Below are 57671 nucleotides of genomic sequence, written 5' to 3'. Positions count from 1 at the left end.
CTGGGCCAATCGGGCATGCTTGGCAATGCCATCATCGATTGGGCGGCAGGGCGCGGTATTGGTCTTTCGCACCTGGTGACCTTGGGCGACAGTGTCGACGTGCTATTGCCCGACCTGCTCGACTATATCAATCAACATACGGCAGCCCAGTCCATTCTGCTGCATCTGGAACGCACCCAGGATGCACAGCACCTGATGACGGCCCTGCGTGAGTCATCCCGGCACAGGCTGGTGCTGGCGATCAAGAGTGGTCGCACGCCTGAGTCATCGCTGTCGAACTTGCCGCCGACGCCGGGGATCGCCAATCGTGACGTGATCTTCGATGCCGCTCTGGCGCGGGCAGGCGTGGTGCGCGTCGACAATTCCGATGACCTCTTCGATGCCTTGGAGACGCTGTCGCGCATGCGGCCATTGCGAGGTGACCGACTGGCGATCGTCTCCAATGGGTTGGGGCCGGCGATGCTGGCGATCGATCGCCTGATCAGCCAAGGCGGACGCCTGGCCGATTTTAGCGAGACCACCCGCGAGGCGCTGGCAAGAGACGACGTGGACATGACACTGCCGGGACGCAACCCGGTGGACCTGGGTGGGGGCGCCACGCCGGATCAGATCGTCGAGGCGCTGGAGATCGTGGCCGCCGACCCTGGCGTGGATGCGGTGCTGCTGGTGCATGCGCCAACCCGTCTGGCGCCTTCGAAGGTCACGGCGGAGGCGGTGGTCGCCAACCGGCGGCGTTTCAAGCGCAACCTGCTGACCAGTTGGATGGGGCTCGAGCAGGCGCTATCGGCTCGACACGAGAGCAACCTGGCTGGTATTCCGACCTACATGTCGCCAGAGAAGGCCGTCGGTGCCTTCATGCATATGGTCAACTATCGGCGCGTGCAGGCCCTGCTCCAGGAAACGCCACCCTCGCTGCCCTTTGCGACCAGTGCGGCCATTCGCAAGCACTGTCACGAACTGATCGACCAGGCTCTCGAGCAACAGCGACACTGCCTGACCCATGCAGAGACGGCTCAGGTGCTGGCGGCCTATGGCATTCAGACCCCCAAGAGCCGTTATATCGTCACACCGGAGGAGGGCGCCGCCGTCGCCCGTGATCTGCTTGAGGCCGAGCAGGACTCAGGAGACACCCTGGCGCTGAAAATCGTTCACGATAACAACATCGTGCCATATCGCTATCGCAGCCATCCACACAAGCTCTCGGCGGGCCTGCTGCAGGACCTTGCAAGTCCTGAGCAGGTAAGTAACGGCATGATGCGGCTCGAGCAGAAGGTCCACGAGAAGTTTCCAGACTCGGTCATCCATGAGTACTGTTTGCAGCCAATGCAGCGGGGCAAGCATTCCCTGCAGCTGTGTGCGGGCATTACACGAGACCCCGAGTTCGGACCGTTGGTGGTCTTTGGTGTCGGTGGCTACAAGGTCAATGTGCTGGCCGATCGCCATGTGGCCTTTCCGCCCCTGAACATGACCCTCGCCGCCGATCTGGTGAGCCGCACTCACGCCGCCAAGCTGATCGAAGAGCATTCCCGCCAGCCTCAGCAGGATGTCGAGATGATCTGTGAGCTGCTGGTGAAGTTGTCCCAGATGGCGTCTGACCTGCCGCGCCTGAGAGGAATGGAAATCAATCCGCTGCTGCTCAACCGTGATGGTCTGCTTGCCGTGGATTTTGCGTTGGATCTGGGAACACCCGCCCGGCATGCCATCATGCCGTATCCTGAAGAACTTCGAGAACGGGTCGAGCTGGATGGAATGGACGTGGAAGTGCGCCCTATCCGTGCCGAAGATGCTCCTTTGATCACCGGTTTCCACAAGCATCTGTCCGAGGAGAGCATCCGGTTTCGCTACTTCCATCACAAGGCGGACCTGACCAAGCGAGACCTGGCGACGCTTGCCGATATCAATTATGACCGTCAGATGGCGTTTATTGCGGTGCGGCTGGATGCAGAAGGGCAGTCGGAAATGCTGGGTGTAGTACGGGTATGGAATGACCCGGACAACATCCGCACGGAGTTCTCGGTGATCATTCGCGATGACTTGCATGGCCATGGGCTCGGGCGCCTGCTGATGACCAAGATGATCCGCTATTGCCAGGGGCTTGGCACCCTCGAGATGTTCGGCAAGATCATGATCGACAACCAGCCCATGCGTTCGCTGATGAAGCAACTGGGCTTTCGCCTGCGCTACAACATGGAAGAGCAGGTGGTCGATGCGCTGCTCAGACTGAACGAACCCGAATCCGACTGGCAGCGCCACAGACTGGCGTCGTCTCCGGATTGAGTCCTGCTCAACAAAGGCGCTAAGAAGGACGACAAGAAGGGCGCGAGCCCGCCTGCTGACAGCGATCTGAAACTAAGCTGTGCCATGGCATCGTTGATTAATCATCAGCTGTTCTGATTTGAGGGGTTATTTATAAGTATGTATGATCCTGCGAGTTCAATCACGACAGTCATCGACCGTGCATAGCCATAAGGGCCGTTAGAGCGGCCTGCCAGGGCATGCCGGCATGACATAACAACAGGCAGAGCCGATGAGCGAAACACGACCCGTCAAGATACAGGTGCGCGGCCTCAGCAAGGTCTTTGGCAACCAGCCCAAGAAGGCCCTTGAGCTGCGTGACCAGGGGCAGAAGCGCCCGGAAATCCTGGAGAAGACTGGCCAGACGCTGGGCTTGTCCAACATCGATTTCGATGTCTACGAAGGTGAGCTCCTGGTGATCATGGGGCTTTCCGGTTCGGGCAAGTCGACCCTGATCCGCTGCCTCAACCGCCTGATCGATACCACCGAAGGCGAGATCATCATCGATGGTGAGAACATTCCGACGCTTAGCACCAAGGAGCTGCTGGAATGTCGTCGTCGTCACTTTTCCATGGTTTTCCAGAATTTCGCGCTGTTCCCGCACCGCACGGTGCAGCAGAACGCCGAATACGGTCTGGAAATCCGCGGCGTCGACAAGGCCGAGCGCACCGAAACCGCCCGTAACTCATTGAAGCAGGTTGGGTTGGACGGCTGGGAAGATGCGCTGCCCAGCCAACTGTCCGGCGGCATGCAGCAGCGTGTCGGCTTGGCGCGTGCACTGGCCAACGATTCAAGCGTGCTGCTCATGGATGAGGCGTTTTCCGCGCTCGATCCGCTGATCCGCAAGGACATGCAGCAGGAACTGCTCGAGCTTCAGCACCGCATGAAGAAGACCACGGTCTTCATTACCCACGACCTCGATGAGGCCCTCAACATCGGTGATCGCATCATCCTGCTCAAGGACGGTGAGATCGTGCAGATCGGCACGCCGGAAGAGATTCTGACTGCGCCGGCCGATGAATACGTAGAGCGCTTCATCGAGGGCGTGGACATGTCGCGTATCCTCACCGCTCATCATGCGATGCGTCCGGTACGTGCTACCGCCCGTGAGGATGACGGTCCGCGTACCGCTCTGCGCAAGATGAGTGAGAACGGACTGGACTCGATCTACGTCACCAGTCGTGATCGCAAACTTGTGGGTCTCATCGATGCCGATAGTGCCGATAAGGCCGTCAAAGATGGCCTGCAGACCATCGAAAGCCTGATTCAGCAGGACTTCCGTAGCGTAGCCCCAGACGAGCCGCTGAATAACCTCTTTGCCATGTTCAGCGACAAGAGCTTCCCCATCGCGGTGATCGACGGTGAGCGTCGCCTGCTCGGTGTGGTGGTCAAGGGTGCGGTACTGGCTGAACTGGCAGAAGCAGGAGACAACTGAGATGGCGATTGAGATTCCCCGTATCGAACTGGGTGACTGGATCGAATCCGGTCTGAATTATCTGACAAGTAACTATTCCGGCATTACCCGCGGCATCTCCGCGGTGACGCAGAGCGGTATCAACGGTCTCAACGACCTGTTGATGTGGATACCCGAGTGGGGCCTGATGGGCATGATTGCGCTGCTTTGCTGGCGCATGGCGGGCATCCGTCTAGGCATTGGCGCTGTCTTGGGCCTTGCCCTGATCTGGAACCTGGATCTGTGGGATCCGATGATCGAGTCGCTGACCCTGGTGGTCATTGCCACTCTGGTGGCAGTAGTGATCGCGCTACCCGTCGGTATTGCTGCCGCTCTTTCTGAGCGTCTCTACCGCGTGATCATGCCGGTGCTTGATTTCATGCAGACCATGCCGGCCTTCGTGTATCTGATTCCAGCGATTCCGTTCTTCGGCATCGGTTCTGTGTCGGCGATCTTTGCCACGGTGATTTTCTCCATGCCGCCGGCGATCCGCTTCACCACCTTGGGTATCCGTCAGGTTCCCAAGGATCTGATCGAAGCGGCTGACGCCTTCGGCTCCACGCCGTCGCAGAAGCTCTTCAAGGTTCAGCTGCCGCTGTCCCTGCCGACTGTGATGGCCGGCATCAACCAGACCATCATGCTGGCGCTGTCGATGGTTGTGATCGCGGCAATGATCGGTGCCGATGGTTTGGGTAACGAGGTATGGCGTGCCATCCAGCGCTTGCGTCCGGGCGATGGCTTTGAAGCTGGTATTGCGGTCGTGATCCTGGCCATGCTGCTGGATCGTCTGACCCAGTCTTTCCGTAAGACACGCAAGTCCTGACGTATTGCGTGACCCATCACACCTGTCGGTATCGAGGTGTGATGGGCTGCATGATGTGAAGCATATGCATCATGCGGACGTTCAGGCGCAGCTCAGGTCTTTCTTGACTGTCGGGTTGTGATCCTGGGGTCCTGCTCAACACCAATAAGCAATAGAGAGGTGAAGGATGTTCGATATCAAGACTCTGTCACGCGGTGTGCGCCTTGGCGCCATGATGATGGCGGCTGGCACGGCCGTCGCAGCTGGTCAGGTGCAGGCCCAAGAGAAGGGTACCGTAACCCTCGCCTACGTCGAGTGGGCTTCTGAAGTCGCTTCCACCAACGTGGTGCGTGCCGTGTTGGAAGACCAGGGCTATGACGTTGAAATGTCATCGCTCTCAGCGGCTGCCATGTGGCAGGCCCTGTCCTATGGTGACGCGGATGCGATCGTTGCGGCTTGGCTGCCCACGACCCACGCAGACTATTTCGATCGCGTCAAAGACAGCGTCGAAGATCTGGGTACCAACCTGGATGGCACCAAGCTTGGCCTAGTGGTACCGGCCTATAGCGACATGGATACGATCACTGACATCGATAAAAACTCTGACGCCATTGATGGCCAGATTATCGGTATCGATCCGGGTGCCGGCCTGATGAGCCTGACCGAAGACGTGATTGACGAGTATGATCTCGATGCCGATCTGCGCAGCGGTAGTGGTGCGACCATGACGGCAGCGCTGGCTAGCGCCATCCAGAACAAGGAAGAGATCGTCGTCACCAGCTGGACGCCGCATTGGATGTTCGCTCGCTGGGACCTCAAGTATCTCGAGGATCCGAAGGACGTCTACGGCGGTGCCGAGCAGATTCACACCATTGCTCGTAACGGCCTGAAAGAAGATATGCCGGGTGCCTATGCCATTCTCGATAACTTCGAGTGGACACCGGAGCAGATGGGTGAAGTCATGCTCATGAACCAAGAAGAAGACAGCGATCCCTACGAGAGTGCCAAGAAGTGGGTCGCCGACAACCAAGACGTGGTTCAGCAGTGGCTGCCGGACGCCGAGTAATCTTGGCGAGTTAGCAGCACTGAAAGCACAGCGCCCGGCCAATTTGGCCGGGCGCTGTCATTTCTGGTCGATGTTTACTCTGCGGGTGCTAAGCCGGAAGGAAATCTGCGCCGAAGGTGTCAGGGGGCCAGGCGCACCTTGAACCATTCTCCTTCGCGCGCCTGGTAGCGGATGCGGTCATGCAGCCGGCTGGGCTGGCCCTGCCAGAACTCGATCATCTCCGGCACAAGGCGGTAACCGCCCCAGTGCGCGGGACGGTGGATATCCTGGCCGTTATAAGCCTGTTCGAAGCGCGCCTGGCGCTCCTCGATCCACTGGCGATCGGGGATTTCCACGCTTTGAGTGGCCACCCAAGCGCCGAGCTGGCTCTCACGCGGCCGGCTGGAGAAGTACTGATCCGATTCAGACTCTGAGACCTGTTCTACCCGGCCTTCGATACGGATCTGCCGGCTGAGCGACGGCCACCAAAAAACCAGCGCCGCATGGGGAACGGTGGCAAGTTCACTGCCTTTGTGGCTCTGGTAATTGGTATAGAAGACCATGCCACGCTCGTCATAGCCCTTGAGCAGCACGATGCGCGCATGGGGGCGTCCCAGGCTATCGACAGTGGCAAGCGACATGGCGTTGCCGTCGTCTCCCTCGCTATCGAGTGCCAGGGTCAGCCACTCATCGAAGAGTGACTCGGGTGTTTCAGGCGTATTCTCTTCATTGAGACTGCCGCCTTCGTAGTCGCGCCGGATATCGGCAATGTTCCTTGTCATGGCAATCTTTCCCTCTGCATTTTCTTTATCTTCGCCGTTGCGAGGCGAAGGCTCAACCGTTGTTTGTGCACGCCTCGCCAACGCATGACCGTCAGCCGATCCACTGAACCAGGCCCATGTAGGTGCCGGTGCCGGTAAGAATCGATAGCAGGGCATTTCGACGCCAAAGCTGGATGCCAGCCACGATCAGCCCGGCCAGTATCATCGGCCAGCCATTGGCGGAGAGGTTGGCGGCTCCCTCGGACAGGGGGCGCCAGTCACGCATCGCGTAGATAACCAGAATCAACATGACCGCTGGCGGCAGGTAACGGCCCAGATGGATGACCAGTGGATGTTCTGCCTGGCGAGAGAAGGCGATGAAGGGCAGGACCCGGGTCAAGAATGTCGCCAGGGCACATACAGCGATGAAACCGAGCAATGGCAAAGGATCCAGATTCACGATGCCTCCCGCTGCTGTTGTTCTGCAATGCGTTGTTTTGCACGGTGTCGTTTTGCCGAGTCGAGCCGGTACTGGATTAACAGGATAAGGCTGGCCGCGCCGATGGCTCCCAGCAGCATATGGCGCTCAGGCAGCAATGCCAGGGCGCCCAGGGCCGTACAGATGGCGACGATGAAAGGTAGCCACTGGCGCAGTCGTCGCGCTTGTTCGATGGTCAGTACGATGAATAAGGCGGTCAGTACGAACTCGATTCCTGTGGTATTGAAGGCAAGCTGGCTGCCAATCAAAACCCCAGCGAGGCTGCCCAGCACCCACCATAGCTGATTCAGCGCGCTGAGCCTGAAGGCCTGGGCGTGATCCTGCCCGGCATGGCCTTCATGCGAGGTCAGCAGCGAATAGGTTTCGTCGGTGAGCGAGAAAATCAGGTAGGGTTTGCGCCATCCTGCGCCGGCGAAGGCGCGCAACAGCGACAGGCCATAGAAGAGATGGCGAGAGTTGAGCATTAGGGTGGCGACCGCCACTTCCATCAGGCCAGCCTGATTGGCGAGCAGCGCCACGGCGAGAAATTGGCCGGCGCCGGCATAGATCAGGATCGACATGGCGATCGCTGCCCACCAGGGTATGCCGACATCGACTGCCAGGATGCCGAAGGCCGCCCCAAGCGGGAGATAGCCGAACATGACCGGCAGCGTTGTTACTGCTGCCGAGCGCCAGTTAGCGAGGTGGCCAGTGGTGGTGCCGGCCTGGGGTAATGGGGTCATTTCTGGTGGCTAGATGACTGATGGCGCAGTTGGCGGCTACGAAAGCGTGCATAGCCCAGGCTACCGACGAAAAGTGCCAGCGATGCCACCGCGACCAGCAGGCCAAACAGCGTCTGGCCGGGCAGGGTGGCGAACATCACGCCCTGCATGAAGTAAAGAAGGCTGACGAAGCACAGCCAGGCATGGCCGCGGGCTCGCTTGACCAGGATCGACGGCAGGAACAGCAGCAACGGTACCACCCTCACCAGCCAGGGTCCCCAGCCATCGGTTTGCACGTCATGCATGACCAGGCCGCCATAGCTGAGCAGAACTAGCAGGGCCAGATAGCTGGTGATCACCAGTCGACGGCTCTTGTCGACCATTGTGTCGAGTCCTTGCTGATCTTCCATCCGTTCCATCTGCTGTCTCATCAAGTGCTCTCACGCATGGGGGCAAGTGCCAGGGCCAGGCGGGCGAGACGCTTCCCCTGTGCCATGCAAAGGCTTCGCTCCTGCTCATCGAGAGAGCGATTGCTGCGCTGCCCGGCCAGATGGCTGGCCCCGTAGGGGGTGCCGCCAGTGGTGGTGGTGAAGAGCTCGGTCTCGCTGTAGGGCAAGCCCGAGAGCACCATGCCGTGATGCAGCAGCGGGACCAGCATGGTCATGAGCGTGGTTTCCTGGCCACCGTGCAGGCTGGCGGTGGAGGTAAAAGCGCTGGCTGGCTTGTCAATCAGGGCGCCATTCATCCATAGCTCGCTGCTGCCATCCAGGAAGTACTTGAGCGGAGCCGCCATGTTGCCGAAGCGGGTCGGGCTACCGATGGCCAGGCCTGTGCAGTGTCTGAGGTCATCGAGGCTGGCATAGACGGCGCCTTCGGCAGGAATGTCCGGGTCCACCGCCTCGCAGGTCGCAGAAACCGGCGGCACAGTGCGCAGCCTAGCGGCGATGCCGGACTCGGACTCGACGCCGGCGGCCATGGCCTCTGCCATGGCTCGGGTTGCGCCTTGGCGGGAATAGAACAGAATCAGCACATAAGGCGTGGTGGTGCTCATCAAGGCTCCAGGGATCAATAATTGAGAGGGCGGATCAGGCGGCGTCGATCAGGGACAGTACCGCTTCCGGCGGCCGCCCGATGATGGCGTGATCGCCGCGGTCGGCAATCGGGCGCTGCATCAGCCTCGGGGTGGCCACGATGGCGGCAATGACGGCATGACGGTCATTGATATCGATATCCTGAGCCTTCCACTCGGCTTCGTTGGTCCTCACCAGGTCCTTCAGGCTACCCTCGAGGCGATCGAGCAGCGCATTGAGCTGTTCGGCATCCAGCGGCTCCTGCAGGTAGCGATGCACGCTCAGGTCGATACCAGCTTCTTCGAGCAGAGCCAGCGCCTGACGTGATTTGGAGCAGCGCGGATTATGGTAGAGGGTGATCACGTCGCGAGGGTCCTTATGCGGTGGTACTCAAGTAATGGCAGATATTGTAGGCGGCCCCCAAGGCCCCCACAACCATGCAGCTGGCGTCAAATTCCACTCTTAAAATTATACCGTTATCTTTCTTGTTTAAACGCATCAGTAGCGACGGGGCATGGCGAACACGTTAGAGACGTCGATACACCCATGCCTGGGCGCCATTATCGAGTTGAACGCGAACTCGCTCATAGCGATGGCCCAGGCGTTCATAGCGGTCCAGGTCTGCCAACTCCTCAGCATCTACGCGGAGCACCATGCCATCGACACGCTGATTTCGGTCCTCGACCAGATCCAGCTCTCGCTTGCGAAATCCCGGCAGACTGGCCGCTTCGGGGCTGCCGGTGCGTCCATAGACCAGCCAACGAACGGGTGCGTGGGTCAAGGTGCCATAGACGAACACCTGATATTCGCCGCTCGGTATCGGGGGCAGCTCAGCGGGGCGATCATAGCCGAAGGGGCTCAGCAGCACCCACCACAGGTAGCCGGCGGCGATCAACATGGTACCGATCGTGGAACCGAGAGCGTATCTCAGGACGCGCATAAAAGTGGCCTTGATCGTTGATTTTAAGGTCATCAGGTCTTCGCGCGCTCATCCTGGCATGGCATGCTTCTTGAACGCTAGTCAGAACATCGCCGCGTCGGGAGGCTATCACCATGAATATGATGGATCGCGAATTTCGCCGTCAGATGGGAGATGTGCTCCCTCTTGCCAAGGGCAAGGACCGGGCCGATGTCAGTCAGAGGCCCAAGGGGCCCAACGAGGCACAACAAGCGCGACGCCTAGCGGCACAGCAGGCAGGTGACGAGGGCAACTTCCTGTCGGATGATTTTGTCGAGGTAGTCGGCTCTCACGATCCCCTCGAGTATCGGCGTGACGGCATCCAGCTGGGTGTGGTCGAGCGCCTGCGTCATGGCGGCTATCCGCCGGAGGCCCATCTGCACCTGCAACGCCGGCCGCTAGCCGAGTGTCGACGAGAGCTGTTCGGCTTTATTCGCGAGGCCCATGCCCAGGGGCTGCGCTCGCTGATGGTGGTGCATGGGCGAGGGCGGGAGGACGACAGTCCCGCCAATGTGCTGCGCTCTTATCTGGCCAAGTGGTTGGCTCAGTTTGAGGAGGTCCAGGCCTATGCCTCCGCCCCGGCTTCGCAGGGTGGGCTAGGCGCAACCCTGATCATGCTGAAAAAGTCTGAACGCGCGCGGGCCAACAATCGCGAGCGTCAGCAAAAGCGTCGCGGCTGAGGATGACTCAGCCACATGACATCATGTCCCTGAAACGCCAAGGGCCCGGCGATAGCCGGGCCCTTGATGATGCAAGTCGTCGGTGATGGCGTGGCTCAGGAGTGATTGCCTTCCCGCAGGCGACGCTCGAAAAGCGCCTCGTGGGTATCGACGCCAGGCTGGTAGCTGACGCTGAAGGCGCCCAGTGCCCGCTGTGCATCCTCAAGAAGCTGGTCATCGCGCAGCGCCAGGGCATCGAAGCCACAACGGCTCATGTAATAGAGCTGGTCGACCAGTATATCGCCAATGGCACGAATCTCACCCTGATAGCCGAAGCGTTCGCGCAGCATCCGAGCGAGGGTGTACCCGCGCCCGTCGGTAAACGCTGGGAAATCGATGGCAATTCGCGGCGCGGACGCAAGCTTCTCGGCGAGTTCGCCATCGAGCGCCGTGTCGCTGGGAAGCCAGGGCGCCAGGGCGCTGTCTGCTTCGGCCTCGAGCCACAGCGCCAATGGCACGATGGCCGGCCGTGCCTCGGGCAGCGCTTCGGTGTCCCGGGAAAGCGCCCAGGTGTCGGTTTCCGGTTGGCCCTTTTTGAGTAGCGTACGGGCCACTGTCGGCTGTTGATCAGGCATAGACCCGCTCCTTGAAAGGTTTGATCCCGATGCGGCGGTAGGTATCGAGGAAGCGCTCGTCGTCGTGGCGCGACTCGACGTAGACCTTGAGCACCTTGTCGATCACATCAGGGACATCCTCGCGGTAGAACGACGGACCGAGGATCTTGCCAAGGGAGGCGTCGTCGGTCGAGTTGCCACCCAGCGAGATCTGATAGTACTCCTCGCCTTTCTTGTCGACGCCCAGAATGCCGATGTGGCCCACATGGTGGTGGCCGCAGGCGTTCATGCACCCGGAGATGTTGAGATCCAGCGGCCCCAGGTCATAGAGGAAGTCCAGGTCCTCGAAACGCTCCTGAAGGGCCTGAGCGATGGGGATCGACACGGCATTGGCCAGCCCGCAGAAGTCGCCGCCCGGGCAGCAGATGATATCGTTGAGGGTGCCCACGGTAGGGTTAGCCATGCCCAGCTCGTCGAGGGCTTGCCAGAGGGCTTCCAACTGATCCACGGGGACGTCGGATAGCACCAGGTTCTGCTCGTGGGTCACGCGAACCTCGCCGAAGCTGAAACGCTCCGCGAGGTCGGCCACGGCCTCCATCTGGTCCGAGGTGACATCGCCCGGGGCCAGCTCGCGACGCTTGAGCGACAGGGTGACGGCCTTGTAGCCGGCCACCTTGTGATCAGTCACGTTATTGGTCACGAAGCGGGCAAGGGCACGGTCTTCCTGACGTTTTTGCTCGTAGGCGGCGATGGCATCTTCGCTGACCGGACGGCGCTCGGGTTCCGGGAAGTGGGTTTTGGCGGCTTCCACGGCAGCAGGCGTCAAAGTCTGGGCGCCATCCTTGAGATGCTCCCACTCGGCGTCGACGCGACGACGGAATTCCTCGATGCCCAGGGCCTTGACCAGAATCTTGATGCGGGCCTTGAACTTGTTGTCACGGCGGCCGAACTGGTTGTACACGCGCACGCAGGCTTCGAGATACGTCAGCAGGTGCTTCCAGGGCAGGTCGTCACGAACCACATCGCCGATCATCGGCGTACGGCCCAAGCCGCCACCGGCCAGCACCCGAACGCGCACTTCGCCCTCGGCATCGCGCCACAGGCGCAGGCCGATGTCGTGGACCTGAATGGCGGCGCGGTCGGCGCTGGCCCCGGTGACCGCGATCTTGAATTTACGCGGCAGGAAGGCGAATTCAGGATGCAGCGTCGACCACTGGCGAATCAGCTCGCACCAGGGACGCGGATCCTCTACTTCATCGGCGGCGATGCCGGCGAACTGATCGCTAGTGGTGTTGCGAATGCAGTTGCCGCTGGTCTGGATGGCATGCATCTGTACCTCGGCCAACTCGCCGAGAATGTCCGGTACCGTCTCGATGGCCGGCCAGTTGAGCTGCAGGTTCTGACGGGTACTGAAGTGACCGTATCCCCGGTCGTAACGCCGGGCAATCGAGGCCAGGCGACGCAGCTGATCGCTCGACAGCATGCCGTAGGGGATCGCAATACGCAGCATCGGCGCGTATTTCTGGATATAGAGACCGTTCTGCAGGCGCAGCGGGCGGAATTCTTCTTCGCCCAGGCGGCCATCAAGGTAGCGGTTCATCTGGTCACGGAACTGGGTGACCCGCTCATCGACGAGGGTCTGGTCGTAGTTGTCGTACCGATACATTCAGTCGTGTCCTGCTGGTCAGGGCGTGATGAAGGAGTGATGCCGTTTATGGGCGACGATACTCCTAACCTTATATTCTATGAAAGAATAAATGTTCATAAATTTTAATTAAAGAGTTATTAGAGCCGATCCATCTCGACGTCAGACGGTCGAGTGTGATCGGACTGACGCTAGATGGCCAGCCGTTGCCAGTGGCCTCGCTGCCAAATGACGGCAAAGCCCAGCGAATTCAAGCAACGATAGCCGAGCTGAACCCACCAGATGCCCAGCAGGCCATGCCCCAGCGCTACACCGACCCACCAGGCCAGAGGCAGGAAAATCAGCCATTGGGTTGCAAGCGTCATCGTCATCACGGTGCGATTGGCGCCCGCACCGAGCAGGGCCTGGCCCAGTACCAGCGCGCACACATCCAGTACCATCATCAGCGCGGTCAGCTGAAGAGGCAGGTGCCCGAGGGCCACCAGGGCTGGGTCATGCAGGAAGATGCCGAGCACTACATCGGGGAATATCAGCATCGGCAGGGCGAGCAGGGCCAGGCAAATCCAGGCGATGCGTACCACGTCCCAGCCCCAGCGGTGGGCGTCCTGGTTCGATTGCTGCCCCATCGCTTGTCCCACCAGGCTCATCGCCGCCACCCCTAGGCCGACACCTGGCAGGATCAGCAGCAATGACAGATTCACCAGTACATGACCCACCGCGACGCTTGCGGTGTTCAACTGGCCAAGGATCCAGAACAGCACGGCGTACCCGCCGGCGAACCATAGCTGCTGAAAAGAGTGCGGTGCGGCCAGTTTCAGGGTAGTCAGCAGGGTAGTGATATTGAACCTGCCACCGATGGGGCCAGCGTGTCGAGAGGTATATACGGCCCACAGGATCAACCCGAGCAGCAAGGACAGGCTGGTCCCCGCACCGGCGCCGGCGGCACCTAGTGTTGGCAGGCCCGCATAGCCAAAAATGAGCCCGATGCTCGTCAGCACATTCACGACATGCATGATCAGGATGATGCGCAGATAGATGCCGGTCTGCTGAACGCCATTCCAGTAGCCTCTGAAACAGAAGATCATCGCGACCGGTACCAGTGAGACCACGCGCCAGCGGAAGTACTCGACGGCCTGGGCATGAACCCCGGTGTCCGGGTTGATCAAGCCAATCAACGCCGGTGCCTGCCACAGACAAAGCACCGTTAACGGCAGGGCCAGCGTCAGGGCAATGGCCAGGCCGGCATGCAGGGCATCGGTGCGTTTATGCCAGTCCTGCTCACCGTGGCGCCTAGCGGTCTGTGCCTGGACCCCAGAGGACAACCCGAACACCAGGGCGGTGATCATGAACATCGCATAGCCACCGATGCCGACACCTGCCAGCGCCGTTTCCCCCAGCGAACCAACCAGAGCGGCATCGATCAGGTTGAGCAGGCTTTGCGACAGCATGCCGGCAATGATCGGCAGCGCAAGCTTGAGGATGGTATTTCGTCGTGAGGATTCGGGCAGCATGCCGCCTTCCAGTCAAGTGATGGAGCCCACCCTGAGGGCGGGCTCCGACGTGCAGCGCAGAGGTGTCGATAGCGGCTGAATCGTAGCTAACGAAGTGCCCTGCGGTTCAGGGCAGCTTGAATGCCGATGTCAGCTCGGGTCGTAGGAGAGCACCGGTGACAGCCAGCGCTCCATCTCGCCAAGCGGCATGTCCTTGCGGCTGGCCAGCGATTCGACCTGGTCGCGGGTGATCTTGCCGGTGGAGAAATACTTCGACTGCGGATGGGCGAAGTACCAGCCGGAGACCGCTGCCGCCGGCCACATGGCAAAGTTCTCGGTTAGCGCCAGGCCGCTGTTTTTCTCGGCGTCGAGCAACCGGAACAGGGTGGCCTTCTCGGTGTGATCGGGGCAGGCCGGATAGCCTGGGGCTGGGCGAATGCCCTGATACTTCTCGGCAATCAGCGACTCGTTATCGAGCGCTTCCTCGGGCACATAGCCCCAGAACTCCTTGCGGACCCGCTCGTGCATGCGCTCGGCGAAGGCCTCGGCGAGACGGTCGGTAAGGGCCTGGACCATGATGGCGTTGTAGTCGTCGCCGGCCGCCTCATAGCGCTTGCTCAGCTCGTCAACGCCATGACCGGTGGTGACTGCGAAACCGCCGATCCAGTCGGGTATGCCGCTTTCCTCACCCTTGGTGTCATAGCGAGGTGCGATGAAGTCAGCAAGGCTGTAGCAGATGCCATCGCGATTCTTGGTGGTCTGCTGGCGGATGTGGTGCAGGCGTTCGATGACCTCGCTTCGCGACTCGTCGGCGTAGACCTCGATCACGTCATCCTCGACGCTGTTGGCCGGCCAGATGCCGATCACGCCGCGGGCGGTGATGTGGCCCTCGTCGAGCAGCTTGGCAAGCATCTCCTGGGCATCCTTGAAGAGGCTGCGGGCGGCCTCGCCGACCACCTTGTCATCGAGGATCTTCGGGTACTTGCCGGCCAGCTGCCAGCTCATGAAGAAGGGTGTCCAGTCGATGCGCTCGACCAGCTCTTCGAGGTCGTAGTCGTCGAAGACCTTGAGCCCGGTGAAGCTCGGCGCCGCCGGCGGGTGGGCGGCCCAGTCGGTCTTGAAGCGGCGCTTGCGGGCCTGGGCATAGTCGAGGTCGGCGGCCTTGGGGCGGCGCTTGGCGTTGCGCTCTCGCACGGTCTCGTACTCGGCACGTAAATCGGCGGTGTAGGCCGGCTTGAGTTCCGGCGAGAGCAGCCGTGAGGCCACGCCGACGGCTCGCGAGGCATCGGTGACGTAGACCACCGGATGCTCGTACTGGGGTTCGATCTTGACCGCGGTGTGGGCCTTGGACGTGGTAGCGCCGCCGATCAGCAGCGGGATGTCGAAGTTCTGGCGCTGCATTTCCTTGGCCACGTGAACCATTTCGTCAAGCGAAGGCGTGATCAGGCCTGACAGGCCAATGATGTCGGCGTTTACCTCGCGGGCGGTCTGCAGGATCTTCTCGGCCGGCACCATCACGCCCAGATCGATGACCTCGTAGTTGTTGCACTGCAGGACCACGCCGACGATGTTCTTGCCGATGTCGTGGACGTCACCCTTGACCGTGGCCATGACGATCTTGCCCTTGGCCTGGGTCTCGCCGCTCTTCTCGGCCTCGATGTAGGGAATCAGGTAGGCCACTGCCTGCTTCATCACCCGCGCCGACTTGACCACCTGGGGCAGGAACATCTTACCGGCGCCGAACAGGTCGCCGACCACGTTCATGCCGTCCATCAATGGGCCTTCGATGACCTCGATGGGCCGGGTCGCGCGCTGGCGTGCCAGCTCGGTGTCATCCTCGATGTAGGCGGTAATGCCCTTGACCAGCGCGTGCTCGATGCGCTTCTCGACTTCCCAGGAGCGCCACTCGAGGTCTTCCTTCTTGGCGGCACCGCTGCCGTCACCCTTGAACTTGTCGGCGATATCGAGAAGACGCTCGGTGGAATCGTCACGCCGGTTGTTGACCACGTCCTCGACCGCTTCGCGCAGCTCTTCCGGCAGGTCATCGTAGACTGCCAGCTGTCCGGCGTTGACGATGCCCATGCTCAGGCCGGCGCGAATGGCGTGGTAGAGGAACACCGAGTGGATGGCTTCGCGCACCGGGTTATTGCCGCGAAACGAGAAGGAGACGTTAGACACGCCGCCTGAGACCAGCGCATGGGGCAGGTGCTCGCGGATCCACTGGGTGGCCTGGATGAAGTCCACGCCGTAGTTGTTGTGCTCTTCGATCCCGGTGGCGATGGCGAAGATGTTGGGGTCGAAGATGATATCTTCCGGCGGGAAGCCGATCTCATCGACCAGCAGGCGATAGGCGCGTTCGCAGATCTCGGTCTTGCGGGCGAAGGTGTCGGCCTGGCCCTGCTCGTCGAAGGCCATGACCACCACGGCGGCGCCGTAGCGCATGCACCTGGTCGCCTGTTCGCGGAAGGCATCCTCGCCTTCCTTCATGGAGATGGAGTTGACCACCGCCTTGCCCTGCACGCACTTCAGGCCGGCCTCGATGATCTCCCATTTCGATGAGTCGATCATGATCGGTACGCGCGAGATGTCGGGTTCGCCAGCGATCAGGTTGAGGAAGCGCACCATGGCTTCCTCAGACTCGAGCATGCCCTCGTCCATGTTGATGTCGATGATCTGGGCGCCGTTGTCGACCTGCTCCAGCGCGACCTCAAGAGCGGTGGTGTAGTCCTCTTCCTTGATCAGACGCTTGAAGCGCGCCGAGCCGGTGACGTTGGTCCGCTCGCCGACGTTCACGAACAGCGAGTCGGCGCTGATGTTGAAGGGCTCGAGGCCAGATAGCCGGCAGGCGATCGGCCGTTCCGGCACCTGGCGGGGCGCCATGCCTTGAACGGCCTCGGCGATGGCCTTGATGTGCTCGGGGGTGCTGCCGCAGCAGCCGCCAATGACGTTGACCAAACCGCTGCTCGCGAACTCGGCGACGATGGCCGCCATCTCCTCGGGGGTCTGGTCGTACTCGCCGAATTCATTGGGCAGGCCGGCGTTGGGGTGCGCCGAGACGAAGGTGTCGGCCTTGTTCGAGAGCTCTTCCAGATAAGGGCGCAGCTCCTCGGCCCCCAGCGCACAGTTGAGGCCCACGGAGAAGGGGTTGGCATGACGCACCGAGTTCCAGAAGGCTTCGGTGGTCTGGCCGGACAGGGTACGGCCTGAGGCATCGGTAATAGTGCCGGAAATCATCACCGGCAGGCGTTTGCCCAGCGCGTCGAACAGCTCCTCTAGGGCATAGATCGCCGCCTTGGCATTCAGGGTGTCAAAGATGGTCTCGATCAGAATCAGATCAGCGCCGCCCTCGATCAGCGACTCGGCGGACTCATAGTAGTTGTCGCGCAGCTCATCGAAGGTGACATTGCGCTTGGCCGGGTCGTTGACGTCCGGTGACAGCGAGGCGGTGCGGGAGGTCGGACCGAGTACACCGGCCACATAGCGCGGAATGCCGGTCTCGGCGCCTACCGCATCACAGACCTCGCGGGCGAGGCGTGCCGACTCGCGGTTGAGCTCGGGGACCAGCTCTTCCATGCCGTAGTCGGCCTGAGAAAGGCGAGTGCTGTTAAAAGTGTTGGACTCGATGATCTCGGCGCCCGCTTCCAGGTAGTCGCGGTGAATGCGCGTCACCAGATCCGGGCAGGTCAGCGCCAGCAGGTCGTTGTTGCCTTTCAGATCCGACGGCCAGTCGGCGAACCGCTCGCCGCGAAAGTCGGCTTCATCCAGTCCGGCATTCTGCAGCATGGTGCCCATGCCGCCATCGAGGATCAGAATGCGGGAGGCCAGGCGTTCGGCGAGGGTGGCAGTGACGGGGGTCGGGGTAGCGGCCATGATTCGGGGCGGTCTCCAGCGTGAGTCGCGTCTTCTACTGTGTCGAGCGGATCTAGTGTCGGGGCTCGGTTTTGCGCGATAGCTTATCAGAAAGGGGGTGGCGACGGGCAGCGCCAAGCGGGGTGGGCATTATAAGCCTGAGTATTTCACTCGGGATTGTTTCGCCGCGCACTTTTGCTTAACATGATAAGCAAATTCGACCTCTCGAATCAGGACCATCTCCCCATGAGCCAGAGCATCCAGATTACCGACAGTGCCCAAGACTATCTCGCCGAGCTGCTCGAGAAGCAGAATGTCGAAGGCATCGCAGTGCGTATCTTTATCACCCAGCCGGGTACGCCCTACGCTGAGACGTGCCTGGCCTACTGCCGTCCGGGCGAGGAAGAGCCTACAGACGAGAAGCTCGCTCTCGATAAGATTACCGTCTTCCTGGACAAGAATAGCCTGCCGTTCCTCGACGAGGCGGTAGTCGATTTCAATGCCGACCGGATGGGCGGTCAGTTGACCATCAAGGCGCCCAACGCCAAGATGCCCAAGGTCAACGCCGACAGCCCCCTCGAGGATCGCGTCAACTACGTGCTCTACAGCGAGATCAATCCGGGGCTTGCCGCCCACGGCGGTGAAATCAAGCTGATGCAGATGACCGAGGACAGCGTGGCCGTGCTGGCCTTCGGCGGCGGCTGTCAGGGCTGCTCGGCCGTGGACCTGACGCTCAAAGATGGCGTCGAGAAAACGCTGCTTGAGCGCATCCCGGAGCTTGCCGGTATCCGCGATATCACCGACCACACTGATACCAGCCAGGCCTACTATCGCTGATCGGCTAAAGCGGATGGCAAGGCGTTGCTTGAACGCCGCTGAGTGAGGGCTGTTGAGTTAACGACATTACTTCTTCAGTCCCAGTACAAGACGGGCGCCCCAGGGCGTCCGTCTTGCGTTAGGGTTTTCCCTATCTACCCACCTACCGATCTACCTGTCTAGCTACCCACCTGCCTATCTCGTGCGACTTACCGTTAACGCCTCAGTAGACGAACGGCGGCAGAGGCGTATTGGCCAAGCGCGCTTCGGTTTCCAGCAAGCGCTTCTTTAGCGCTGTGATTTCCGCATCTTTTTCTTCCAGGCGATGCTCGAGACGCTCCTGTTGCCGCTTTCTGTCTCGGTCCTGTTCCTTGCGCTGCTCAAGCTGCCAGTGCGCCTCGCGATGCTGCTGTTGAGACTCGGCTACCTGTGTGCGCTGCTCCTGCAGCTGCTTGTCGAGATTTTCATTGCGTGACTCCAGCTGCGCCTGGCGAACGCCATGCTGCTTGTCGGCGGCATGGCGTTCCTGGCGAGCGTCGTCCAGCAGGCTCATCAGTCGCGCTTCGGCGGCTTCGTTGCGCTGTTCTTCCTGATGCAGGCGGGCCTGATGTTCGGCGTCGCGTGCCGTCAACTCTTCATGGTGCTGAGCGGCCAGCGCTTCATTGCGCTCCTGGAGTCGTGTGAGCTCCTTTTCGAGTTGCTGAACCCGCTGCAGGGCTTTCGCTTCACGCTCGGAAAGGTTGTCGCGTTGGGCCTGGCAGCTCGCCAGGGTGGCGCTCTGCTCCTCAAGCCGTGTCTGGGCGTTGGCCAAGTGATCGGCAACCGCCGACTCCCGCTGGCCGGCATCTTCTGCCCGCCGCTCGCTTTCACGAGCGACTTCCAGGGCATCGGTGGCGCGCTGATCGGCTTCCTGGCGATAGAGCACCAGGCCCTCGCTGGCGGTGTCCTGAGCCTGACGCCACAGCTCTTGGGTCAATGTCTGCAAGGCCTCGGGCAATTCCTGGGCAGGCGGCTGGTCCCGATTCTCTTCACGTTCGATCCGCCACTGACGCAGGTGCTCGCTGATAGTGGTGAAGCTGCCTGTACCCAGCACCTCACGGATTCGCTGCACGCTAGGCGCGTCTCCGCGGCTCAGTAGGGTATGAATCGCCCGCTGCACATCCTCGTACTGCACGCCGCTTCGCGCCATGACGCCTTTCTCCTTCTTAACATCGATTTATCGCCGGGTTGGCCTGACGTCGGGTATCCATTGCTCTGTCAGAGATGGCTGGCCGAGGCCTTTTTTATCTTAGCCATATTATCGGCAATCAGGGGCTGAATAAAGCATATTACGTAAAACACATTACGTAATTTTATTTATCTTTAAAACCATAAATTCATGATTACGCGCCTTATCTTGATTATATGAGCCCGTAACGGCGACAATGGTTACCGAGGCGCCCGAGCCAGGTCTGAAGGGGCTGATACGACGGTATGTTCGTGGAATCTCCGGTTCATCCGGCGACATAACGGGCGTATAGGGACCATCAAAGGGAGCGCTAGGTGACAGAGAGTCGATGGCCGCAGCAGACGGGAGAGGTGGCACAACGGCAGGAGGTGCCGGTTTCTGTGCAGGGCAGGGCGGCGGTGCTCGCCGATGCGACAAGGATCAGCGCCACCAGCGACGTGGAAGCCGTTGCTGCCTGGCTGGAGGAGTACCGGGATAGCGCTCAGACCTTCCGGGCCTATCGCAAGGAGGCCGAGCGCCTGTTGCTATGGTTGGACAGCCAGGGCCTGACGCTTTCGTCGCTTCGCCGGGACGGACTGGACGCCTTCGAAGCTTTCCTCGCCGACCCTCGGCCCGCCGCGCGCTGGATCGGGCCACCCAGGCCACGCCATGCAGAGGACTGGCGGCCCTTTCGGCGCCCGCTCTCGGCGGCGAGTCGACGCCAGAGCCTGGTGATCCTGCAGGGGCTTTACAGCTGGCTGGTGGAAGCGGGGTGGGTGGACCATAACCCCTTTCGCCTGATGCGGGGCAAGCGTCGGCGTCTCGACAATCGGCAAGAGGGCATCGAGCGCTACCTGGAGCGCCCTTTGTGGAATTGGTTATGGGGCTGGCTCAACCAGTCACTGCCCCAGGCAGCGACCCAACGTCAGCGCTTTGAATGGCAGCGCCGGCGGCTGATCTTCGGCTTTGCCTACCTGCTGGCACCTCGCATCAGCGAGTTGGCTGCGGCCCGGATGGGGGATTTTCAGCGGCGGGAAGGGCGTTGGTGGTGGCGAGTGATCGGCAAGGGCAACAAGTTGGCGACGATTCCGGTACCACCGGACATGATGACGATGCTCGGCGACTGGCGTGAGCAGTTGGGCCTGGCCAGACTCCCGGCGCCCGATGACGATTCGCCGGTACTACGCGGGCTGGACGGAAAACGCGGCCTGGGGGATAACCAGCTCTATCGGCTGATCAAGAAGGCGTTCGAGAGCGCGGCATTCGCGCTGGAAGCCGCCGGCGAAAGAAGAGAGGGCGTGGCAGGTCAGAAAGGCGAGGCAGGCGTGGGGAATGACGCCCTGGCCCGCACCTTGCGCGCCGCCACCCCGCACTGGCTTCGCCACACCGCCATCACGCATCAGGCCCAGGGTGGCGTCGAGCTTCGCTACCTGGCCCGCAGTGCCCGTCACTCGCGACTGGACACCACCGCCCGCTACCTGCACGCCGAAGCCGAGGAATGGCAGCAGCAGATGAGTCGCCATGGGCTCGATTGATGTCTGGAATTGGGCACGGGATCAGCGCGACGCAGCGGCTTCATGACGGATGGGGTGGTTCAATAGGAGGTGGCGAGGGGACGACGCCCCGGGTGGCGAGCCGTTATACTGGCGGCCAAGATTCGCGGGTTGAGGCGTTAGCCGGGCCCGCAGCCACTCATGTTCTGGAGAGACCATGTCCGACACCGCTCAGGAAAGCCAGACCGAACTGATCGAAGAGTTCGAGATGTTCGATAACTGGATGGATCGCTATCAATACATCATCGACATGGGCAAGCAGCTGCCGGCCTTTCCCGACGAGTGGAAGACCGATGAGCTCAAGATCCAGGGCTGTCAGTCCAATGTCTGGATGCGTTCACAGCGAGATGGCGATCGGCTGCACTTCGATGCCACCTCCGATGCGGCCATCGTTTCTGGCCTGATCGCCGTGCTGATGCGCATCTTCAACGACCGTCCACCTGCCGAGATTGTCGCCACGCCGCCGAGCTTTCTCGAAGAGCTGGGATTGGACAAGCATCTGTCACCGACCCGCAGCAACGGGCTGCATGCGATGCTCGAGCGCATCTATCAGGTGGCCAAGGCAGAAGCCTGACCGCTGGCAACGCTCTGGCAAGAGCTCCGCTGAATCGGAAGGCTCCCGGGATCAACTGAAGACCAGGCTTTCATAATCGTTTTTTTAGGATAAGGTGGCGTTCTAATCGTTTATTCGGTCGGGTAATCATTTTGTCGACGCCAACGCACAATGAAATCGGTTATGGCTGGCTCGCGGCACGCTATGGTGTATTGGCAACCCAGCCACTGGCCGTAGAAAGCTGCATCGGACGCAAACGCCATACGTATGAAGCCAATGGCGTACGCCAGGAAACCTATCTCGAAGCCATGCGCCCTGAGGACACTCTCGCGGCGCACCTGACCTTTGCCCTGAAACATGAAGGCGTCCACCTGGAGCTTCTGGCGCGTCTGTTCCAAAGCATTGAGGCTGACCATCTAGCGACCTGGGTTCGCCAAGAGCCGACAGGCCAATATGCACGACGTGCCGGTTTCCTGTTCGAATGGCTGACTAGGGATACCCTCGACATTCCCGATACCGGCGGCAACTATCGTAACGCCCTTGATCCCCGCCACTATGTGACTGCCGAGACGCCTCGTCGGAATCGACGCTGGCGAATCAATGACAACCTGCCCGGAACGCCGGATTATTGCCCTTTGGTGCGCCGGACGCCGGACGTAGAATCGGCCCAAGCCTATGATATCGCTAGGCGCCTAGAAGACATGGAAGGCGAGTTTGGTGCCGACATTCTCCGCCGTAGCGCCGTTTGGCTGACAATCCACGAGAGCCGTGCCAGTTTTGCCATCGAGCATGAGAGCGGGCATCAGGATCGGATACAGCGCTTTGCCGTGGCCATGGAGCAATACTGCGGCCGACTGCCAGACCCCTTGGATCCTCACGCTCTTAGTCAGCTTCAAAGCGCCATCCTCGGGGTCTCGACGATTCGTCCTGGCTTGCGAGAATCTCCGGTGTTCGTCGGGAGTCGCTCAGTAGGCTATGGCTCGGTAATCCACTATGTGTGTCCGCATTGGGAATGGCTGCCCGGGATGCTTGAAGGCCTGCGTCGCTTCCTCGCCAGCACCGGCTCGTCCCAGTCCCTGGCCCGCGCCGCGGTCGCGAGCTTCGGGTTTGTCTTTATCCACCCACTGGCTGACGGCAACGGCCGTGTATCACGCTTCCTGGTCAACGACCTCCTGCGGCGTGATGGTCTGGTACCTGCCCCCTTTATCCTGCCGGTATCGGCCGCGATTACTTCATCAGCGATCAGGCGCGTTGAGTACGATCGTGTGCTTGAGCAATACTCGCGCCCCTTTATGGCGAGGTACCGAGAGAGTGTTGAGTTCCGGCAAGAGCGTCAACACTACGCCGACGGAATCGAGTCGGACTTCGACTTTTCCGCTTACACGCTGGCAGCTCCGAGTTGGCGCTATCCGGACCTGACGGATCAGGTCGAATATCTTGGCGGTGTGATCCGCTACACCCTCGAACACGAGATGCATCATCAGGCCGCCTTGCAGCGGGCTTGGTACGAAACGCGTGCAGCGATCAAGGATTGGGTGGAAGGGCCTGATGACCATATAGATCGCATCATCCGTGCCATTCGTCAGAACGGCAGGGTAAGCGGAAACCTCTGCAAGGAATTCCCTGTGCTGGAGGATTCGCGTCTGGCACGAAAGCTGGAGAAACTGGTAGCGGAGGGGTTCGAGGGCCTCAACGAACAGGCCTGAGGGTCAGCGACTCGACGACCGGTTCTGATCATCCTGACGGGTGCAAAAGTGCTCGTCAAGGCTGTCATCCTCTCGGCACAGCGCTTCGCTGGGTCCGCCGGGAACGGGATCGATGCCGCCTGGGTGCCAAGGGTTGCACTTGACCAGCCGCTTGAGTGCCAACCAGCCACCGCGAGCTGGACCATGCTCGCGTAACGCCTCCAGCGCATAGTGTGAGCAACTCGGCCAGAAACGGCAGCGAGGGCCTAGCAGCGGGCTGATGCCGTACTGATAGACCTTGATCAGGGCAATCAGTGGCAGGCTGGTCAGCTGAGCAAGCGTAGAGTGCTTTGGAGTCTTGTCGACCCTGTTGGGCTGATCAGAGCAGCGTGAGCGACTGGCCATGACCATCAGGAACGGGCGTAGAGCTGGTCGGGATCGATCAGGGTATCGCCGTCGACCTGTGCACCATCATCATCGAGGGCAACGTAGAAGCAGCTGCGCCGGCCGGTGTGGCAGGCCGGGCCTGTCTGGTCGACGGAGAGCAACAAGGTGTCGCCATCGCAGTCCAGATGCGCGGCCTTGAGCATCTGCATCTGGCCCGAGGATTCCCCCTTGCGCCACAGCTTGCCGCGGGAACGCGACCAGTAGCAGACCCGGCCGGTGGCAAGGGTCTCTTGCAGTGACTCGCGGTTCATCCACGCCATCATCAGCACGTCGCCGCTGTCATGCTGCTGAGCAATGGCCGGGATCAGACCGGCGTCGTTCCAGCCGACGTTGTCCAGGATGGTGGCCAGCGATTCGCGGGTGCCGGTGGGAACGCGCTCGAGGCGCTTGAAAACTTCGCTCATGAGGTGCTCGACTCAAGATTGGGCGTGAAGGGTCGGCTCGCGGCGGGCGGCCAGGCAATCGTGGCAGCTACCAAGCAGCTCGATGGTCTGGCGCTCGACGCGAAATCCCTGATCGCGGGCGCGCCGTGCCAGCTGGTCATTGACGTCATCCAGGTGTAGCTCTTCAACGCGACCGCAGTGTCGGCAGATCAGCAACTGAAAGCCGTGGGCGTGCTCGGGGCAGGGGCAGGCAACATAGGCATTCAGGGACTCGATGCGGTGAATCAGTCCCTGTTCGATCAGGAATTCCAGCGCCCGATATACCGTGGGCGGTCGCGCGGCGGCGTGCTCCTGAGTGAGTCGGTCGAGCAGCTCGTAGGCCTTGAGTCCGCCACTGGTGGTGGCGATCATCTCCAGCACCCGACGGCGAATCGGCGTGAAGCGTGCACCCTGCGACTCGCAGTGGCGTTCGGCTTGTTGAATCAGTGAATGCGTTTCGGGCATGGCGCGCCTGGCGGTGTGACGAAAGCCACTATTCTACGCGCCACATGAGTCCCCAGCCAGTCAGGGCGCCATGCCCTCTGGGCCCGGGTTCGACTGGCGGCTAAGGTCGCCTGATCATCTACCGTCAGGCCGGCGCCGCATCCGCTGATGAGATGAGCTCGGCACGGCGGGCGAAGTGCCTTCGTGCGAATGCGACCCTGGAGGCCGCATCGACCCCCTCGGGCTGTTGCTCGATAAGATCCAGGCGAGGGCGCAGGCCCTCACCGTTGGCCATCTGAATGGCGAGCCCGGGGCGGGCATTCAGTTCGAGCAGCATCGGGCCATGATCGCGATCCAGCACCATGTCGGTACCCAGATAGCCAAGCCCCGTCATCTCATAGCAGCTCGCCGCCAGCTCCAGCAGGGTGTTCCAGCCGGGAATGCGCAGACTGGCGAGCTCATGGCCAGTGTCCGGGTGGTCATGTCGGGGACGGTCGAACTGCACACCGCGCAGAGCCGTGCCGGTGGCGATATCCAGCCCGACCCCGACCGCGCCCTGGTGGAGATTGGCCTTGCCATCGGAGGCAGCAGTGGACAGACGCATCATCGCCATCACCGGATAGCCCTGAAACACGATGACGCGGATGTCAGGCACTCCCTCATAGGTGTACTGGGTCAGCGTGTCATCGAAGTTGATGAGTGATTCGATGACCGCCACGTCCGGTGACCCGCCCAGGGAATAGAGCCCGGAGAGGATGTTGGAAACATGGCGTTCGATATCCTCGCGGCCCAGATGGGCGCCACTGGGCTTGATGTAGGCACTGCCATCGACGTGCTCGATGACCAGGATGCCCTTGCCGCCGGACCCCTTGGCCGGTTTGATCACAAAACCGGGATGCCCCTGCAAGATTCGGGTGACGTGCTTGACCTCGAACTGTGTGCTCACGGTACCGATCAAAGCCGGTGTGGTGATGCCGTACTCATGCGCCAGCAGCTTGGTCTTGAGCTTGTCATCGACCAGCGGATAGAGCTTGCGGCTGTTGTAACGGCCTATATAGCGGATGTTGCGCCGATTCATGCCGATGATGCCTTTGTCTCTCAACTTACCGGGAGTCGTCCACATGGGCTCAATCCTCCGTCACCGGCTTGAAGCGCTTGAGCTCCAGAAGCCGATAACCGGTGTAATTGCCGAGCAGCAGGATTAACGCCATCAGGATCAGCTGCACGCCCAGGAAGTTGAAGGTGATATGGCGCACCCAGGGGTTGTTCATCGCCAGATACGCCAGCACCGCCGTCAGCAGGCTGCCACCGCCCTGGATCAGCACTTCCTTGGGGCCTTCCTCCTCCCAGAGAATCGACATCCGCTCAATAGTCCAGGCCAGGATGATCATCGGGAAGAAGGTGATGGTCAGGCCGGCATTGAGGCCGAAGCGATAAGACATCACCGAGAAAACCGAAATGATGGCGATGACCGTGATGATCACCGCCGACACTCGCGCCACCAGCAGCAAGTTGAGGTGAGAGAGATAACTTCGGATCACCAGCCCCACGGTCACCACCAACAGAAAGCCGATCAGGCCAGTGAGTAGGGTGGTCTGAATGAGGGCCAGGGCGATCAGCACGGGCATGAAGGTGCCCGAGGTCTTGAGGCCCACCAGCACCCGCAGGAAAACTACCACCAGGGCACCGATCGGGATCAGCAGAATGGTCTGGAAGAGCGCCTGTTCCTCGAGCGGCAGGCTATGAATCGAGAAGTTGATCAGGGTGTCTTCGGCCAGCTGGTTGCGCACCGCGGTGGAGGCCGGCTGATTATGCTGAATCATCGAGAAACTGACGCGGGAGTTGGTACCGCCCTGTACCTCGAGTACGGCCCCGCCTCGGTCTTCCCAAAGCAACAGATTGTCGGGCTTGCCCTGTTCGCCGGTCACCGGGTTGAAGAGCACCGCGCTGCCGTCATCGCTGTACACCTGCAGCCAGCTTTGCAAAGATTGGCGGCGCCGGCCGTCGTCGAGAGCAAGGCCGCTGACCTCGCGGGCTTGCACGCCGGCCTCATTGAGCAGGCGCACCAGCAGTGGAGTGCGCTCGAACTGGGTCAGCAGCAGGCGAGAATTCTCGCCCTGACGGTCGCCGGTGAAATCCCGAATCAGCTCGCGGGCAAAGGTGACGGCATCCGCGGAGCGCTGCTGGGCACGCTCGATGACCTGACTGGCCGCGGTATCGAAGGGACGCTCCCAGGCTATCTCGCGGGGCAGGGGCGGTGGCTTGGCCTCACGATTAACCGCCTGGGGGGCTACCAGCAGCTGTACCGAGTAGTAAAGCTGCTGTGGGCCAATGGCGTCGCGAATCGACCATTGGGCCTGACGGCTTCCCTGGTCTTCGAGGAAGGCAAGACCATAGCCGGATGAGGCCGTGTTCTCGGTCAGCACCCGGTAACCCTGCTGAGTGGATGGCAGCGCTAGATTAACCATAACGGGATCACCCAGCGCAGAGAAGTTGACCTGAGCCTCGACCTCCCAGACCTGGCGCTGTTCGCCTGGCGTCCAGGGTACCTCGAAGGCAACGTGACGATGCACGCTGAGCGCAATGCCGGCGATCAGCAGAAAGCCGACGAGTAGATAGAAGGGCAGACGTGACATACGCAGTCCTCAAATAAGACATCACCCACCGGCATGGCGGCGGGTGATGATGACAGGCGAAAGGGAAGGGGTCAGCCCTGGTCAGGCGTCTCGGCGCTATCGATGTCGCGAGCTTCGTCGGCGGACGCTTCGCTAGCGGGCGCACCTTCCGGAAACTCCGGCCGTGGGTGCAGATAACGTTCGGCCACGTCGATGACGGCGATATCCATCATGAAGCGCCGCCCCAGAAGCACTGGATAGCTGAGCTGGCGACGATCACTCAGGGTAAACTCGACCTGTTCGCGAATCGGGCCCAGCGTCATCAGCAAGCTGATCACCGGGCGCGAGGCCTCGCCGTTGGACTGCAGCACCCGCACGCGGCGCTCAATGGGCGCTTCGATCCATTTGTCGCGAACGGCATCGACCACGGTATCGTCGGCCTCCAAGGCAAGCTTGAACTTGACCCAGTTATCGCCATCGCGTTCGAAGGGCGTGATCTCGCGGGCCGAGAGTGACGAGGTGTCGGCACCTGAGTCGATCCGCGCCTGGAGGTAGGTGGCGATGCTTGGCAGACCTATCCATTCGGAGCGACCCAGCAGCTCTTTGTTGCCGATATCCGAATCGACAGCGCAGTCCTTTATCACTGTCTCGGGTTCGCGTTTGGCTTGCGCCAGATCAGCGCGCAGCCCTCGCAGCAGACTTCCCACCTCGCGGATGTCGGCATCCACTCCGTCGAGACGCTGCTGCTGTTGGGCGTAGCGTTCCTGTTGGCCACCGCACTGTCCGTCAACCGCTGCTTCCAGCTGCGTAAAATGCGCATCCAGCTGGGCCGTGGTGGCCAGCTTGGCATGCGCCTCTTCCTGGGCCTGTGGCGACCAGGCACAACCCGCAAGAAGCGAGAGTCCCACTAATGCCGCCAGGCATGAATAGCGATTGCCCATCTTTCTCCTGCACCTTTCACCGGTCGTTGGTATCCGACCCTAGCCACCGCCGGAATGTTAAGACTTCTCTCAGCGAGCTTCGAGAAGAGTCCAGCGATGATAAGGAGTGATGACGAGACTGTCCATGTAGGCACTCGCCATGTGGGCACCGGGAGGACCCCGGTGCCTGCACGTTCACGACGTTGTCGTTGCCTCGGCGCCGGCATCCTTGGCCGCATTGTGATCGCGGGCCAGCAGCAGGTAGAACGCCGGCAGCACGAACAAGGTGAACAGAGTGCCGATGCCAAGCCCGGAAGCGATGGTCAAGCCGATATCGAAACGGCTGACCGCCCCAGCACCAGTGGCTATCAGCAACGGTACCATGGCAACGATCAGCGCTACCGACGTCATCACGATCGGGCGCAGGCGAATCGCCGAGGCTTCGATGACCGCGTCACGCTTGTTGAGCCCCTCCTCATGCTGCAACTGGTTGGCAAATTCGACGATCAGGATGCCATTCTTGGCCACGACCCCGATCAGGGTGATCAGGCCCACCTGGGTGTATATATTCAGGCTCGAGACCCCGAGGGTGATGAACGTCATGGCGCCGGCTACCGACATCGGTACCGAGACCAGGATGATCAGAGGATCACGCCAGCTCTCGAACTGTGCGGCCAGCACCAGGTAGATGACGATCAGCGACAGGAAGAAGGTCAATATCAGGGCGCTGCCCTGATTCATCAGCTGCCGTGATTCCCCCTTGTAGTCGACCGAGTAAGCCGGAGGCAGGCTCTCGGCGGCTGTCTGGTTGAGCCAGCCAAGAGCATCGCCGAGCGTCACACCGGGGCGCGGTACGCCCTCGAGGATGACCGAGTTCAACTGCTGGAACTGGCTGCGTTTAGAGGGTTCCACGCTGTCCTCGAAGCGCACCAGATTACCAAGCGGCACCTGCTCCCCGGAATCGGCTTCGATGTAGTAGTTGTCGATCATCGAGGCGTCGAGACGGTATTGCTGCTCGACCTGAGGAATGACCTTGTAGCTGCGTCCGTCCATGCTGAACCGGTTGGTGAAGCCTTCACCGAGCAGCGTCGACAGCGCCTGGCCGACATCGGCCATGGTCAGGCCGATATCCGCCACCCGATCACGATCGACAAGGATACGGGTGTTGGGGCGGTTGAAGTCGATCGACTTGCGCAGGAAGGCAAAGTTGCCGCTGCCCATGGCCTGTCCGAGCAGATCATCGGCGATGGCGTTGAGTTCTTCATAGCTGTTGCCGGTCGTCAGCACGAACTGAACCGGCAAGCCGCCACTGGAGCCGGGCAGGGAAGGACGCGCGAAGGCGGCAGTCTGCAAGCCGGTCACCTGGGAAAGGGCGCCTTGCAGCTGGGGCATGACCTCCATCTGCGAGACATCCCGTTCGCTCCAGGGCGCCATCTTGAAACCACCAAACACAGTGTCGGCGCTGGTGCCGCCGAGGATCATGAACGACTCTTTGTAGCCGTCGATGCCTTCCACTCGGGCCTGGATGTCATTGGCATAGCGCTCCAGGTACTCGAGGGTGCCCGTCTGCGGTGCGGTGCCCTGGAAGAAGATAATGCCCTGATCTTCCGTCGGAGCCAGTTCGTTCTGGCTGGTGATGAACATGAAGTAGATCGAGGCCAGAACCACCGTGGCGAACACCACCGGCACCGACACGGTTTCGAGGGTGCGTGTCAGAAGCCCTCGATAGCCGTTGGACAAGCCATCGAAGGTAGACTCGACGCCTTTTTCGAAGCGCGATGATTTTCCGTGAGACTTCAGCACCTTGCCAGACAGCATCGGTGATAACGTCAGGGCGACGATGCCCGAAATGACCACGGCACCTGCCAGGGTAAACGCAAATTCCGTGAACAGTGAGCCGACCAGGCCGCCCATGAAACCAATCGGGGCGTAGACCGCCACCAGAGTGGTAGTCATGGCGATGATTGGCACCGCCATCTCCCGTGCGCCGTTGATGGCCGCATCGAAACGGGATTCGCCGGCCTCGATATGTCGGTGTACGTTTTCGACCACGATGATGGCGTCATCCACCACCAAGCCGATGGCCAGTACCATCGAGAGAAGCGTGAGCAGGTTGAGCGAAAAGCCCAGCACCAGCATCACGAATGCCGAACCGATCAACGACAGCGGCACCGCTACCGCAGGAACCAAAGCCGCGCGGAACGAACCGAGCGACAGGAAGATCACCACCAATACGATCAGAAGGGCTTCGAGCAGGGTTTTGACCACTTCATTGATGGAATCATCGATGAACTCCGAGGCATCGTAGGGCAGCACGACCTTGAGGCCCGCCGGCAGCTGGCGGCGGATTTCCGGGAGGGTGTCGCGAACGGCCGTGGCGACATCCAGCGGGTTGGCACCGGGCGCCTGCTCGATGGCCATGAAGGTAGAGGGCGTCCCGCTGTACCAGGCGGTACTGTTATAGTTTTCGGCACCCAGTTCGGTACGCGCCACGTCTCTCAGGCGCACCAGGTCGCCGCCATCGTTACGCACCACCAGGTCCTCAAACTGACTGGGATCGGTGATGTCGGTATCGGTGGTCAAATTGATGACCACGAACTCGCTGCGGGTCTTGCCGACCCCGGCCTGGTAGTTATTGTTTTGCAGGACATCGATGACTTGGCTGGGGCTGACGTTCAAGGCCGCCATGCGCTGCGGGTCGAGCCAGATGCGCATGGCCATGCTCTGGCCGAAGCTGCGTGCCTTGGCGACCCCAGGCAGCGCCTGAAGCTTGGGCTGCACCACGCGCGTCAGGTAATCGGTAATACGCGGCACTTCCATGCGCTCTGAATAGAACGCCAGATACATCAGCGCGGTGCTGTCACCGGTCGATGACTCGATGACCGGGCTTTCAGCGGAGCTTGGCAGTACGCTGCGTTGGCTGGCCACTTTGGCCTGTACTTCGGCCAGAGCAGCATTGGCATCGTAGTTGAGCTCCATGTTGACTTCGATGGTCGAGGAACCCTGAATACTGGTCGATTCGATGAAGTCGATGCCATTGGCTTCGGCAACGGCCTGTTGCAAGGGCGTGGTCACGAAGCCTTGCACCAGTTCAGAGCTGGCCCCCGGATAGGACGTCGTCACCGTGATCACGGTGCTTTCAAGCTCCGGATACTGGCGAACCTCCATATCCATGGCAGCCCTCACGCCAACCAGCAGGATCAGCAGGCTGATCACGGTGGCGAGCACCGGTCGCCGGATGAAGATATCGGTGAATTTCATCAGCCCTGCGCCTCCTCATCAGCATTCGTCGCCTGCGGCTCGGGCGCATCCTGCTTGGCCACCTTGACCGGCTGGCCATCGCGCAGGCGCAGAAGGCCAGTAGCCACGACCTGATCGCCTTCAGAGAGGCCGTCGGTAATCTCGACGACATCGCCCCGGGTGCTGCCCGTCGTCACTTGCTGTCGGGACGCGACGGTCTGGCCCTGATCATTCTCGACGATCCGAAACACGAAGTCGCCGTAAGTATTGAAGGACAGCGCCGTACGGGGGAGGGTGAGGACATCACGGGTATCGGCCGACAGCGTACTGACCTCGGCGAACATGCCCGGGTGCAGCGCGCCGTCGGCGTTCTCGAGCTGGGCACGGACATTGAGCGTACGGCTCGATTCATTGATCGAGGGCGCGATGGCCAGAATCTCGCCCTCGAAGACGCGCTCAGGATACGCAGCGACCGTCAGCTCGATGCCGCGGCCTGCAGCCACTTGGTCCAGTGCGCGTTCCGGCACGCTGTAGTCGACGTGGATCGGGTCGAGCATGTTCAGGTCGACAATCGGTGTGCCGACGGCAATATATTCGCCCAGGTCGACCTGGCGCAGGCCAACAACGCCGTCGAAGGGGGCGCGGATGGTTTTCTTGTTGAGCTGAGCGCGCTGCTGTTCGGCATCGGCACGGGCAGCCTGATAGTTGGCTCGGGCTTCGTCGAACTGAGACTGGGACACTGCGTTACGCGGCAGCAGGTTGGAATACCGCTGGTAGGTCTCGTTGGCGAGCTGCGCCTGTGCTTCCAGCGCGGCAAGCGCGGCTTGGTCGACGCTGTCTTCGAGGCGAATCAGCACATCGCCTTTGCTGACGCTTTGACCCGACTCGAAGGCCACCTCACTGACGACGCCGGCCACTTCGTTGGCCACTTCGACACCGTTGATGGCGCGCAGGGAGCCGACAGAGCTCAACCCCGGGCGCCAGGATTGAGATTCAATGGTGACCGCTTCGACGGGCGACGGTGGTTGGGCTTGTGAGTTCTTTGCTCCCATTTCCTGCATTTTCAGGTACTTCCACCCGAAAATGCTGCCCAGAGCCACCGTCAGTACGATGACGACAATGACGAGACGTATTGTGGTTTTCATAGCTTGTTCCCGAGAAGCGTCGACAAGAACCATGCCCGCTACGCCATAAGGCATCGAGGCGGCACAGGGAAGATGTTATAAGAGTCCAATGATGTAAGTATGACGACCAAATGGCCAGCCACCTACAGCAAAAAGGGAACAATAGTTTCGAGTTTCCTTGAATCCGCATATTCAATTTAACATAATATATATTATGCGAAGTGTTCGGTTGGGTGGCTGTGGCGCCAAGTCATGAGTGACAGGCTTGCCGACCGCCTAAGCTATAGATCGGCGACCACAGTAACCTTGGTGGCTTACTGGATACGGGCTTCTCGTCTGCTTTGAGGCCTCGCTTGCCAGTCAAATCGACACTCGTGGCAGCAAGTGCTACCGTTCGCGGCTTTCATAACAGGAGACTAACGATGAGCGCTGAATATTCCCTGCATGACCTGGCCAAGGCCAAGGAAGCGCTGGAGCTCGCCGAAAAGGCATGGGAAGAAGATGACGGCAACAACCGTCAGGCCCATATCAAGAAGATATCCGCTGCACGGGCCGACTTTGCCATGATCGAGGGTCAGCTCAAGCGTGACGGCATAATCGCCGAGGAAGACGCGGCATTTTAAGCGGGTTTCAGGCCAGATATGCCGTGCGCGGCCATGTTTCATCAGGTTTGCCCAGCAATTAAGCTAGGCCGGTCGTTATAGCATTTCTGGTATAACACCCGTAGGTTGATTTCCGGCGGCTATCAGCGGCTGGGAGCGTCGGTGTCCGGTTTCATACTCCAGGAGTCACGCATGTCACAGAAGATCTATTGCATCGCCAGTTTCAAGCCCAAGCCCGGCCGCGAAGATGCCGCATTCAAGGCGCTACAGAGCCTTGAACCCAATGCGCACCGTGAAGATGCCTGTTTGCGCTACACGGTGACGCGTCGGATCGAGAGCCCCTTCGCCCAGGGTGAAAGCTATCCGATCGTGTTCCATGAAGTCTGGGCCAATCGTGAAGCCTTTGAAGCCCACTGCCAGCGCCGTGAAATCCAGGCGTTTTTCCAGTCGCAGGTGGAATCGCCGGATGGCGACATCGAAGACGCCAACGTATGCGTCTATACCGATGAACCCGCCGGTTTCGACGCGCCGCAGTTCTAATCAGGTCACCGGGTCCCCTGCGTTGAGCAAACCGCAGGGCGCAGTCCTGCCAATCTCGTTACCCGACCCTGCGTCGTCTTGAGGCAGTAGCGCAACCGCCCTTCTTTTACGTTTGCCACTGAACTCGCCGCCATGGCACGACTCTCAACGCCATGACCTTTCATATCAGGAGGAATGCATGCGTCATCTTGCCAAGCGACAACACCTTTGGGCGTTTGCGTTTCTCGGCCTTGCCCTGACGGGCTGTGCCGGCGTGGATGTCGAGGATTATGCGGGTAGCGAGCCGAGGCTGGATATTGCCGAGTATTTCGACGGCGATACCCGTGCCTGGGGCATGGTCCAGGACTACTCAGGCGAAGTGCAGCGGCGTTTTACCGTAGACATCATCGGCACCGTCGAGGGAGATACGCTGACCCTTGATGAACGCTTCCAGTATGCCAATGGCGAAACCGACCGCCGCGTATGGACCTTCGAGCGCGTCGACGAGCATCGCTGGATTGGCCAGGCCAGCGACGTCGAGGGCGACGTGGAGGCAACGCAGTATGGCCATGTCTTCCACATGAACTATCCGCTGGAAGTTGCTGTGGGCGGCCGGAACCTGACCTTCACCATGGACGACTGGATGTATCTGCAGCCGGATGGCCGCCTGATCAACCGGACCAACATGTCGAAGTTCGGCGTGACCCTTGGCGAAGTGACTCTGTCTTTCGATAAGGCGCCCTGAGCTTCCCTCAGTCGCAGATGGACCAAGCGCGGGCCGACCTAACCCGGCCCGGTCGACTCGATGGCTAGAAACCAAAAAGCCCCGATGATTCACTCATCGGGGCTTTTTTCATGCATGCCGTATAGGCACGTCTAGTACACGGGCTAACAGCTGATCAGCTGTTGTCGTCCGGCGCAGCGTAAGAGCCATCTTCGCGATGCACTTCATTGCCGGTCAGGCCCGGCGTGAAGACACAGGCGAGATGCATGGTCTTGCTGGCACGCAGCAGATGATCGTCATGCTGGTCGAGGATGTAGATATCGCCTGGCTTGATCGGCCAGATCTTGCCATCGGCCAGGGTCTCAACTTCACCTTCCCCTTCGATGCAGTAAACGGCTTCGAAGTGGTTCTTGTAGTGGATGTGGGTCTCGGTGCCTTCGAAAATGCGGGTAATGTGGAAGGAGCATTTGCCGCCGTCGTCGGCCAGCGAGAGACGAGTGCTATCCCAGTTACCGTTTTCGGCTTTCACCAGACGATCTGTCTTGCGCGCTTCTTCGAGATTGCGAACGATCATTGCGAACTTCCTCTGTTGGAATACTGATCAGGAACCCGGTATCGCCGGGTTCCTGTGGCGCTGCCATCATGCTATCGGGTGGCCGGCGTCGACTTACCCAAATACATGCTTGATGCTGGCTTCGACGATGTCCAGCCCTTCCAGCAAATCTTCGTCGCTGATGGTCAGCGGGCACAGGCACTTGATGGCCTGGCCGTCATGGCCACTGGTCTCGATGATCAGGCCGCGCTTGAAGGCTTCTTCAGTGATCTTGTCGGCGATGTCACCGGTACCCACGTCCAGGGCACGCATCAGGCCACGGCCGCGCTCGGAGGCCGGGATGCCCTTCTCGGTCAGCCACGCTGCCAGCTCCTGGAAGCGCTGTTCGACGATGCGGCCCTTGCGGGTCACGTCACGCTCAAGCTTGTCGTCGCTCCAGAATTCACGCATTGCAGCGGTGGCGGTAGCGAAAGCCAGGTTGAAGCCACGGAAGGTGCCGTTGTACTGGCCGGGTTTCCACTTATCGAGCTCGGGGCGCATCAGCACATGGGCGAACGGCAGGCCGAAACCGGACAGTGACTTGGAGTTGCAGACGATGTCCGGCTTGAGGCCAGCGTGCTCGAAGCTGAAGAACTTGCCGGTACGGCCACAGCCAGCCTGGATGTCGTCGACGATCAGCAGGATGTGATGGTCACGGCAGATCTGTTCGAGGCGCTTGAGCCACTCGATGCCCGCGGGGTTGATACCACCCTCCCCCTGAACGGTCTCGATGATGACGGCGGCAGGAATATCCAGGCCGCTGGAGTTGTCACCCAGCATTTTCTCGAAGTAATCGAGGGTGTCGACGCCTTCACCGAGGTATCCGTCGAAGGGCAGGAAGGCGGCGCCCTGTGTCGGAATGCCGCCGGTCGCTTCACGGAACTTGCGGTTACCGGTGGTAGCCAGCGCGCCCATGGTGACGCCGTGGAAACCGTTGGTGAAGGTTACGATGTTGTGGCGGCCGGTGGCCACGCGTGCCAGGCGAATCGCCGCCTCGACGGCGTTGGTGCCGGTCGGCCCCGGCAGGTGAATCTTATAGTCGAGACCGCGCGGCTTGAGGATAAGCTCATCGAGGGTTTCGAGGTACTCACGCTTGGCCTTGGTCCACATGTCCAGACCGTGAACGATGCCGTCATCGGCCAGGTATTCCAGCATGGCTTTCTTGAGCTTCGGATGGTTGTGCCCATAGTTAAGTGTGCCGGCACCGGCCAGGAAGTCGATATACACCTTGCCGTCTTCATCCGTCAGGCGTGCGCCCTGCGCCTTGGTCAGCACGACCGGGAAAGAGCGCGAATAGGTGCGAACTTCTGATTCCATCTGTTCGAAAATCTGGGTCTGCATGTTGACCTCCTTGTGATTAATACCGAGTAAATAGTGAGGAAAGAAAAAATCTGGACGCGAAAGCAATCAGCCCGCTGCCAATGATCCCAGCAGGCTGTTACCGAAATGTGCGCGGAAACTTAGATACGATCGGGCTGGAAGGGGCCGATACGTACGAGGTTTTCGGGATCGTGTTCGCCACCGAGCTGGTCAGTGGAGAAATATTCCCGGCTGTTGAGCGGTGCCTGCCAGCGATCTGCCAAGCGGGTAAAGAGGCCCCAGGACGCCGCATTGTCCGGGGTGATGGTCGTCTCGAGGTGGCGCACATCGACAAGCTCAGGACGGCTCATCACGGCTTCCACTAGGCGACGGGCAAGGCCCGTGCCGCGCGCCTTCTCACCCACGGCGACCTGCCACAGAAAGTAGGTATCCGACGCATTGCTCTTCACGTAGCCGGACACGAAGCCAACGATCTCGCCCTCTTCGTTGGTCGCAACGGCACAGCTGTCGCGGAACTGGGTGGCCAGCAGCAGGTAGGCATAGGCGGAATTGACGTCTAGCGGCGGGCAGGCCTTGACGAGCTCGTAGATGCCCCAGCCGTCATCGGGGTTCGGCTTGCGGATGAACAGCGATGTCTTGGCATTGCCCACCACGGCATCGGCAACGCTTGGGCGTGCCAGTTCGGCGGAGGTCGTGAAAGGCTGCGTCGATACGTTCATAGATATGCTTCGCTATTGGCGAATTTGCGCATAATCATAACAAAGGGTTATGACCAGATCAAAGGGGCCTTTATCACGATGCGCAAAATCCATAATTTAAGATTATGACCGCGCGGCAAGCCCTGCATGGCGCGGCCTGCCAGCATGTAGACATACTGATCCAGTTTAGCCCAGCTCAGCAGAGACAGGTTCAACGCCGACATACAAAAAGGCCATCCCGCGTTCGGGATGGCCCAGGTCATGGCGCACCCATCAGTGATGGTGCGCGCGGATCATATGAGCGTCATGGATCAGGTGCGTGTCACGCTGCGCATGGTGACGAATTCCTCGGCGCCGGTGGGGTGAATGCCCACGGTGGCGTCGAAATCTGCCTTGGTCAGGCCTGCACGAACGGCGATGGCGATGCCCTGTATCAGCTCGCCTGCCTCTTCGCCCACCATATGAGCACCGAGCACACGGTCGCTTGCATCATCAACGATCAGCTTCATCAGGCAACGCTCGTCGCTTCCGGACAGGGTATGCTTCATCGGCTTGAAGTCGGCGGCATAGACGCGAATCGCCGCATACTCGGCACGTGCTTCCTCTTCGGATAGCCCGACGGTGCCGATGTTGGGATGACAGAACACCGCCGTTGCGATGCTTGGGTAATCCAGGGGCTTGGGCGTGCTGTCGCCGAAGTGATGCTGAACGAGCTGCATGGCTTCTTCCAGCGCGACCGGTGTGAGCTCCGGACCGCTGATGACGTCGCCCAGCGCCAGGATCGATGGCGTCGAGGTCTCGAAGCGTTCATTGACAGCGATCTTGCCGTCCCGGTCGAGTGCGATGTCGAGCTTATCGAGCCCCAGGCCTTCGAGGTGAGGCTTGCGCCCGGTGGCCGACAGCACGGCGTCGACTTCGAGCGTCTCGCCATTGGTCAGAGTCACCAGGTAGGCGTCCCCTTGAGCATCGATACGTTCGATATTGTTCTCGAAGTGCAGGTTAACGCCCTTCTTGGCCATCTCATCGCGGGTGAACTCGCGAACCTCATGATCGAAGCCGCGCAGGAAGAGCCCGCCGCGATAGACCAGATGGGACTCGCTGCCCAGGCCGTTGAAGATGCTGGCGAACTCAACCGCGATATAGCCGCCGCCGAGGACCAGGAAACGCTCGGGAAAACGATCGAGATCGAAGACCTGATTGGAATTGAGCACATGCTCGTTGCCCGGGAAATCCGGTACCCATGGCCAGCCACCGGTGGCGACGAGGATCTTCTCGCTGCTGAAGGTCTCGCCGTTAACTTCCACGTGGTTGGCATCGGTCACCGTGGCGCGGCCATTGATCAGGCGTACGTCGGCATTATCGAGCAGGCGACCATAGATACCGTTAAGGCGCTTGATCTCCTCGATCTTGTTGTCGCGCAGGGTCGCCCAGTCGAAGCGCGGAGCTTGTGGCAGCTGCCAGCCGAAGCCGGCACTATCGTGAAAGGCTTCCTGGAAGTGCGCCGCGTAGGAGTAAAGCTTCTTGGGTACGCAGCCCACATTGACGCAGGTACCGCCGAGATAGCGGTCTTCCGCGATAGCAACACGGGCACCGGCAGCCGCGGCCGTACGAGCGGCGCGAACGCCGCCAGACCCTGCGCCAATGACGAAGAGGTCGTAATCGAACTGGGACACGATGTTCTCCTGAATACTGGAAGCATAAAAGCGATGCAGGGATGATAACAGTGATGAACAGGTGCCGGGAGGTCCTGCGTTGACCGCCATGGCATCACAGGGTAAAAGACGCGCCCTATACAGCAGCCGCATCGATGAGGGTTCGACGATGATGAATGAGATGAAGAAACTACTGGAGCGCAATCGCGAATGGGCCGAGAGCGTTCAGAAAGAGGACCCCGAGTTCTTTGCGCGGCTCTCCGACCAACAGAACCCCGACTATCTTTGGATCGGCTGCTCGGATTCCCGCGTACCGGCCAACCAAATCATCGATCTGCCACCGGGCGAAGTCTTCGTTCACCGCAATGTCGCCAACCTGTTGCATCACAACGATATGAACGCCCTATCCGTGGTGCAGTTCGCGGTCGATGTGCTCAAGGTCAAGCACATCATGATCGTGGGTCATTACGGCTGCGGGGGCATCAAGGCTGCTATGACCGGTGGTGAATGCGGCATCGTCGATTATTGGCTGCACAGTGTACGGGAGCTATACAGCCGTCACCGTAAAACCCTGGAGGCGCTTCCCCTCGAAGAGCAGGTCGACCGCATGTGCGAGCTCAACGTCAAGGCGCAGGTCGACAACCTCTGTCGCACCAAGATCATCCAGCGCGCCTGGCAGCGTGGGCAACCGTTGGCCGTGCACGGCTGGGTCTACGGCTTGAGTGATGGTCGCGTGACCGACCTCGAGTGCACCGTCGAGGGCCTCGATCAGGTACCGCAGCTGTATCGTGTCGACCGCCTGGTGCCTGCCGATCAGGCTGATTGAAGCCCCTGTCCTGCTTCCTCTCATTCGCTGGCTGATTCAGCCAGCGAATGACGCCTGTCATAATTTCGATTGTCTGGTCCTCAAACGACTGTCTAAGGTGTTTAGAGTCCTCGCTCCCCGCGAGGCTGCATAACAACGGCATAACACAGTCGATAACAACCACAATTGGGGACCTACATGATCTTTCGAAAAACTCTGCTGGCCACCGTAATCGGGGCCACCGCCGTGGGTGCTGCCCTGCTGCCCGCGACTGCTAGTGCGGAAAACACCCTGCGCATGGCCTATGACGCCGACCCGGTGTCGTTGGACATCCACGAGCAGCTCTCCGGCGGTATCCTGCAGTTATCGCACATGACCTTCGACCCTCTGGTGCGCTGGACCAAGGATCTTGAGTTCGAGCCCCGTCTTGCCACTTCGTGGGAGCAGGTCGACGACACCACCATGCGCATGACGCTGCGTGAGGGCGTGACCTTCCACAGCGGCAACAGCTTTACCGCCGATGACGTGGTCTTCACTGTCGAGCGCCTGAAACAGAGTCCCGACTTCAAGGCGATCTTCGAGCCGGTCGAGAGCGTGACGGCGATCGATGACACCACCATCGAGTTCACCACCACCGAGCCCTACCCGCTGCTGCTGAACCTGGCGACCTACATCTTCCCGCTGGACAGCCAGTTCTACAGCGGCACGGACGAAGACGGCGATCCTAAGGACGAAATCGTCAAGAATGGCAACTCCTACGCCTCTCGCCATCTCTCCGGCACCGGTCCCTTCGAGGTCTCCAATCGCCAGCAGGGCGTGCGCATCGACTTCGAACGTAACGATGACTATTGGGACGAATCCTCCCCGGGCAACGTCGACAACGTCGTGCTGACCCCGATTGGCGAAAACGCCACGCGTGTCGCCGCCCTGCTCTCCGGCGACGTCGACTTCATCGCACCGGTACCGCCTAATGACCTGGACCGCATCCGCGACGACGAAGACGTCCAGTTGGTAACCATGTCCGGCACCCGGATCATCATCTTCCACATGGACGAGAATCGCGTCGAGGCGTTCAAGGACCCCCGCGTGCGTCAGGCATTTGCTTATGCCATCAACCAGGAAGGCATCGCCGACCGCCTGATGAAAGGCTTCGCCACCCCGGCGGCTCAGCTTTCACCGGCGGGCTATGCCGGCCATAACGATGAGCTGAGCCCACGCTATGACGTGGAGAAGGCCAAGGAGCTGATGGCCGAGGCAGGCTATGAGGACGGCTTCAGCATCACCATGATGGCGCCCAACAACCGCTATGTGAACGATGCCAAGATCGCCCAGGCCGTGGCTGCCATGCTGGCCCGCATCAACGTGACCGTCGATCTGAAGACCCTTCCCAAGGCTCAGTATTGGGGCGAGTTCGACGACCGCGCCGCCGACATGATGATGATCGGCTGGCACGCAGACACCGAGGACTCGGCGAACTTCTACCAGTATCTCACCGAGTGCCCGGATGCCGAGACCGGTGCTGGCCAGTACAACGCCAGCAACTACTGCAACCCGGAGCTCGATGCCCTGGTATCCGAGGCCAACGTCGAGGTCGATCTGGAGAAGCGTGCCGAGATGCTCCAGGCCGTGGAGAAGGCGCTATACGACGATGCCGCCTTCATTCCGCTGCACTGGCAGGATCTGGCCTGGGCCTCGGCGAAAAACGTCGATATCGAGCCGATCCTCAACGTCATGAACTTCCCCTATATCGGGGACCTGGTGATCGAGGAATAACCCTCGCCTCCCGTGCCGGCCCGCGTCGGGCCGGCGTTTGCCGACTCCGTTGCCATCGTACGGCCCTTGTGGCCGTACGCTGACGACCGTATGCCTACAGGACGCAATCCATGATTGCCTTTCTGATCAAGCGACTGTTCCACGCTTTCCTGGTGATGTTTGTCATCAGCGTGATCAGCTTCGCCATCCAGGACAACTTGGGCGACCCGATCCAGCAGATGGTCGGCCAGTCCGTGCCCGAAAGCGAGCGCGCGGAGCTGCGTGAGGAGTTAGGGCTCAACGATCCCTTCTTCGTCCAGTATCTGCGTTTCGCCAAGAACGCCGCTCAGTTCGACTTCGGCTATTCGTACATCTTCAACGAGCCGACCACCCAGGTGATCATGCGCCACCTCCCCGCCACCCTGGAGCTGGTAGCGGCGACCACCTTCCTGATCGTGCTGCTGTCAGTGCCGATCGGCGTGTACAGCGCCATCAAGCCCCGAGCCTGGCTGTCGCGGGCCTTTATGGGCGTGTCGATTGTCGGGATCTCGATCCCGGTGTTTCTGACCGCCATCGTGCTGATCCAGCTGTTTGCCATCGGCGTCGAGTTCACGCCCTTTCCCGTCGACACGGCCTGGGGCGCCTGGCTCAACGATCTGCTGTCAACAGACGGGGGCATGCCCGCCTATGGCCGCGGCAACCCGGTGCATGTGTTCGGCACCTGGGACACCAACTTCAGTTCTCTTGAAGGCCTGACCTACCTGGTGCTGCCGGCCATCTCGCTGGCATCAATCATGCTGCCTCTGTTCATTCGCCTGATTCGGGCCGAAATGCTCGAGGTATTGCAGTCCGAATACGTGAAGTTCGCGCGTGCCAAAGGTATCTCGCTGCGCCGCATCTACTTCGTGCATGCGCTGAAGAACACCATGTTGCCGGTGATCACCGTGGGTGGGGTACAGATCGGCACCCTGGTCGCCTACACCATCCTCACCGAGACGGTCTTCCAGTGGCCGGGCATGGGGCTGATGTTCCTTGATGCCATCGAGCGCTCGGATATTCCGCTGATCGTCACCTACCTGATGATCGTCGGGCTGATCTTCGTGATCACCAACACCCTGGTCGACCTGATCTACGGCCTGGTCAACCCCACCGTCAAGCTCACCGGCAAGCCCGCCTGAGCCCGACTGCCATGAGAGAGAACGCCATGAGTGACACAATCGTTCCCGGCAGGTGGGCACGCTTTCGCGACTCCTACCTGCTCTATAGCTTCAAGCGCGACCTGGTGGCCCAGCTGAGTCTGGTGCTCTTCGCGGTGCTGATCATCGCCGCCGTGTTCGCCCCCTGGCTGGCGCCGGCCAACCCCTATGATCTCGCTCAGATCGATATCCTGGCCTCGGAGCTTCCTCCCTTCTGGATCGACGGCGCCGATCCCCAGTACCTGATGGGCACCGATGCTCAGGGGCGTGATCTGCTGTCGACCATTCTCTATGGCGCCCGCGTTTCGCTGATCATCGGCTTTGGCGCCGTGCTGATGCAGGCCGCCATCGGCGTCAGCTTCGGCCTGATGGCCGGTTACCTGGGCGGCCGCGTGGATGCCTTTCTGATGCGCCTGGCCGATATCCAGCTGTCCTTCTCGACCCTGATGGTGGCGATCATCGTGGGCGCTCTGGTCAAGGCGATCTTCGGCGGTGCCACCTTCAGCGAGTACGCGGTACCGCTGCTGGTGCTGATCATTGGCCTGGCCGAATGGCCGCAGTACGCCCGCACCGTGCGCGCCTCGGTGCTGGCCGAGCGCAGCAAGGAATACGTCGATGCCGCTCGGGTCATGGGCCTGAAGAGTCGGCGGATCATGTTCCGCCACATCCTGCCCAACACCCTGTCGCCGATCTTCGTTATCTCTACCGTCCAGGTCGCCAACGCCATCATCTCCGAGGCCGCGCTGTCCTTCCTCGGGCTCGGCATGCCGGAGACGCATCCCTCGCTTGGCTCGTTGATCAAGTCCGGCTTCGACTACATCCAGTCGGGCTCCTGGTGGATCACCCTGATCCCGGGCGCGGTGCTGGTCATTCTCGTGCTGGTCATCAACCTGCTGGGCGACTGGCTGCGCGATGTCCTCAATCCACGTCTCTACAAGGGCTGAGGAGTCACCCATGGCACTCTTGGAAGTGAATAACCTCGACGTCCGCTTCGCCTTGCGTGGCGGCGACGTGCGCGCCCTGCGCGACGTCTGCTTTACCCTCGATCGCGGCGAGCGACTGGGCATCGTCGGCGAGTCCGGTGCAGGCAAGTCGGTCGCGGCCTTCAGCCTGCTGAACCTGATCGCCAAGCCTGGCTATATCGCTGGCGGCAGCATCACCTTCGACGGCGAAGAGTTGTCGGGCATGAAGGATCGCGGCCTGCGTCGCATCCGCGGCAACCGCATCTCGATGATCTTTCAGGATCCGATGATGACCCTGAACCCGGTGCTCTCGATCGGTGAACAGATGGTCGAATGCCTCAAGGCCCATCGCCGTATCTCGACCCGAGAGGCCCGGGCGATTTCCCTGCACAAGTTGAATCAGGTCCAGATCCCGTCGCCGGAGACGCGCCTCGATCAGTATCCCCACGAGCTTTCCGGTGGCATGCGCCAACGGGTGATCATCGCCATCGCCCTGCTGCTAGACCCGGATATTATCGTCGCCGACGAGCCGACCACCGCACTGGACGTGACCATCCAGGCCGAGATCATGGACTTGCTGCTTGACCTGTGCGAGAAGCACAACGTGGGTCTGGTGCTGATCACCCATGATCTGGGCGTGGTCAGCCAGGTCACCCAGCGCATGTTGGTGATGTATGCCGGCCGGGTGATCGAGCAGGGGCCAACCCGCGAGATCATCAACGACCCGCAGCATCCCTATACCCAGGGACTGATCAACGCCTTGCCGCAGATGGCCACCCCGGGATCGAGACTCAATCAGATTCCCGGCAGCATGCCGTCGCTCTCGAATCTGCCCAGCGGCTGCGCCTTCCATCCGCGCTGTAGCTTCGTCAACGATGCCAGCGGCCAGCCTCGCAAGGCCTGTCTGGACAAGGTCCCGGGCTTTGTCGATTCGGGCAACTGCCGGGTGGCCTGCCACATGGTCGCCGAGCTAGTCAATCAACAACAACGCGACTCGCGGGAGGAGACCCTATGACCGCCGCCGTGTCCCAGCACGATTCCAAGGCTCCTGCGGCCGCCGCCGGTAACCGGGAAAACGATACCGCTGCACCGCTGATGGAGATTCGCAATCTCTACAAGCGTTTCTCGCTGTCTGGCGATTTCCTCGAGCAGCTCAAGTTCAGGGGCGGCAAGCTGGTCCGTGAGCAGGAACACGTGCATGCCATCAATGGCATTGATATCGACATCCGCCGCGGTGAAGCGCTGTGCGTGGTGGGTGAATCTGGCTGCGGCAAGTCCACAGTGGCGCGAACCGTGATGGGGCTTCTGTCGCCGAGTAAAGGCGAGATCCACTATGACGGACAGCGCATCGATCACCTGTCCGCCAAGGAACTGTTGCCCTACCGCCGGCGCATGCAGATGATCTTCCAGAACCCCTACGCCTCGCTCAATCCGCGCATGACTATCCAGCAGACGCTGGAAGAGCCGATTCGCCTGCACCACCCGGACTGGTCAAAGGAGCGCGTGCGTGACCAGGTGCGCGACGTCATGGATTCGGTGGGCATCGATCCTGATTGGGGGTCGCGCTTCGGTCATGAGTTCTCGGGCGGTCAGCGGCAGCGCATCGCCATTGCCCGAGCGCTGGCCGTGGATCCTGAGTTCATCGTTGCCGATGAGCCGATCTCGGCGCTGGATGTGTCGATTCAGGCCCAGGTGCTGAATCTGATGATGGAAGCGCAGCAGCAACGCAACCTGACCTACCTGTTCATCACCCACGATCTCGCTGTGGTCGAGCACTTCGGCACTCGGGTGGCGGTCATGTATCTGGGCATGGTGTGTGAAATTGCGCCCACCGGCACCCTCTTTGCGAAACCGCGACATCCTTATACCCAGGCCTTGCTGTCGGCGATCCCGCGACTGGAAGATGACCGCCCTCAGCATATCCGACTGCAGGGTGAGGTGCCGACCCCGGTGAACCTGCCAACGGGGTGTGTCTTCCACGGCCGCTGTCCACATGCCAACGAGCGCTGCCGCCAGGAAGTGCCGGCACTGATAGACGTCGAGGACGGTGCCCGGGTTGCCTGCCATGGTGTCGAGGAGGGCCGTCTGTGAGTCATGAGGCGGCTTCTGCCGCCTCGCTTTGCTGCGCGGATAGACACGATACGGCATCTCACACGACAGGAACGCTATGGAATTACGATGGCTGGAAGACTTCATTGCCCTGGCCCGCACGCGACATTTCTCGCGGGCTGCGGATGAGCAGAACGTCACCCAGCCAACCTTCTCGCGCCGCATCAAGCTGCTCGAGGAGGAAATGGGAACGACGCTGATCAACCGCCAGACTCTGCCGCTGTCGCTGACGCGGGCAGGCGAGGAGTTTCTTGCGCTGTGCGAGCAGACCACCGAGCGGATACGCATTACCCGTGATCGTATAACGCGCCTGGATGAGGCGCAGTCACGTCGCTTATTGCTGGCAGCCCCCCAGAGCCTGCTATCGCACTTCTTGAGCGGCTGGTTGGATGAGATGGGGCAGCCTCCCCTACAACCTTACCTGCGTGCCACCGGTTGGCTGGCCGCCGACTACTTCCAGGCACTGGAGCGCGGTGAGTGCGATCTGGCGGCCTGCTACTGGCCGAAGGGGCGCACGACTCTGGAACTCGACATGACGGCCTTCGAGCATCGAGTCATCGGTGCCGAGCGGCTGGTGCCCGTCACCATCCCGGACGGTTTCGGGAAACCCCGGTTCACGTTGCCAGGAGAGAGACGCGCTCCCCAACCGCTGATTGCCTATCATGCTCGGGGGCTGATGCAGGCAGCGATCGAGGATCATCTGGTTCGCCAGCCTCAGGCCTGCCACTTCAACGTGCTGACCGAGAGTATTCAAAGCAGCAACGTCAAGGAATTGGTATGCCTGGGCCATGGGCTTGGCTGGTTACCCGAGCGAGTCGCGCGTGACGTCCTGGCAACGGGGCAACTGATGCGCGCCGGCGCGTCTCACTGGGATATCTCTCTGGAAGTTAGGCTTTATCGTCATCGTGAGGCTCGCCAAAGCGGTCTCGAGAACTTCTGGTCGACCCTTGATGCGGCGGCGGTCTGATTCGCCCCCTACATGGACACCCAATATGAGTGACATCATGAAAGAGACGCTTGAACACAAGCAACTTGCCCACCTCGAGACACTCCAGACCGCCTACGACCGCTTGCTGACGGCACAGGGTTTCGATGGCGTATTGCTCTATAGCGGCCATCCGCAGCGTCATTTCGCCGACGATCAACACGCGAGCTTTGCCACCTACGGCCATTTTATGCACTGGGTACCCCTGCAGGGTCTGGATCACAGCTGGTTGTTGGTGCGTCCCGGACAGACGCCGAGTCTTCAGCTGCATGCGCCAACGGATTTCTGGCACCTGGGCACCGAGCTGCCAGAAGAAGCCTGGGTCGAAGCCTTTGCCGTAGAGCGCGTGGCCACGCCAACGCCGCCACGCCTGCCTGCCGGTCGTTTTGCCGTGCTTGGCGACGTCGATTCCGAGACCGCCCGAACCCTGGGCGCCGAGCTCAATCCGCCGGCATTAACTCAAGCCCTGGACGAGGGTCGCGTGCGCAAGAGCGCTTACGAGATCGACTGCCTGCGCGAGGCAAACCGGCGTGCCGGGCTTGGTCACCGTGCCGCTCGTGACGCCTTCTTCGACGGCGGTGCCGAGCTCGATATCCAGCTCGCCTACCTCGGCGCCAGTCGTCAGCGCGAATCAGATCTACCCTATCAAAGCATCGTTGGCGTCAATCAGCATGCCGCTGTGTTGCACTACCAGCACTATGAGCTCGCCGCTGCCACTGATCATCACAGTCTGCTCATCGATGCCGGGCATCGCCACCGTGGCTACTCGGCCGATATCACCCGCACCTGGGCCGGCGGCGATGCCAGCGACGCCTTCGCTGGCCTGATCGAGGGCGTCACCACGATCCAGCAGGACCTGATCCGGGCCATGGGACCCGGTGTCGACTATCCGACGCTGCATGCTCAAATGCATCAAGGACTGGGGGCGTTGCTCGGTGACCTGGGGATGATTAAATGCAGTGCCACCGCGGCTGTCGAACAAGGCATTACTCGGGCTTTCTGCCCCCATGGACTGGGGCATCTGCTGGGCCTTCAGGTTCATGATGTGGCCGGCCGGCAGGCCTCAGACGGAACGGCGTTGCCGCCGCCTGCCGAGCACCCGGCGCTGCGGCTAACGCGAACGCTGGAAGCCGGCATGGTGGTGACCATGGAGCCGGGCTGCTATGTGATTCCGATGCTGTTGGATCCGCTTCGTGAAACACCCGCCGGAAGCGATATCGATTGGGCCGCGGTGGAGGCACTGGCCCCCCATGGCGGGGTACGTATCGAGGACAACGTGCTGGTGACCGACCAGGGGGCCGAGAACCTGACACCGGTCATCTGACCAGCGAGAAGTGTTGCAGCATCCCTCAAGCACGATAAGCTTGGGGGTATTCCCAACTCGCGAGGCAGGCATGTCACGCACCATCGTTCCCGCCGACTTTCGCCCTGCCAGAGGGCTTGCCAACCGCCACCTGCAGACGCTGCTGCCGCGAATGTTGCCGGCACCGCGTTTGGCCTTCGAAACGGAGATCGTCAATCTACCGGACGGCGATTTCGTGGAATTGGCCTGGGGCCGACCCGCCCCCGAGGCAGCTGACGCCCCGCTGTTCATCCTCTTTCATGGCCTGGAAGGATCAGTCCAGTCCCCCTACGCCAAAGGGCTGATGGCCACCGCTGCGCGGCTTGGCTGGCGCAGCGTGCTGATGCACTTTCGTGGCTGCGGCAAGGCCCCCAATCGCCTGCCCAGGGCGTACCACAGCGGCGATACCGCCGATGCCTACTGGGTCCTTGGCCTGCTGGCGAAGCGCTATCCCCACGCCCTGAAGGTAGCCGCCGGCGTTTCGCTGGGGGGCAACATGCTGACCAAGCTGGTGGCTGAGCAGGGAGGCGATGGCCTCGACCTGGCTGGCGCAATCGTCATCAGCGCTCCACTGGACCTGGCCGCCAGTGCCGACGCTCTGAATCGTGGCTTTGCCAAGGTCTATCAGCGCCACCTGCTAAAGGATCTGAAGCGCAAGATTGCGGCAAAAATGCGTTTGGGGCCCTTGCCGATCGCCCTTACACCGCATCAGCTCAAGGAGCTCGACACCTTCTGGGCCTACGATAACGAGGTCACGGCACCGCTGCATGGCTTCAGCTCAGCTAGCGATTACTATGCCCGCGCATCAGCGGGTCGGCTGCTCGGCACTATCGAGCTGCCGATGCTGATGCTGCATGCCGCCGACGATCCGTTCATGCCCGGCGATCTGTTCGAGCGCCTTCCCACCCCCGCGGATTCCGTGAGAGTCGAGATTGCCCGGCATGGCGGGCACGTCGGTTTCATCGAGTCCCGCCATGGTCGACCGAGTTCCTGGCTGTTGCGCCGCGTGGCCAGGCAGCTTGACGACTGGGCCTCGGCAGGCCCTGCGACTCACTGGCCCACCTTCGTGGCTAGCCGATCGGACAACTGACGCCGGTTCCCTTCAGGCCGCAATAACCATTGGGATTTTTCGCCAGATACTGCTGGTGGTACTCCTCGGCGTAATAGAAGGCCTCCAGGGGCGCGACCTCGGTAGTGATCTCTCCCCCGCCGGCTTCCTTCAAGGCATGCTGATACTGCTCACGGCTCTGCTCGGCCGCCTGGCGTTGAGCAGCGCTGGTCGCGTAGATCGCCGACCGGTACTGGGTGCCGATATCATTGCCCTGGCGCATGCCCTGAGTGGGGTCGTGGGCTTCCCAGAAGACGCGCAGCAGACGCTCCAGTGAGATAATGGCCGGGTCGTAGATCACCCGCACCACCTCTGTATGGCCCGTCCAGCCGCTGCAGGTCTCTTCGTAGGTCGGGTTGGGCGTGTAGCCGCCGGCATAGCCGGCTGCCGTGACCAGGACACCGGGCAGCTCCCAGAACAGTCGCTCGGCGCCCCAGAAGCAGCCGAGCCCAAGAACGATGTCCTCGCTGCCTTCCGGAAACGGCGGGCACATGGCGGCGCCGTTGACATGATGGATACCGCTAATGCTCAGCGGTGTGTCACGTCCCGGTAGAGCACGTTCCGGGCTGACGGGTTGCTGCTTGTCGGCATGGCGCATGTTGAGCTCCTTGAGATGACGAAAGACCTTATGAAAGACCTTGTGAAATAGTGAGGAAAACCGGCTCATTGCCTGGAGGCCGCCTTGCCGAGGCTGAAGCTATACACCAGGTCAACGGCCTGGGCGGCGCCAGACACGGCCTCGAGGTATAGATTGCGCCAGAGTGTGTAGCGCAGGGTCAGTTCGGCAATCGGTTCGAATACCCCGACACCATAGCTGACACGCAGATCGTCGCTGAGTTGCCCGCTGACCACGACCTCGGACTCATTGCCGCTGCCGGCCGTATCGAGGGCCAGGTCGCCAATGCCGAAGACCTCGCCAATCTGGCCCACGGCACCGCCGGTGCGAGACAGCGACAGCCCGATCAATGCCGAGGTCAGGGCACTGTTGTCGGATTCGGTATCATTGGGTGCGCGCCCCCGCAGCAGATAGGACAAGGCCCGAGATTCTTCCATGGCGGGCTCGGAGAACACCGACAGGCTGGGCGCCGTTGCCGAACCGGTGACTCGTAGGCCGGCAATCACCCCGTCCTGGGTCTTGTCTTCGTTGCGAATCGCCTCGAACTGCAACAGCGGCTGATCGGCGGGCCCGCTAAACAGGAGCTGGCCCTGACGGATTCTCAAGTCCTGGCCGTAGGCGCGGAAGCGGCCGCCTATGAGGCTGACTTCGCCGAACAGCTGAACGGGGCCGCTGCTCTGGCGAACCTGCAGGCGGCCGTCCAGGCCGGTTTCCAGGCCGTAGGCCTTGAGGTCCATGTCAGGGCCCAGCAGAAGCTCGACCTGGATGCTGGTCGCCATACCCGCCGAGGCCAGTGCGTCGGCGGTATTCTCGCCGGTGCCGGCCTGCTCGGCTCGCGTCGCCTCGCGGCGAGCTCGGCGTTCGTCACGGCGGGTGATGATGACCTCGTCAGGGCTAGGACTGGTGGCCGACGGCGGAATCTGGCCGATCTCCAGGCGCGCCCAGGGCACCTTGACCTGGCCGCGCACGCTTAGCAGCTCAGGCCGCACGTTGATGCTGATATCCGGGGCGATACGCAGTCGGCCTATATCGGGGATGTCCAGTTGCAATGGCTCTTCCTGACCATTGAGCGACATCGCCAGCTCCCATTTATCAGGACTTGGCCAGCGTGCGTCACCCTGGATGTCCAAACGCCCCTGGTCGCTGCGGATCACCCCTTCGATCTGCCCGCTGTCGCCACGCAAGCGAACCGCCAATTCACCATCGCGTACCGCTATCGGAATACCGCTGCCCTTCGCTTGCAGCGAATCGAGCGTCAGGTCGCCGGTCAGTCTGGGCAAGGCCAGGGTGCCGCCCACCGCGATATTGCCGTTCAGGCTACCCTCAAGGGTTTCCATATCGCCGGCCAGCGGTCGATAAGGTGCGAGCTGCAGGCTCTTGAGCTGCAGACGTCCCTCCAGTGTCCCTTGCCCTTGGGGGTCATCGATCCGCAGCGTCAGGTTGGCGCTGCCGCCTTGCTCAAGCCCCAGGTTGAGCTCGACATTCGCGGCCGCAGGGGTGGCGTTGGCGCTAAGCGTCAGCTGGGTCGTAGGCAGCGTGACGGGCTGGCCAAAGGCATCCTGGGCCTCGATGGCCAGGCGGCTGTCGAGGTTGGCATCAAGTGACCAGCTGCTGCCCTGGTCCTGCCAGGCGACCACTACGTCGGCGTTGTTGTCACCGCTTGCCTTCCAGCCAACGGGCAGATATGGCTCCAGTAACGACATGGGCAGCTCAGTAAGCTGCAGTGTGGCACGCCCTTGCTGCGCCGATGCATCGATGGGCTGAGTGCTACACAGGCGCCCTCCCTCCTCGCGGCGCAGGCAGAACGGCGAGAGATTGGCGGCAGCCTTGGCCATGTCGACATCGAAGGTCAGGGCTTCGTCCAGGCGCAGGGTGCCGGCATCAGCATCGACTTCCAGCGGCATCAGCTGTCCCTGATAGCGATCGCGGTCGGCGTTGAGTCCGCCCTCGAGCGTCAGGCCGGCCCGGGACAGCGGCATGCCTCGCCCGGCCGTTGCCTCGATGGTCAGCCGATGCGCGGACAGTCGCCCGTCGAGGCCGACCGTCAGACGCGATAACCGCTGCCCACCGGCCTCCAGGCGCTCCGCATCCAGTGTGAGGTCGAGTTGAGGATCCTCGAGCCCCTGAGTGCGGGCACGCAGCGTCAGGGCGCCGAGGCGGTTTTCGGCAAAGACCAGGCGCTCACCGCTCAGATCCAGCGCCAGAGCGGGTGTGTCCAGGCTACCGCTAAGCTGGAAGTCGCCCTGCAGGGTGCCGCCAAGATCCGGTGACAGGGCGTTGAGTCCCGGCGCCTGAAGCGAGCCTGACAGGTCCATCTGTTCGCCAATCTGGCCCTGGGCGGTTAGGCGGTTCTCGCCCTGGCGAAGATCCAGGCGCTCGATGTTCCAGCGCATGTCGCTGTTGCCGCTGAGGCTGCCCGACAGAGAGACCGGCAGGTCATTGAGCGTGCCGTCGATGGCAAGCTCCGGAACGCCAAGCCGCCAGCCGTCATTTGCCTGCACGAAGCTCAGGGTGGCATCGCCGTCCAGGCGGCCGGCCACGGCAGTGGTGTAGGCGCCGGGATCGAGTCCGTCCAAGTTGACGGTAGCATCGAGTGTCAACCCATCGGCCCAGTTGACGTTACCCCTGCTGATCAGAGCGCCGTCACCGCTCTTCAGTGATAGCGGCAGCCAGGCAAAGTGCTCGGCATCGCCGGTACCGGTCGCTGCCAGCCGGGTGGGCGCAACCTGTGGACCCGAGGCCTCGGCCGACAGGGCCAGGCGATAGTCGAGCAAACTCCCCTCCAGACGCGCCTTGAGGTCAGTCAACCGGTAAGGCTCCACCTTCGTTCCCGCGCCGGTGGGGGTGTCAGCGGCGGGCGTGGCACCGGACAAGGGCCATTGCAGAGCGTCGGACTCGAGCTTGAGCTCAAACGGCAAGGTGGGGGCCAGGGCGTCGAGGCTGGCATCGAGCTGGGCGGTCGCCGGCCCCTTGGCAGCCAGCGATACCTTCAGAGCGGCCAGGCTGCCGTCAAGGCGCAGGTCGAGCCGTTCACCGGCAAGCGCCGGCATGGCGGCCAACTGCTTGACCTGGCCATTGAGACTTGCCTCGAGCGGATAGTCATCGCGCAGCGTGACCTTGGCCTCGAGGCGGGCATCGGCCTCGGGCATGGCAAGGGTCAGGGGCGATATCTCGATATCGCTGCCCTGCCCTGACAGGCTCATCGCCAGACGATCAATGCGATAAGTGCTCGGCCCGGTGAGTGCAGCATCCTCGATGATCAGGCTCGGCACCTCTATGGCAAGCGGCAGTGTGATCTCCGGCAAAGAGAGGCGTTCGCGCTGGGCCAGCGGGACAGCAGGTTCACTGGATGCGGTTGCATCGCTTGTCACCGGTGGCGTTTGTCGGGCTACCTTCCCTGCGCTGTCGATCGCGCCGGCGCTCAGCGGCGAAGACGCACTGGCCGTTTGTTCAAGGGCCAGGGCCTGCCCCTCGCTGGTGGGCAAAGCCAGTCGCATGCCGGACAGCGTGGTAGGCGACAGGGTCAGGGTGCCAGCGTCCAACGAAGCGCCAGTCTGGAAATGCGACCACGTCAGGTGCGTGCCGTCGGCAAGACGCACATCGACATCGTCGAGGAGGATGTCGCGCAACTCGATCGGGAACGGGACATAGATGCTTGGTGCAGCCCCGCTCTCGGTGGGGGATTGCTCGGGCGCACTCGGTTCGCTGGCGGCAAGGCGAATTCGCGCCCCTTCTACAGCCAGACGGTCGAGGCACAACTTGCTATCGAGCAGGCAGTCGTCGGCCCAGTCGAGCTCGAGGCGCTCAACGTCGATGCTGGCCGGCCCTGCCTCAAGAGAGAGCCCCTCTATTACCAGGTGATCAAGCGGTGCTCCCGAGGCGTCACGATAGGTAAAGAAGCCTCTCGACTGCCCCTGCTCAAGCAGCAGTCCGGTGCCCCAGGGAGATAGGGCCAGCCCCATCACGAGTAGGACCAGGCCGATAAGCCAGATAGGCAACCACAGCAGTAATCGCAACAGCGCCCGGCTCCATGCCTTGAGTATGTTCATTCCGGTCTTGTCCCTTCCGGTTTAGAGCTCCGGGCCAATGGAGAAGTGAATGCGATAGGCGTTGTCAGGGTCATCCAGGGGATGCGCTACATCGAAACGAATCGGGCCCACCGGGGAAATCCAGCGCACGCCGAGGCCGGCCCCTGTCTTCAGTTCAGGGGCGCCCCAGGCGCTGAAAGCGTTACCGGTATCGACAAAGGCCGCGCCCCACCAGTCGCCCGTGACCCGGCGCTGGGCCTCCAGGCTGGCGGTAAACAGCTGCTGGCCGCCGGTGAGTTCGCCATCCGCGTTTTCAGGCGACAGGCTTTCATAGCCGTAGCCACGTACGCTGCTATCACCACCCGCGAAGAAACGCAGCGACGGGGGAATCTTGTCGAAGTCATTGGATTCGATGACCCCCATGCCCACACGGCCCACGAAGCGATTGTCGTCGCCGAGCATGCGAATCCACTGGGTATCGAGAGTGGCCCGCAGGAAGGTGGCGTCTGACCCCCAGGTGGTGTCTGAGTAGGACAGCGACAGGCGCTGGCGATCCCCCCAGGTCGGGAAGATGGGGTTGCGGCTGCGGGTGCGTGACCAGCTGATGCCCGGGTAATACAGCAGCACCTGGTCGTCTTCACTGGCCTGTGTGAAGTCCTCGTAGGTGGTGCGCACGAACACATCCTGGGTCCAGCCGTCGTCGAACTTCCAGCGCCGAGACACTTCCGTCGAGATCTCCAGGCTCTGGGTGTCCTCGTTGTCGACCTGCTGAAACCCGTAGTCGATACGATAGCTGTCGCGCAGTGGGTTCTCGAGCGGGATCAGGTATTCACCGGAGAATTCCTGTTCGGGTGCCGAGAGGAAAAGCTCATTGGTCAGGCTGTGGCCTGCGCTGTTCAACCAGGGTTGCGTCCAGGACAGCCGGGTGCGGGGCCCCACGTCGGTGGCATAGCCGACACCCACCTCGAAGCGATGCCGATCGGCAGGCACCACGGTGACATCGACCGGCACTTCATGGCGCTGGTCCGGGTTAAGGCGGCCGGCAGCGATCAGCGCGGGTTGGTTGATGCGCCTGGCCTCGGCCGACTCGGTTGCGGCGACAGCACCTTCGAGACCGGCCTCCTGCCACCAGGGCGAGAGAGACCGCCCCGAGGGCGGCTCCAGTGCCAGATCAGAAGCGGTATCCAGCCGAGGGCGCACGCTAATCGAGGAAAACCAGTTGCTCTGCGACAAGCGCTGGTTGTACTGAGCCAATTGGCCTGCCAGGTACGGGTCGCCAGACGCGAAGGGCAGCATCCTGCGCATGCGGTCTTCATCGATCTGACTGCCCTTGATGACGATGTCACCAAAGCGGTAGCGAGGGCCGCTATCAAGCGTCAGGTAAATTCGCGCACTCTGCTCCCAGGGGCGCACCTCCATGCGTCGATCCGGAAAATCCGCATCGAAGTAGCCCCTCTGCAGAGACAGTGACGACAGCTTGCTGCGCAGGCTGTCATAGGGGGCATGCAGCAGCGGTTCGCCAACGGCCAGCCCGGGGTTCGCCAGGACGCTATCGAACGCTTCGTCCTGCTCGGCATCACCGGTCACGGCCAGTTCCAGCACGGTAATCTTGACCCGTTCACCCGGCGTGATGGAAAGCTCGGCTCCATCGATGGGATCGCCCGTGAAGCGGATCTCGACACTGGGCTCGTAGTAGCCATACACACGCATGGCTTCAAGCGTCTGATTGCGCACCTTGGCCATCAGACGCTCTTCGCGGTACTGGGAAGGCTCGATCGCGTCGAGATAGAGCACCACATTATCCGCAGCCGGGCCGTCGAGTCCGTCAATCTCCACATCCAGCGCCTGCGCAATAGGTGCAGCTGTGAGGCCAAGGCTCAAGATGCATAGTCGCCATCCAGGGCTCCAGCGCATCTTAGCGACTCTCCAGCGATTCCAGCTGGGCACTGATGGCCAGCTGCGACTGTCGCAGTTCGGTCAGTTGGGCACGATGCTCATCGAGACGCTTCAACAAGGCCTCTCTTGACGTGGCGGCCTCGTCTCGGCCAGTTGCCAGCTCATCGACCCGCGCAGCCAGAGCGTCCTGGTCGGTCTCGAGCGAGCGGGTCGAGCTCATCAGCGAAGCGGAAACCACTTCTTGGGCAGACTGGCGCTGTTCGGTTTGCGAAAGCTTTGCTGCGACCTCGTCCAGGCGATCATTAAGCGCCGTCGTGTCGCTCTTGATCACGTCCAGGCGTGCCGCCAAGGCCGCCCGGGCGTCATCGCCGTTGCTCTCGAGGGCGTCCAGCGAGGTGCGGGTGGCGTCAAGCACGGCCTGCAGATTGTCCTGGCGGTCGGCTTGAGCGTTGAGCCGCGCGACAAGCGCGTCACTATCATCGTTGCCGGAGAGCGTGTCGCGGAAGTCCGCCAGTTGGGTTTCCTGTTCGTTGAGACGCTGCACCAACTGGCCCTGCTCCTCGCCGAGGACATCCAGGGCATTTTCGAAGCGCTCGAGGTTGCCACCTCGGTTGGCATCGAAACCATCGAAGCGGGCGTGAACGTTGGATAGCTGACCCTGCAACTGGCGGAGATCCGCCTTGAGGTTGAGACGCTCCTGCCACGCCAGGTAGCCAAATCCGCCCAGGGCCCCCGCCAGCAGCAGAATCAGGCACCAGAGTGGCCATAGCCTTGGCGCTGGCGGCGCGTAGCGAGCCTGGCCGCCTAGGCTGGCATTCACATCCGGGACGATGTGGGTCAGGCGCTCTTCCTCAGGGCGCTCGGCCATAGGTGACTCCTTGCCAGGTAGAAAATGTAAGAAGATAGTAAGACCGGAGTGGCCACAATTGAGGCATAAACCTCGATCATTGGCGAGCATACCCCAGAGTGCTATGATGAGGCGATACTACATAGGCGCAGATGCTTGGTATCGTAAGGTTTTTTGGCCTTTAAAGCATCTTCTTGGCATGCCTTTGGCATCTCATTAAAGGTTCGGGATCCGCCCTGACAAATTGGACTCCCGCCCCTTGAATTATGTTCTTGAGGGCTCCAGAACTTGAGTGGATGCACCTTCCCTTGACCGACGAGGAGTAAGTAAATCATGGCATTCGAACTACCCGCCCTGCCGTACGAAATGAACGCGCTTGAACCGCACATTTCTGCCGAGACGCTCGAATATCACTATGGCAAGCATCATCAGACCTATGTGACCAAGCTCAACCAGATGACCGACGGCACCGACGATGCTAACAAGTCACTGGAAGAGATCATCAAGTCTGCCTCCGGCGGCCTGTTCAACCAGGCAGCGCAGGTCTGGAACCACACCTTCTACTGGCACTGCCTGTCCCCGAACGGTGGCGGTGCGCCGACCGGTGCGCTGGCCGATGCCATCAACGCCAAGTTCGGCTCCTTCGAGGAATTCAAGGAAGCCTTCAACGCCAAGGCTGCTGGTAACTTCGGTTCCGGCTGGACCTGGCTGATCAAGACCGATGACGGCGGCGTGGATATCGTCAATACCGACGATGCAGACACCCCGGTCGCTCACGGCCAAACCCCGCTGCTGACCATCGATGTGTGGGAACACGCCTACTACATCGACTATCGCAATGCGCGTCCGAAATATCTCGAAAACGTGTGGAAGATCCTTAACTGGGATTTCGTCGCGCAGAACTTCGCGTAACTCGCGTTTCGGACAAGCACATCTTCCGAGATGTGCCCCGCGTCAAAACCCTCGCCATCGGCGAGGGTTTTTTTGGTTCTTAGCAGCGATTCATGCAGATAACGGACGGGCTCATGAGCGACATGATGAAAGCGGTAGT

51 protein-coding genes (1 of these 51 running past the window's edge) are annotated in these 57671 nt (G+C 61.2%); 22 read left to right on the top strand and 29 right to left on the bottom strand.

The genetic code is table 11. From position 1 onward, the window contains the following. The 4 genes from BCL93_RS11100 to BCL93_RS11085 all read left to right on the top strand — a co-directional run. Positions 1 to 2277: the 3' portion of a bifunctional acetate--CoA ligase family protein/GNAT family N-acetyltransferase gene (locus tag BCL93_RS11100; protein ID WP_112055341.1), read on the top strand. The gene continues 489 nt to the left of window position 1, outside the view; the window shows 2277 of its 2766 coding nt (coding positions 490-2766); its start codon lies off the left edge, out of view; its stop codon occupies positions 2275 to 2277. 250 nt (positions 2278 to 2527) lie between these two features. Continuing rightward, complete coding sequence (locus tag BCL93_RS11095; RefSeq protein WP_112055340.1) at positions 2528 to 3730, top strand: quaternary amine ABC transporter ATP-binding protein; 1203 nt, start codon at positions 2528 to 2530, stop codon at positions 3728 to 3730. A gap of 1 nt (position 3731) precedes the next feature. Continuing rightward, positions 3732 to 4571, top strand: coding sequence for an ABC transporter permease (locus BCL93_RS11090; RefSeq protein WP_112055339.1), 840 nt, complete (start codon positions 3732 to 3734; stop codon positions 4569 to 4571). A 166-nt stretch (positions 4572 to 4737) separates the two neighbouring features. Then, entirely contained in the window at positions 4738 to 5616 is an 879-nt protein-coding gene (locus tag BCL93_RS11085; RefSeq protein ID WP_112055338.1) for a glycine betaine ABC transporter substrate-binding protein, read from the top strand. 119 nt (positions 5617 to 5735) lie between these two features. Here BCL93_RS11085 and pdxH read toward each other — a convergent pair whose 3' ends face one another. The 7 genes from pdxH to BCL93_RS11050 all read right to left on the bottom strand — a co-directional run bounded on the left by pdxH (position 5736) and on the right by BCL93_RS11050 (position 9524). Then, positions 5736 to 6377: a pyridoxamine 5'-phosphate oxidase gene (gene pdxH, locus BCL93_RS11080; RefSeq protein ID WP_112055337.1), complete on the bottom strand. Its 642-nt coding sequence runs from the start codon at positions 6375 to 6377 to the stop codon at positions 5736 to 5738. 91 nt (positions 6378 to 6468) lie between these two features. Beyond that, the gene (locus tag BCL93_RS11075; RefSeq protein WP_258396390.1) at positions 6469 to 6816 is read right to left on the bottom strand and encodes a branched-chain amino acid transporter permease; all 348 of its coding nucleotides are present in this window, start codon (positions 6814 to 6816) and stop codon (positions 6469 to 6471) included. Continuing rightward, positions 6813 to 7577 (bottom strand): AzlC family ABC transporter permease, encoded by a 765-nt coding sequence (locus BCL93_RS11070; protein ID WP_112055335.1) that lies wholly within the window; start codon positions 7575 to 7577, stop codon positions 6813 to 6815. Before BCL93_RS11070 ends, BCL93_RS11075 begins: the two co-directional genes overlap by 4 nt. After that, positions 7574 to 7975 carry a DUF2069 domain-containing protein gene (locus tag BCL93_RS11065; protein WP_309251228.1) on the bottom strand — a complete coding sequence of 134 codons (402 nt, stop codon included), beginning with the start codon at positions 7973 to 7975 and terminating at the stop codon, positions 7574 to 7576. The genes BCL93_RS11070 and BCL93_RS11065 overlap by 4 nt, the downstream gene beginning before the upstream one ends. 11 nt (positions 7976 to 7986) lie before the next feature. Next, positions 7987 to 8607 carry an NAD(P)H:quinone oxidoreductase gene (gene wrbA / locus BCL93_RS11060; RefSeq protein WP_112055333.1) on the bottom strand — a complete coding sequence of 207 codons (621 nt, stop codon included), beginning with the start codon at positions 8605 to 8607 and terminating at the stop codon, positions 7987 to 7989. 34 nt (positions 8608 to 8641) lie between these two features. Beyond that, positions 8642 to 8989 carry an arsenate reductase (glutaredoxin) gene (gene arsC / locus BCL93_RS11055; RefSeq protein ID WP_112055332.1) on the bottom strand — a complete coding sequence of 116 codons (348 nt, stop codon included), beginning with the start codon at positions 8987 to 8989 and terminating at the stop codon, positions 8642 to 8644. 163 nt (positions 8990 to 9152) lie between these two features. Next, positions 9153 to 9524, bottom strand: coding sequence for a gamma-glutamylcyclotransferase family protein (locus BCL93_RS11050; protein WP_258396389.1), 372 nt, complete (start codon positions 9522 to 9524; stop codon positions 9153 to 9155). A gap of 155 nt (positions 9525 to 9679) precedes the next feature. On the opposite strand from BCL93_RS11050, the gene smrA reads away from it, so the two are divergent. After that, a complete protein-coding gene (gene smrA / locus BCL93_RS11045; protein WP_112055330.1) occupies positions 9680 to 10264 on the top strand; it encodes a DNA endonuclease SmrA in 585 nt (194 codons plus the stop codon). Positions 10265 to 10359: 95 nt separating this feature from the next. Here the strand turns inward: smrA and BCL93_RS11040 are convergent, their stop codons facing one another. The 4 genes from BCL93_RS11040 to metH all read right to left on the bottom strand — a co-directional run bounded on the left by BCL93_RS11040 (position 10360) and on the right by metH (position 17862). Continuing rightward, a complete protein-coding gene (locus tag BCL93_RS11040; protein WP_112055329.1) occupies positions 10360 to 10878 on the bottom strand; it encodes a DUF934 domain-containing protein in 519 nt (172 codons plus the stop codon). After that, complete coding sequence (locus BCL93_RS11035; protein WP_112055328.1) at positions 10871 to 12523, bottom strand: nitrite/sulfite reductase; 1653 nt, start codon at positions 12521 to 12523, stop codon at positions 10871 to 10873. The genes BCL93_RS11040 and BCL93_RS11035 overlap by 8 nt, the downstream gene beginning before the upstream one ends. A gap of 170 nt (positions 12524 to 12693) precedes the next feature. Continuing rightward, positions 12694 to 14013 carry an MATE family efflux transporter gene (locus tag BCL93_RS11030; RefSeq protein ID WP_112055327.1) on the bottom strand — a complete coding sequence of 440 codons (1320 nt, stop codon included), beginning with the start codon at positions 14011 to 14013 and terminating at the stop codon, positions 12694 to 12696. 129 nt (positions 14014 to 14142) lie between these two features. After that, positions 14143 to 17862 (bottom strand): methionine synthase, encoded by a 3720-nt coding sequence (metH, locus tag BCL93_RS11025; RefSeq protein WP_112055326.1) that lies wholly within the window; start codon positions 17860 to 17862, stop codon positions 14143 to 14145. Between the two features lie 225 nt (positions 17863 to 18087). Here metH and nfuA point away from each other — a divergent pair, with 225 nt between their 5' ends. Next, a complete protein-coding gene (nfuA, locus tag BCL93_RS11020; protein ID WP_112055325.1) occupies positions 18088 to 18678 on the top strand; it encodes a Fe-S biogenesis protein NfuA in 591 nt (196 codons plus the stop codon). Between the two features lie 202 nt (positions 18679 to 18880). On the opposite strand, the gene BCL93_RS11015 is transcribed toward nfuA, so the two are convergent. Further along, positions 18881 to 19846 carry a DNA-binding protein gene (locus BCL93_RS11015; RefSeq protein WP_112055324.1) on the bottom strand — a complete coding sequence of 322 codons (966 nt, stop codon included), beginning with the start codon at positions 19844 to 19846 and terminating at the stop codon, positions 18881 to 18883. A gap of 407 nt (positions 19847 to 20253) precedes the next feature. On the opposite strand from BCL93_RS11015, the gene BCL93_RS11010 reads away from it, so the two are divergent. The 3 genes from BCL93_RS11010 to BCL93_RS11000 all read left to right on the top strand — a co-directional run bounded on the left by BCL93_RS11010 (position 20254) and on the right by BCL93_RS11000 (position 23676). After that, positions 20254 to 21399, top strand: a complete 1146-nt coding sequence (locus BCL93_RS11010; protein WP_258396426.1) for a tyrosine-type recombinase/integrase — start codon at positions 20254 to 20256, stop codon at positions 21397 to 21399. A 175-nt stretch (positions 21400 to 21574) separates the two neighbouring features. After that, the gene (locus BCL93_RS11005; RefSeq protein ID WP_112055323.1) at positions 21575 to 21991 is read left to right on the top strand and encodes a SufE family protein; all 417 of its coding nucleotides are present in this window, start codon (positions 21575 to 21577) and stop codon (positions 21989 to 21991) included. 131 nt (positions 21992 to 22122) lie between these two features. Further along, positions 22123 to 23676 (top strand): Fic family protein, encoded by a 1554-nt coding sequence (locus BCL93_RS11000; protein ID WP_112055322.1) that lies wholly within the window; start codon positions 22123 to 22125, stop codon positions 23674 to 23676. Positions 23677 to 23679: 3 nt separating this feature from the next. Here the strand turns inward: BCL93_RS11000 and yidD are convergent, their stop codons facing one another. From yidD to BCL93_RS10960, 8 genes are all read right to left on the bottom strand, one after another. After that, the gene (gene yidD / locus BCL93_RS10995; protein WP_112055415.1) at positions 23680 to 24060 is read right to left on the bottom strand and encodes a membrane protein insertion efficiency factor YidD; all 381 of its coding nucleotides are present in this window, start codon (positions 24058 to 24060) and stop codon (positions 23680 to 23682) included. A gap of 5 nt (positions 24061 to 24065) precedes the next feature. Then, positions 24066 to 24506, bottom strand: a complete 441-nt coding sequence (gene hisI, locus BCL93_RS10990; RefSeq protein WP_112055321.1) for a phosphoribosyl-AMP cyclohydrolase — start codon at positions 24504 to 24506, stop codon at positions 24066 to 24068. A gap of 12 nt (positions 24507 to 24518) precedes the next feature. Continuing rightward, positions 24519 to 24989 carry a Fur family transcriptional regulator gene (locus BCL93_RS10985; protein ID WP_112055320.1) on the bottom strand — a complete coding sequence of 157 codons (471 nt, stop codon included), beginning with the start codon at positions 24987 to 24989 and terminating at the stop codon, positions 24519 to 24521. A gap of 124 nt (positions 24990 to 25113) precedes the next feature. Then, positions 25114 to 26091 (bottom strand): alpha-L-glutamate ligase-like protein, encoded by a 978-nt coding sequence (locus BCL93_RS10980; RefSeq protein WP_112055319.1) that lies wholly within the window; start codon positions 26089 to 26091, stop codon positions 25114 to 25116. A 4-nt stretch (positions 26092 to 26095) separates the two neighbouring features. Then, positions 26096 to 27604, bottom strand: coding sequence for an inactive transglutaminase family protein (locus BCL93_RS10975; protein WP_112055318.1), 1509 nt, complete (start codon positions 27602 to 27604; stop codon positions 26096 to 26098). A 71-nt stretch (positions 27605 to 27675) separates the two neighbouring features. Continuing rightward, positions 27676 to 28524, bottom strand: coding sequence for an ATP-dependent zinc protease family protein (locus tag BCL93_RS10970; RefSeq protein ID WP_112055317.1), 849 nt, complete (start codon positions 28522 to 28524; stop codon positions 27676 to 27678). 174 nt (positions 28525 to 28698) lie between these two features. Next, positions 28699 to 31764 (bottom strand): efflux RND transporter permease subunit, encoded by a 3066-nt coding sequence (locus tag BCL93_RS10965; protein WP_112055316.1) that lies wholly within the window; start codon positions 31762 to 31764, stop codon positions 28699 to 28701. Then, positions 31764 to 32888, bottom strand: coding sequence for an efflux RND transporter periplasmic adaptor subunit (locus tag BCL93_RS10960; RefSeq protein ID WP_112055315.1), 1125 nt, complete (start codon positions 32886 to 32888; stop codon positions 31764 to 31766). The genes BCL93_RS10965 and BCL93_RS10960 overlap by 1 nt, the downstream gene beginning before the upstream one ends. Before the next feature lie 401 nt (positions 32889 to 33289). Between BCL93_RS10960 and BCL93_RS10955 the strand changes: the two genes are divergently transcribed. The 3 genes from BCL93_RS10955 to BCL93_RS10945 all read left to right on the top strand — a co-directional run bounded on the left by BCL93_RS10955 (position 33290) and on the right by BCL93_RS10945 (position 34733). Continuing rightward, complete coding sequence (locus tag BCL93_RS10955) at positions 33290 to 33490, top strand: hypothetical protein (RefSeq protein ID WP_112055314.1); 201 nt, start codon at positions 33290 to 33292, stop codon at positions 33488 to 33490. Positions 33491 to 33661: 171 nt separating this feature from the next. Further along, positions 33662 to 34009: a putative quinol monooxygenase gene (locus BCL93_RS10950; RefSeq protein WP_112055313.1), complete on the top strand. Its 348-nt coding sequence runs from the start codon at positions 33662 to 33664 to the stop codon at positions 34007 to 34009. Between the two features lie 178 nt (positions 34010 to 34187). Next, positions 34188 to 34733 carry a DUF3833 domain-containing protein gene (locus BCL93_RS10945; RefSeq protein ID WP_112055312.1) on the top strand — a complete coding sequence of 182 codons (546 nt, stop codon included), beginning with the start codon at positions 34188 to 34190 and terminating at the stop codon, positions 34731 to 34733. A 154-nt stretch (positions 34734 to 34887) separates the two neighbouring features. Here the strand turns inward: BCL93_RS10945 and BCL93_RS10940 are convergent, their stop codons facing one another. From BCL93_RS10940 to gorA, 5 genes are all read right to left on the bottom strand, one after another. Then, a complete protein-coding gene (locus tag BCL93_RS10940) occupies positions 34888 to 35286 on the bottom strand; it encodes an ectoine synthase (protein ID WP_112055311.1) in 399 nt (132 codons plus the stop codon). A 93-nt stretch (positions 35287 to 35379) separates the two neighbouring features. After that, positions 35380 to 36645 (bottom strand): diaminobutyrate--2-oxoglutarate transaminase, encoded by a 1266-nt coding sequence (ectB, locus tag BCL93_RS10935; RefSeq protein WP_112055310.1) that lies wholly within the window; start codon positions 36643 to 36645, stop codon positions 35380 to 35382. A gap of 119 nt (positions 36646 to 36764) precedes the next feature. Beyond that, the gene (gene ectA / locus BCL93_RS10930; RefSeq protein ID WP_112055309.1) at positions 36765 to 37343 is read right to left on the bottom strand and encodes a diaminobutyrate acetyltransferase; all 579 of its coding nucleotides are present in this window, start codon (positions 37341 to 37343) and stop codon (positions 36765 to 36767) included. A 47-nt stretch (positions 37344 to 37390) separates the two neighbouring features. After that, positions 37391 to 37585 (bottom strand): hypothetical protein, encoded by a 195-nt coding sequence (locus tag BCL93_RS10925; protein ID WP_112055308.1) that lies wholly within the window; start codon positions 37583 to 37585, stop codon positions 37391 to 37393. A gap of 48 nt (positions 37586 to 37633) precedes the next feature. Beyond that, positions 37634 to 38995 carry a glutathione-disulfide reductase gene (gene gorA, locus BCL93_RS10920; RefSeq protein WP_258396379.1) on the bottom strand — a complete coding sequence of 454 codons (1362 nt, stop codon included), beginning with the start codon at positions 38993 to 38995 and terminating at the stop codon, positions 37634 to 37636. Between the two features lie 160 nt (positions 38996 to 39155). Between gorA and can the strand changes: the two genes are divergently transcribed. The 9 genes from can (at position 39156) to BCL93_RS10875 (ending at position 49215) form a co-directional block, all read left to right on the top strand. Next, positions 39156 to 39800: a carbonate dehydratase gene (can, locus tag BCL93_RS10915; protein ID WP_369700274.1), complete on the top strand. Its 645-nt coding sequence runs from the start codon at positions 39156 to 39158 to the stop codon at positions 39798 to 39800. Positions 39801 to 39977: 177 nt separating this feature from the next. Next, entirely contained in the window at positions 39978 to 41552 is a 1575-nt protein-coding gene (locus BCL93_RS10910) for an ABC transporter substrate-binding protein (protein WP_112055305.1), read from the top strand. A 110-nt stretch (positions 41553 to 41662) separates the two neighbouring features. Beyond that, positions 41663 to 42709, top strand: a complete 1047-nt coding sequence (locus BCL93_RS10905; RefSeq protein ID WP_112055304.1) for an ABC transporter permease — start codon at positions 41663 to 41665, stop codon at positions 42707 to 42709. A gap of 26 nt (positions 42710 to 42735) precedes the next feature. Next, complete coding sequence (locus BCL93_RS10900) at positions 42736 to 43671, top strand: ABC transporter permease (protein WP_112055303.1); 936 nt, start codon at positions 42736 to 42738, stop codon at positions 43669 to 43671. Between the two features lie 10 nt (positions 43672 to 43681). Further along, positions 43682 to 44704, top strand: coding sequence for an ABC transporter ATP-binding protein (locus tag BCL93_RS10895; RefSeq protein ID WP_112055302.1), 1023 nt, complete (start codon positions 43682 to 43684; stop codon positions 44702 to 44704). Positions 44705 to 44784: 80 nt separating this feature from the next. After that, entirely contained in the window at positions 44785 to 45780 is a 996-nt protein-coding gene (locus tag BCL93_RS10890; RefSeq protein WP_258396425.1) for an ABC transporter ATP-binding protein, read from the top strand. 76 nt (positions 45781 to 45856) lie between these two features. Further along, a complete protein-coding gene (locus BCL93_RS10885; protein WP_112055300.1) occupies positions 45857 to 46765 on the top strand; it encodes a LysR family transcriptional regulator in 909 nt (302 codons plus the stop codon). A 37-nt stretch (positions 46766 to 46802) separates the two neighbouring features. Further along, positions 46803 to 48107 (top strand): Xaa-Pro dipeptidase, encoded by a 1305-nt coding sequence (gene pepQ, locus BCL93_RS10880; protein ID WP_112055414.1) that lies wholly within the window; start codon positions 46803 to 46805, stop codon positions 48105 to 48107. A 70-nt stretch (positions 48108 to 48177) separates the two neighbouring features. Beyond that, positions 48178 to 49215, top strand: coding sequence for a hydrolase (locus BCL93_RS10875; RefSeq protein ID WP_112055299.1), 1038 nt, complete (start codon positions 48178 to 48180; stop codon positions 49213 to 49215). Here the strand turns inward: BCL93_RS10875 and msrA are convergent. The 4 genes from msrA to BCL93_RS10855 form a co-directional block, all read right to left on the bottom strand. Beyond that, positions 49196 to 49831, bottom strand: coding sequence for a peptide-methionine (S)-S-oxide reductase MsrA (msrA, locus tag BCL93_RS10870; protein ID WP_112055413.1), 636 nt, complete (start codon positions 49829 to 49831; stop codon positions 49196 to 49198). The two genes, BCL93_RS10875 and msrA, sit on opposite strands and share 20 nt — an antisense overlap. A gap of 65 nt (positions 49832 to 49896) precedes the next feature. Next, a complete protein-coding gene (tamB, locus tag BCL93_RS10865; protein WP_112055298.1) occupies positions 49897 to 53898 on the bottom strand; it encodes an autotransporter assembly complex protein TamB in 4002 nt (1333 codons plus the stop codon). Positions 53899 to 53919: 21 nt separating this feature from the next. Continuing rightward, a complete protein-coding gene (gene tamA / locus BCL93_RS10860) occupies positions 53920 to 55791 on the bottom strand; it encodes an autotransporter assembly complex protein TamA (RefSeq protein WP_112055297.1) in 1872 nt (623 codons plus the stop codon). A 1-nt stretch (position 55792) separates the two neighbouring features. Continuing rightward, a complete protein-coding gene (locus BCL93_RS10855) occupies positions 55793 to 56641 on the bottom strand; it encodes a hypothetical protein (RefSeq protein ID WP_112055296.1) in 849 nt (282 codons plus the stop codon). Between the two features lie 312 nt (positions 56642 to 56953). Between BCL93_RS10855 and BCL93_RS10850 the strand changes: the two genes are divergently transcribed. After that, complete coding sequence (locus tag BCL93_RS10850) at positions 56954 to 57532, top strand: superoxide dismutase (RefSeq protein WP_112055295.1); 579 nt, start codon at positions 56954 to 56956, stop codon at positions 57530 to 57532. Positions 57533 to 57671: the final 139 nt, after the last annotated feature.

Source organism: Onishia taeanensis (genome assembly GCF_003268885.1).
In the GTDB taxonomy this organism is placed as follows: Bacteria; Pseudomonadota; Gammaproteobacteria; order Pseudomonadales; family Halomonadaceae; genus Onishia; species Onishia taeanensis_A.
The sequence above is the reverse complement of the archived record's forward strand: the minus strand, read 5'-3'. Positions and strand labels throughout refer to the sequence as shown.

Coding starts and splice junctions, on each gene's coding strand:
- BCL93_RS11095 (WP_112055340.1), top strand. CDS start 2,528: ATGAGCGAAACACGACCCGTCAAGATACAGGTGCGCGGCCTCAGCAAG.
- BCL93_RS11090 (WP_112055339.1), top strand. CDS start 3,732: ATGGCGATTGAGATTCCCCGTATCGAACTGGGTGACTGGATCGAATCC.
- BCL93_RS11085 (WP_112055338.1), top strand. CDS start 4,738: ATGTTCGATATCAAGACTCTGTCACGCGGTGTGCGCCTTGGCGCCATG.
- pdxH (WP_112055337.1), bottom strand. CDS start 6,377: ATGACAAGGAACATTGCCGATATCCGGCGCGACTACGAAGGCGGCAGT.
- BCL93_RS11070 (WP_112055335.1), bottom strand. CDS start 7,577: ATGACCCCATTACCCCAGGCCGGCACCACCACTGGCCACCTCGCTAAC.
- BCL93_RS11065 (WP_309251228.1), bottom strand. CDS start 7,975: ATGGAACGGATGGAAGATCAGCAAGGACTCGACACAATGGTCGACAAG.
- wrbA (WP_112055333.1), bottom strand. CDS start 8,607: ATGAGCACCACCACGCCTTATGTGCTGATTCTGTTCTATTCCCGCCAA.
- BCL93_RS11050 (WP_258396389.1), bottom strand. CDS start 9,524: ATGTTGATCGCCGCCGGCTACCTGTGGTGGGTGCTGCTGAGCCCCTTC.
- smrA (WP_112055330.1), top strand. CDS start 9,680: ATGAATATGATGGATCGCGAATTTCGCCGTCAGATGGGAGATGTGCTC.
- BCL93_RS11040 (WP_112055329.1), bottom strand. CDS start 10,878: ATGCCTGATCAACAGCCGACAGTGGCCCGTACGCTACTCAAAAAGGGC.
- BCL93_RS11035 (WP_112055328.1), bottom strand. CDS start 12,523: ATGTATCGGTACGACAACTACGACCAGACCCTCGTCGATGAGCGGGTC.
- BCL93_RS11030 (WP_112055327.1), bottom strand. CDS start 14,013: ATGCTGCCCGAATCCTCACGACGAAATACCATCCTCAAGCTTGCGCTG.
- metH (WP_112055326.1), bottom strand. CDS start 17,862: ATGGCCGCTACCCCGACCCCCGTCACTGCCACCCTCGCCGAACGCCTG.
- nfuA (WP_112055325.1), top strand. CDS start 18,088: ATGAGCCAGAGCATCCAGATTACCGACAGTGCCCAAGACTATCTCGCC.
- BCL93_RS11015 (WP_112055324.1), bottom strand. CDS start 19,846: ATGGCGCGAAGCGGCGTGCAGTACGAGGATGTGCAGCGGGCGATTCAT.
- BCL93_RS11005 (WP_112055323.1), top strand. CDS start 21,575: ATGTCCGACACCGCTCAGGAAAGCCAGACCGAACTGATCGAAGAGTTC.
- yidD (WP_112055415.1), bottom strand. CDS start 24,060: ATGGCCAGTCGCTCACGCTGCTCTGATCAGCCCAACAGGGTCGACAAG.
- hisI (WP_112055321.1), bottom strand. CDS start 24,506: ATGAGCGAAGTTTTCAAGCGCCTCGAGCGCGTTCCCACCGGCACCCGC.
- BCL93_RS10985 (WP_112055320.1), bottom strand. CDS start 24,989: ATGCCCGAAACGCATTCACTGATTCAACAAGCCGAACGCCACTGCGAG.
- BCL93_RS10980 (WP_112055319.1), bottom strand. CDS start 26,091: ATGTGGACGACTCCCGGTAAGTTGAGAGACAAAGGCATCATCGGCATG.
- BCL93_RS10975 (WP_112055318.1), bottom strand. CDS start 27,604: ATGTCACGTCTGCCCTTCTATCTACTCGTCGGCTTTCTGCTGATCGCC.
- BCL93_RS10970 (WP_112055317.1), bottom strand. CDS start 28,524: ATGGGCAATCGCTATTCATGCCTGGCGGCATTAGTGGGACTCTCGCTT.
- BCL93_RS10965 (WP_112055316.1), bottom strand. CDS start 31,764: ATGAAATTCACCGATATCTTCATCCGGCGACCGGTGCTCGCCACCGTG.
- BCL93_RS10960 (WP_112055315.1), bottom strand. CDS start 32,888: ATGAAAACCACAATACGTCTCGTCATTGTCGTCATCGTACTGACGGTG.
- BCL93_RS10955 (WP_112055314.1), top strand. CDS start 33,290: ATGAGCGCTGAATATTCCCTGCATGACCTGGCCAAGGCCAAGGAAGCG.
- BCL93_RS10950 (WP_112055313.1), top strand. CDS start 33,662: ATGTCACAGAAGATCTATTGCATCGCCAGTTTCAAGCCCAAGCCCGGC.
- BCL93_RS10945 (WP_112055312.1), top strand. CDS start 34,188: ATGCGTCATCTTGCCAAGCGACAACACCTTTGGGCGTTTGCGTTTCTC.
- BCL93_RS10940 (WP_112055311.1), bottom strand. CDS start 35,286: ATGATCGTTCGCAATCTCGAAGAAGCGCGCAAGACAGATCGTCTGGTG.
- ectB (WP_112055310.1), bottom strand. CDS start 36,645: ATGCAGACCCAGATTTTCGAACAGATGGAATCAGAAGTTCGCACCTAT.
- ectA (WP_112055309.1), bottom strand. CDS start 37,343: ATGAACGTATCGACGCAGCCTTTCACGACCTCCGCCGAACTGGCACGC.
- BCL93_RS10925 (WP_112055308.1), bottom strand. CDS start 37,585: ATGACCTGGGCCATCCCGAACGCGGGATGGCCTTTTTGTATGTCGGCG.
- can (WP_369700274.1), top strand. CDS start 39,156: ATGAAGAAACTACTGGAGCGCAATCGCGAATGGGCCGAGAGCGTTCAG.
- BCL93_RS10910 (WP_112055305.1), top strand. CDS start 39,978: ATGATCTTTCGAAAAACTCTGCTGGCCACCGTAATCGGGGCCACCGCC.
- BCL93_RS10905 (WP_112055304.1), top strand. CDS start 41,663: ATGATTGCCTTTCTGATCAAGCGACTGTTCCACGCTTTCCTGGTGATG.
- BCL93_RS10900 (WP_112055303.1), top strand. CDS start 42,736: ATGAGTGACACAATCGTTCCCGGCAGGTGGGCACGCTTTCGCGACTCC.
- BCL93_RS10895 (WP_112055302.1), top strand. CDS start 43,682: ATGGCACTCTTGGAAGTGAATAACCTCGACGTCCGCTTCGCCTTGCGT.
- BCL93_RS10890 (WP_258396425.1), top strand. CDS start 44,785: ATGGAGATTCGCAATCTCTACAAGCGTTTCTCGCTGTCTGGCGATTTC.
- BCL93_RS10885 (WP_112055300.1), top strand. CDS start 45,857: ATGGAATTACGATGGCTGGAAGACTTCATTGCCCTGGCCCGCACGCGA.
- pepQ (WP_112055414.1), top strand. CDS start 46,803: ATGAAAGAGACGCTTGAACACAAGCAACTTGCCCACCTCGAGACACTC.
- BCL93_RS10875 (WP_112055299.1), top strand. CDS start 48,178: ATGTCACGCACCATCGTTCCCGCCGACTTTCGCCCTGCCAGAGGGCTT.
- msrA (WP_112055413.1), bottom strand. CDS start 49,831: ATGCGCCATGCCGACAAGCAGCAACCCGTCAGCCCGGAACGTGCTCTA.
- tamB (WP_112055298.1), bottom strand. CDS start 53,898: ATGAACATACTCAAGGCATGGAGCCGGGCGCTGTTGCGATTACTGCTG.
- tamA (WP_112055297.1), bottom strand. CDS start 55,791: ATGCGCTGGAGCCCTGGATGGCGACTATGCATCTTGAGCCTTGGCCTC.
- BCL93_RS10855 (WP_112055296.1), bottom strand. CDS start 56,641: ATGGCCGAGCGCCCTGAGGAAGAGCGCCTGACCCACATCGTCCCGGAT.
- BCL93_RS10850 (WP_112055295.1), top strand. CDS start 56,954: ATGGCATTCGAACTACCCGCCCTGCCGTACGAAATGAACGCGCTTGAA.